A 57060-nucleotide genomic window follows, 5' to 3' on the forward strand; every position below is an offset into this window, starting at 1 on the left:
AAAGTCTTAAAGATATAGAGATTATTGTGGTAGATGATTTAGGAAGTGATAATAGTATTAAAATAGCTAAAGAAGAAGCTTTAAAAGATAAAAGAATTAAAATTGTTCATAATGAGAAGAATTTAGGAACCTTTGCAAGTAGAAATATAGGAGTATTAAATTCAAACTCACCTTATATAATGTTTTTAGATCCTGATGATACCTTAGCTTTAAATGCTTGTGAGTTAGCTTTAAAAGAGATTAAAGAAGCTAATTTGCTTAGATTTGGTTTTGCTAAGATTGATGAGATGGGGGGGGTATAGAAGAAAATCTGCCTAATTATAAGGATTATGAAGAATTAAAAAATAAAATGATGCATTATAAAGGAATTGATTTTAATGTTTGTTTTTGTCTCATACAAAAAGACTTTTATTTAAAAAATCTTCAAAAACTTAATCCTTTTTTAAGACTGACTATAGCAGAAGATCTTTTAGTCTTTGCATTTCTTATCAACCCTAGCATACAAACTGCTAATTTTATAGGATATTTTTATAATTTTAATGAAAATTCTATTTCAAAAAGAAAAACAAAAGAGCAATTACAAAAAAATTTAAAAGATTATAAATCAATTTTAATTATTCTTCAAAATTCAAATTTAGATCAATTTATTATAAAATATTTTTTCTTTCACCTTGAAAAAGAAATTCTTAAATGCTCTTATGACTTAAAAGAGCTTTCTTATTTAAAATATAAATTTTTAAAAAAGAAAGTAAAATTTTATCACTATTACCTAAAAATTAAAAATAAAATTATCTAAATTTATGGCTTTAATGATTATAATTCGTGGTATTAATAGAACAAACTTAGAATCATTTAGACATTTTTAGTTAATAATTGCTGTTAATATTTTCAATTTTATTCACCAAAATAAAAAATATAAAAAAGATCCATTTTTAATTAAAACTTGTTCTTATTATACAGATTTTTATATGCTTGAATTTTACCCTCTTTCTTACTTGCATACAAAAAAACTACTTCAAAAAACGAAACTTAGACTAAGATTTAAAATAGCATTTCGCTTATTTAAAAAAGACTTTAAAACAAAACTACTCCGGCTTAAATCTTGTATTGATTTTAAAAAAATCAATACAAGATAATATGAGCTTGTTGGGGTCCATGCACTCCAAAAACAGTTATAAGCTCTATATCAGCCGTTCTTGATGGCCCTGCAATAAATAAAATATTACTTGGCAAAATTTTATTTTCTTTTTTTACCAAATTTAAAGCCTCGCTAAGACTTTTCACTATATTTTCTTTTTGAAGTAAAACTATGCAAAGTTTTGGAGCTAAAGAAAGCATTCTGGGTTGTTCTTTGCTTGAAAGCACTAAAGCCACGCCATGAGAGCTTACCCCTGCCCTTGCGTGAATCACAGAAAAATCACTTTGAAAAACTTCAGATCTTAATTCTTCTATGTTTTTATCAAAACAAATTTTTTCATTTGCTTTAATTTTTGATAAATCCAAATTTAAACCTTGTCCATAAATCATTTTTTGATAATCATACTTTGCCACAATTTCATTGATCTTTTCTTCAAGCTGATCTTTGGTGCATTCTTCTACTATGTATTTATTATCACTCATTTTTTGCTTTAATTCACCAAGAGTATCGTCTTTGGTATTTATATGATCTATTGGATCAATACTTGGAATATAGGTAAAATCTTTTTCGCTATAAGCATTTTTGATTTTATTTAAAATACTCTCTTTGCTTTTTGAAGAAAGCTCTAAAATTCTACTACTCATAAATCACTCCTTCAAGCTTTTCTATCTCTTTATATAAATCTTTTTTAATTTGTGGCAACTCTTTAAAAGCACTCCAATTTTTAATCACAGGCAAAGAGTCTTTAAAACTATGCAATAAAGAATTAAAATAATGAGCTTTTGATAAAGAAAATTTCCATAAATTCCCATTTGTAGCCAAATCTTTAAATCTTGCAAAAGCAAAAGCTTCTGCTTTATTGTGTTTAACTAAATTTGCTCCTATTGGTGGGTTATCTCCTTGTCCTACCTTATCTCTTCTTAATTTTCTAATCAAATCTGCTAATGGAATTCTAACAGGACAAACCTCCGAACAACGCCCACAAAGCGAACAAAAAGTTAAAATATCTCCCGTATAATCAATACCAAAAATATTAGGACTAATCACTTCTCCTATAGGACCTGGATAAGTTGTTTGATAAGTATGTCCTCCTATTTGATCATAAACAGGACAAAAATTCATACAAGCTCCACATCTTATACATCTTAGTGCTTCATAATAATCTTCATTTGAAAGCATATTAGTGCGATTATTGTTAAAAAGCACAATATGCACTTCTTTAGGGCCATCTAAGTCACCATTTTTTCTAGGACCTGTAATGATATTGTTATAAGTAGGGATAAACTGCCCTGTTGCTGAAGGAGTAAGCAAAGATACCATAGTCGCTGCATCTTCAAAACTTTCCATTACTTTTTCTATACCACAAAGTGCTATATGAATATCAGGAGCCGTGGTGCACATTCTACCATTTCCTTCATTTTCTATAAGCCAAAAAGCTCCTTCTTTAGACATAGCAAAATTGACCCCACTTAAACCTAACTTCAATCCTTCAAATTCATTTCTTAAATGCTTTCTTGCTATGGCATTAAGTTTTTCAGGCTCACTCTCTAAAGCAGAGCCTAACTTTTCTTCAAAAATTTTTCCAATCTCATAACGATTTCTATGAATAGCTGGGACAACTATATGGACAGGATTTTCATCATTTAACTGCAAAATAAGTTCGCCTAAATCCGTCTCAATTGCTTTAAAACCTTTATTTTCTAAATAATGATTTAAACCTATTTCCTCGCTTGCCATAGACTTTCCCTTGAGAATCTTTGTGATATTTTTTTGCACCATAAGTTCATAAATCAATTCACAAGCTTCTTCTTTGGTATCTGCCCAATGCACTATCATACCATTTGCACTAGCATTTTTCTCAAATTCCAAAAGCCTATCTTTTAAACTCATTAAAGCATTATTTTTAGCTTGTTTAGCTTTAGATCTTAAACCTTGCCAATCCTTAAATTTATCATCGATAACTTTAAGGCGATTTCTTTGCAAAGTATGCATAGCATTCATAAGATTTTCTTGCATTTGTTTATCATTGAGTTTAATTTTAACTATTTCTTTATGAGACATTTTATTCATAGACTCTCTCCTTGCAAGCGTTTATTTAAAAAATCATACAAATGTATAGCCTTTACATCAAGCCCCATCTTTTGCATCGTTCCACTGATATTTAAAAGACAGCCCCCATCTGCACTAACTAAATATTTAGCACCTGAATTTTGTATATCTTTAATCTTGCTTTTAGCCATAGCATTTGAAATTTCTGGCTCTTTTACGCAAAACGTTCCTCCAAAACCACAGCACTCCTCTTCATACTCTAAAGGAATAAGTTCTACATTTTTAAGTCTCTTGATCAAATTTTTATTAGCATCAATACTTTTTTGAACTCTTAAGGCGTGACAATTAGAATGCCAAGTAATTTTTATAGGCTCTCCTTTGTCTTCATACTCCACATTTAAAACCTCATCTAAATACTGCGAAAGCTCTATAACTCTTTGAGAAAAATTTTTCACCTTTTCAAAATGCACATCATCTTTAAAAAGTTCTAAATAATCATGACTCATCATACCTGCACAAGATCCGCTTGGAACTACTATAGGATAAGGTTCATCAAATAAATTTACATTATAAAGAGCTATTTCTTTACTTTCTTTAAAATATCCTGAATTAAAAGAAGGTTGAGAACAGCAAGTTTGCTTTTTCTTAAATATCACCTCAACACCTTCCCTACGCAAAAGCTTTAAAGCATTTAAAATTGTATCTTGCATAGCAGCTGTCCCTAAACAAGTTGCATAAAAATATACTTTTTTCATATTAACCTTTCTATTTTAAAACTATAGGAGGAATAATATCTTGCAAAAAGAAAGCTATAATACAAGTCCAAATTCCTACCAAAACAACAAAAGCTATAGAATACTTAAGAGTAAATTTAAAAAGCTCTGATTCTCTCCCCACAAGTCCTACAGCAGCGCAAGCAACGGCTATACTTTGAGGACTAATCATTTTTCCAACTACTCCTCCTACTGAGTTGGCCGCCAAAAATAAGGCCTCACTCACTCCAAGTTTTTGTGCACTAATTTGCTGTAAAGCTCCAAAAAGCAAATTTGCACTAGTATCTGATCCTGTTAAGAAAACTCCTATCCAACCAATAATAGGAGAAAAGAAAGAAAAAGCTCCTCCTGTATGTGCAAAAGCAAGTCCTAAAGTTGAGCTCATGCCACTATTTTTAGAAATAAAAGCAAAGGCCACAACAAGACCTATAGTAAGACAAGGTATAGCCATTTCTTTTAAAGTTGCACTAAAACATTCAACAGCATCATTTGCTTTAATTTTTAGTATAGCTATAGTTAAAAAAGCTGCAAAAAGTATAGCTGTTCCAGCCTGAGCGACACTTTTTCCATTAATTAAATCTATCCCAAGTCCTAGACTTACAGGTTTTAACATTGTGCTATCCACTATTGATGGGCTTAAAATACCTCCGCTTATATTATTAAAAGTTAAACTAATGCTTGTAAAAGCTAAAATTCCATCTTTTGCAAAAAGTTCTTTAAAAAATGGCTGAGTCCAAAAAATTATACACACAATAAGAAGAATAAAAGGAGTCCAAGCCTTAAGTATTAAACTAGTATTTAAATTTAATTCATTTTTAAATTCTGTTTTTCCATCTACACGATAAATATTTTTAACCTTATAAAATTTTAGAAAAACTATAGTAAAAGCAAGAGAAACAACGGCTGAAATAATACTTGGAAGTTCAGCACCCAAATAATTAGAACTTAAAAATTGAGTTAAAGTAAAACTAATTGATGCTACAAAAACTGGTGCGAAAGTTTCCCTAATGCCTTTAAATCCGTCCATTAAAAAGACAACAAAAAATGGCACTATAAAAGAAAGTGGCACAAGCATACGCCCTATCATAGCAGAAACAGCCCCACCTTGAATTCCTAAAAGATCACACATAGCGGTTACTGGTATCCCTACTGCTCCAAAAGCAACCGGAGCGGTATTTGCTATCAAACAAAGTCCAGCTGCTTGCAAAGGTTTAAAACCAAGACCTACCAAAAGTGCAGCCGTAATGGCAATAGGACCACCAAAGCCTATTGCTCCTTCTAAAAAAGAACCGAAACAAAAACCTATTAAAATAACTTGAATTCTATGATCAGGGGTGATACTCATCATACTTTGTTTAATGACTTCAAAAGAACCTGATTTAATGGAAAGCTTATAAAGAAAGATTGCTGCGATAATAATCCAAGCAATAGGCCACATTCCATTTATAAAACCCTGTATAAAACTAGCTCCAACTAAATTCCAAGGCATTTTATAAACTAATAAAGCTACCAAAGAAGCCAATACAACCGTTAAAAAACCCGCTTGATAGCCTTTTAATTTAAAAAAAACCAAACACACCAAAAAACAAAATATAGGCAAAAATGCAAATAAAGCACTAAGCCAAATATTTCCCAAAGGATCATAAATTTGCTCCCACATATTTTTCCTTTTTTTTGATTTATCTTCTTAGATTTTAGCAAAACGATAAATCAAAGTAGGAGTTTTAATAAAGATTTAAATTTAGTTGAGTATTTTTGTAACAAGAAAATTTTTTAATTTTATAGCAAAATAAACTGCATTTGCCAAAAAAACGCACATGCACATTAAAAGTGCCAAAACTATAGGAGTATTTGCATTTATAATTCCAACAAAAAATGAAATAAATCCAGCTAAGGCAAACTGCGTTGTTCCAAGTATAGCAGAGGCTGTTCCAGAGCATTGTTTAAATCTTGCCATAGCCAAAGTTGTGGTATTTGGTGCTATAAAACCAAGACTAGCTATACTTATAAAAATTAATACTTCAAAAAGATAAAAATTAGGGTTTAAAAAAGCACTTAAAAATAAAATTAAAGTTGCAATAAACATTAAAAATAATGCATAAGATAAAATTTTTTCAGAATTATATTTTAAGACTAGTTTCGCATTTATGTTTGCACAAAGAACAAAACCAAAAGCATTTATACCAAAAAGTATTGCAAATTTTTGTTCGCTCAAATCAAAAATTTTTGTAAAAACAAAACTAGATCCTGTAATATATGCAAACATAGCACTAAGAGCTAATGCAGCTGATAATATATAGGTTAAAAAAATCTTATCTTTTAAAACAATACCATAAACATTTAAAGTTTGTTTAAAAGAAAATTTTTGACTTTGAGTTAAATTCGCACTTTCTTTAAGTCCAAAAAGTATCATTAAAAATAAAATAATACCAAGAACAAATAAAGTCACAAAAATACTATGCCAAGAAAAATAATTAAGAAGCATTCCTCCAAAAGTAGGAGAAAGCATAGGTGCTAAAGAAGAAAAAACCATCATCAAAGCAAAAATTCCTGTTGCTTCTTTAATTTCAAATAAATCATTAACAATAGCCCTTGCTATAACAATACCCGCGCATCCACCAAGAGCTTGAAAAAATCTTAATAAAATAAAAAGAAAAATATTATCAACCATAACACAAGCAAAACTAGAAATCATAAAAAGCAAAATTCCAAAAAGTGCTGGTTTTTTACGTCCAAAAATATCACTTAAAGGTCCATAAATAAGTTGCCCCAAAGAAAAAGCTATAAAAAAACTTGCCAAAGAAAGCTGGGTTAGGAAAGTGCTTGTTTTAAAACTTTCTTCTACATGAGTTAAGGCTGGTAAATACATATCTGTAGAAAGAGGGGCTATACTAGACATTAAAGCTAAAATGACAATAAGTTTAAATTTTTTAAACCCTTTAATTGGAACAAGTTTTTGCATAACTTCCTTAAAAATAAAATTCAATGCAAAAATTCTATTAATAAGAATCTTAAAATAAACTTTGCATTTGTGTTAAAATATCAAAATATCATTGAAGGAAAACAATATGCAAATTTATGAAAAACAAATTCAATGTCCAAAATGTAAAGAATTTATAAATATCAACCAAGCTCTCTATACTCAAGTTTTAAATGAAGCTAATTTAGAAATTCAAAAACAAAAACAAGAATTTAATAAAGAAGTAGAAGAAAAAAGACTAGAGTATAAAAAACATTTAGCCAAACTTGAAGAAGAAAAAATAAAACAAGAAGAAATTATTAAACAAAAAATTCAAGAAGGACTAAAAAATCAAATAGAAGAGATAAAACAAACAGCACAAAAAGAGCAAGATGCGTTTAAAGAACAATTTATTCAAACTTTTATTAAAGAACACGAAAAAGAAAAACAATTAATGCAAAATGAATTGGAGAAAAAAAGCAAAGAATTAAGTGAATTGCTTTTTTTAAAAGCTGAAAATGAACAACTAAAAAGAGAACAAAAAGAAAATGAAGAAAAAATTAAATTCTTAGCCAAACAAGAAGCTTTTAAAGAATTTAAAGAACAAGAAAAGAAAAATTTAGAATTTGAAAAAGAACGCTTACGCCTTGAATTTGAGCATAAAAGAAATGAAGAAGAATTAAAGCATCAAGAATTAAAACTGCAACTTGAAAGCATTAAAAAAGAACTTGATGCTGCAAAAAGAAAAGCTGAGCAAGGATCACAACAACTCCAAGGTGAAGCACAAGAACTTCTCATAGAAGAATTTTTAAAAAACGAATTTTTAACTGATGAAATTAAAGAAGTTCCAAAAGGTATTAATGGGGCAGATTGTATACACATTGTCAAAGATCTTTTTGGAAATATTTGTGGAAGTATTTTATATGAAAGCAAAAGAACTAAAGAATTTAATAAAGAATGGCTTGATAAACTTAAACAAGATAGTATTAAAACAAAAGTAGATCTTGCCATTTTGCTTACAAAAACTATGCCAAAAGACCAACAAAAAATTCATTTTAAGGAAGGAATTTTAATTTGCACTTTCAATGAATTTAAGAGTGCAATTTGTGTTATTAGAGAAAGCATTATAAATTTTCATAAACTCAAAAATTCTTTAGAAAACAAAGAAGAAAAAAATCATCTTTTATATGAATATTTAAATTCTAAAGAATTTAGCACACAAATGACTTTAATTTTAAAAACCTACCAAAATATGAAAGAAGATTTAGAAAGCGAAATGAGAGCCATGCAAAATATATGGAAAAAAAGAGCAAGAGCTATAGAAAGTCTTAGCTTTAACTCCCATTCTATCGTAAGTTCTTTAAATGCTATATTTGGAACCCTAAGAGGAAAAAATCTTATAGGAGAAGATGGATTAAAAAGTCTTGAAAATCTAGCTAATAAAGAAGATATAGACTAAGGTTTAATTTACCTTTTTTTAAATACAATCGTGTTAAAGTATTTAAAAAATTTATAAAAAAGAGTAAAACTATGATGCCTTTTAGCGATGAAGAACTTATAAATCCTGTTAAAACTTGTTTAGAGAAAAATATGTATATTTTAGAAAGAGATGGCGGTGGATTAGAATTTTTAGGGATAAAAAAAGGTGTAGTTTATGTGCATTTAATTGGGGCTTGCAAGGGTTGTTCTGCAAGTGGGACAACTTTAAAATACGGACTTGAAAGACAATTAAAAATTGATATACATCCTGATATAACTCTTATAAATTTAGATGGTGGGGCACAAGAATTTGCAAAACTATAAACAGCTTGGTATTGATCATTTTTATAAAAAAGATTTTAATACCGCAAAAACCTATTTTTCTTTAGCTTATGAAAAAAGAAAAAACAAACGTTTACTAAATTTTATAAGTCTTTGTGACTTAGCTTTAAGCCATCCTCAAGAAGCTTTTTTACTTTTTGAATTTTATATAGATAACTATCGCTTAAAATTTATCGATAAAGATTTTGATCAAATTTTAAACTCTGTTGAATTTAAAAACACAGCATCAAAAAGCGAGTTTGAAGATGGTTATGCCCTTAATTATAAAGATTTTTTAATAAGTGAAGAAAAAATCGGTTTTAAAAAGTCTTTTGAAAATATTATTCATTCTGGAAAATTGGTCATCAATGATAGGGAAGATTTTTTAGAATTTCTAGAAAAACTCCTTGATAACGGATATAAAGATTTTACTTTAAACTATATAGAAGATGTTTTTTTACATTTTTGGGCAAATAAAAAATTTATTAAAATTCAAAAAAAACTGCTAAAGATGAAAAATGATTCTAAAATTTAAAAATACCTTTATAACTGATAATTCTTTAGAATGTCAAAAAGATTGCTTTTTCTTGTGCAATGATCAAAATAAGCAATTTGTCGATCAAGCTAAAGAAAAGGGCGCAAAAATCATTGATGTAGCCGAATGTAAAAAACTTTTAAACATTGATGAAAATATTCAAATTATTGGCATAACAGGAACAAATGGCAAAACAACTACTGCAGCTGCCATTTATTCTATTTTGTTAGATTTAGGATATAAATGTGCTCTTTGTGGAACAAGGGGTGCTTTTATCAATGATAAACAAATTAATGAAAAATCTCTAACCACAGAACCTATATTAAAAACTTTAGAATATTTAAGCAAAGCAAGTGAAGAAAAATGTGATTTTTTTGTAATGGAAGTAAGCTCGCATGCTTTAGTTCAAAATCGAATTGAGGGTTTAAAATTTAAAGCAAAAATCTTTACTAATATCACAATAGATCACCTAGATTTTCATCAAAATTTTGATAATTATCGTTTAGCTAAAGAAAGTTTTTTTACAGATGAAAGTATAAAATTTATCAATAAAGATGCAAAAGCCATACGTTTTAACATAAAAAACTCTTTTACTTATGGCATAGAAAATCCTTCTTATTATCATATTAAAGCTTATTCTTTAAATGAGGGAATATCCGCTATTGTAATGGCTAAAAATCAAAGCTTTCATATCAACTCTTCTTTGCTTGGCCTTTTTAATCTTTATAATCTTTTGGCCGCAAGCGCCCTTGTCAACGAACTTTTAAAACCTGATCTAAAAAAATTAGAAGCTGCTATTTCAAATTTTGGAGGAGTTTGTGGAAGAGTTGAAGAAATAGCAAAAAATGTAATCATTGATTTTGCCCACACTCCTGATGGAATAGAAAAAATCCTTGACACCTTTAAAGATAAAAAACTAATTGTTGTTTTTGGCGCAGGAGGAAATAGAGATAAAAGCAAACGTCCTTTAATGGGAAAAATTGTTGAACACTATGCTAAAACAGCTATTATCACAAGCGATAATCCAAGAGATGAAGAACCTGATGCAATCATAGAAGAAATTTTAAAAGGATTTGATAATAAATCAAAAGTTTTAACAATTACAGATCGTAAAGAAGCTATTTATAAGGCTTTAAAATTAAAAGAACAAGATGATTTAGTTTTGATTTTAGGTAAAGGAGATGAGAATTATCAAGAAATTAAAGGTAAAAAATATCCTTTTAGTGATAAAATCATAATTCAAGAATTTTATAAAAATCAAGGAAAATAAATGTTTGATAATTTAGATCTTTCAAAAATGGGAGAACTTTTAAATAAGGTTCAAGAACAAGCAAAGGCTATAGAATCAGAACTTGATAAAAAAGAATTTTGCGCAAAAAGTGGTGCAGGACTTGTCAAAGTAAGCGCAAATGGAAAAGGTGAAATTATTGATATTGCCATAGATGACTCTTTGCTTGAAGATAAAGAATCTTTGCAAATTTTACTTATTTCGGCTACAAATGATGTTTTAGCTATGGTTGCAAAAAATCGTAATTCATTGGCTACTGATGTTTTAGGAGGGTTAAAATTATGATTAAATTCCTATTAAGTTTTTGTATTTTAATTTCTTTATCTTTTGCAGTAGAAAGACCTAAATTTGAAGATTTTGCAGCTTGCTATGAAAGAAATAAAGCAAGTAAATTAAACTATGAGGGTATGGATGCTTTTGTTTTAGGAGAAAATCTACTTGCTGTTATAAAAAAACCTAATACAAAGCTTAACAAATATGTAAAATACGATCCTTTTTTAAATTTATATCTTGTAAGGACTGATTTTAGTCTTATTCCTACAAAAATGGTAGATGAACAAAACTTAACTCGTAGCGATTGGGTAGGAGTTTTAGATCCAAATAAAGCTTATATAGGTCACATCAAGTATTTAGCACAAAATATCAATGAAAAAGATCAACTTGATTTTAATTCAAAAATTGGAATTTTAAGCACACCTTGCTGTAATATGTTAGGCATTGCGCTCAATAATGGTTCTTTTATTGGGAATCGCTATTTAAAACATTTTATGAAATATAATGATGTTTATTGGGGTGATATTGGAGTTGACTTTACTATTAGAGAAAATAAAATATATGTTCATAATGTAAGAAAAAATGCTCAATTTTTAGTTAATGATCAAATTCTTAGTGTTGATGGAGAAAATATAAAAGACTTAAGAAAACTTAATGAGAAAATTCTTTTTGCTGATAGAGGAAGTACACTTTACTTTAATGTTTTAAGAGACAATCAAGAACTCAATATATCAAGCCTTGTTTTTGAAAAGGATGTAAGTCATTTTAATCTCCCAAATAATAAACCAAAACCAGCTCCAACAAGCTTTAAAAGTAATTTAGGTTTAAGCGTCAACAAAGCTCTTATTGTAACAAAAGTTGAGCCAAATTCCAAAGCAGCCACAGCTGGATTTATGGTCGGTGATAAAATTTTACGCGTTAATAATCAAATTATTAAAGATTTTAAAAATTTACAAGATATTCTCATCAAAGGCAATGATTTTAATATTTTAATTCAAAGAAAAAGTGATAAATTGCCTCTAAGTCGTTTTTATGATAATTTAGCAACTGACATTAATTCTAGAGCAGATGGAGAATTTCAATTTTTCATAAGGCTTAGAAAGTGAAAGAACTTTTTACAAAACATTTAAATAATCACCTTCCAAATATAAAAAGTTTTCATCCTTTTTTTAATGAGGCTTTAACTTCAATGCTTAAAGCTGGAGGAAAACACTTTCGTGCTCAACTTCTTTTAGGGGTAGTAGAAGCTAAAAATCCAAAACTTTTACCTGATGCATTAGATGCTGCTTTAGCTTTAGAATTTATTCATACTTATTCTTTAATTCATGATGATTTACCTGCTATGGATAATGCTGATTTTCGTCGCAATCTTAAAACTTTGCACAAAACTTACGATGAGGCTACAGCTATTTTAGTAGGTGATGCTTTAAATACTGAAGCTTTTTTATTGCTCTCGCGCTTAAAGCTAAAGGATAGTATTAAAATTAATTTAATCCAAACTCTTGCTTTCAATGCAGGAATTAATGGCATGATTATAGGACAAGCCATTGATTGTTTTTTTGAAAATAAAAAACTAAATTTAGAAGAGCTTAAATTTTTGCACATACATAAAACTGCTAAATTAATAGCTGCTAGTTTAAAAATGGGCTGTGAAATTTGTGAATTAAATTCACAAGAAACTGAACAAATTTACAATATAGGCCTAAAACTTGGACTTATTTTCCAAATTAATGATGATATTATCGATGTCATAATGAACGAAAAAGAAAGTGGTAAGCCTTCAAAATCTGATATCAATAAAAATTCTTTCGTTAATTTACTAGGACTTGAGCAAGCTATTTTGCATAAAGAAAAATTAATCGAAGAATGTAAAAATAATCTTCAAATTTTAGATAAAAACCTAACAAAAACATTATTTAATCTAATTACACAATATTTACAATAAAAGGTAAAATTATGGATATACAAATTCTTCAAAAACAAGCAGATACTTTAAGATTTTTAAGTGCAGATATGATAGAAAAAGCTAATTCAGGACATCCAGGGGTTGCATTAGGTTTGGCCGATGTCTTAACAACCCTTAGTCTTCATTTAAAACACAACCCTAAAAATCCCAATTGGCTTAACCGCGATAGACTTGTCTTTTCAGGAGGGCATGCAAGTGCTTTAATTTATAGTTTTCTTCATCTTTGTGGCTATGATTTAAGCTTAGAAGATCTTAAAAATTTCAGACAACTTCATTCTAAAACTCCAGGGCATCCAGAAATTTCAACATCAGGTATAGAGATTGCCACAGGACCATTAGGACAAGGTGTAGCTAATGCTGTAGGTTTTGCAATGGCAGCAAAGAAAGCGGCTTGTTTATTAGGAGAAGAGCTTATCAATCATAAAATTTATTGCTTTTTAGGAGATGGGGATCTACAAGAAGGAATTTCTTATGAGGCTTGCTCTTTAGCAGGACTTCATCAACTAGATAATCTTATTTTAATTTATGATAGTAATAATATATCCATAGAAGGTGATACTGCATTAGCTTTTAACGAAAATGTAAAAATGCGTTTTGAGGCACAAAATTTTGAAATTCAAGAGATAGACGGACATGATTTTAATGCTATTAATGAAGCTTTAATTTTAGCTAAAAATTGTAAAAAACCTAGTCTTATTATAGCCAATACAAAAATTGCAAAAAAAGCTTTAGAACTTGAAGGATCACATAAAAGCCATGGGTCTCCTTTGGGAAAAGATATTATTAAAAGAGCCAAAATAAATTCAGGTTTTAATCCTGAACTTGACTTCGAAATTCCACAAGATGTAAAAATTCGCTTTGAAGGGGCTATAGAGCTTGGGGATTTAGAAGAAGCTAAATGGAAAGTAAAGCTAGAAAACAGTGATAAAAAAGAACTCTTAGAAGAGCTTTTAAATCCTGATTTTTCAAAAATTATTTTCCCTGATTTTAAAGATAAAGACTTAGCTACAAGAGATAGCAATGGAGAAATTTTAAATATCTTGGCCAAAAATTTGAAAGGTTTTCTAGGTGGAAGTGCAGATTTAGGACCTTCAAATAAAACAGAACTTCACGATATGGGAGATTTTATAGAAGGTAAAAACATTCACTTTGGCATAAGAGAACACGCAATGGCAGCTATTAACAATGCTTTTGCAAGATATGGATTATTTTTGCCTTTCTCTGCCACATTTTTTATTTTTAGCGAATACTTAAAACCTGCTGCAAGAATAGCAGCTTTAATGAAAATAAAACATTTTTTTATCTTTACTCATGATAGCATAGGGGTTGGGGAAGATGGTCCAACCCATCAACCTATAGAACAACTTAGCACTTTTAGAGCTATGCCAAATTTTTTGACTTTTCGTCCAGCAGATGGAGTTGAAAATGTAAAAGCTTGGAAAATTGCTTTAAATGCAGATATTCCGAGTGCTTTTGTATTATCACGTCAAAAATTAAAAGCATTAAAAGAACCTGTTTTTGGAGATGTTGAAAATGGGGCCTATTTGATTAAAGAAAGTCAAAATGCTAAATTTACTCTTTTAGCAAGTGGTAGCGAAGTTAATCTTTGCCTAGAAGTTGCGAACGAACTTGAAAAAAATAAAATCTCGTGTAATGTCGTTTCTATGCCTTGCTATGAACTTTTTAAAGAACAAAATAAAGATTATCAAAAAAGATTATTAAAAGGTAAAGTTATAGGTGTAGAAGCGGCTAATTCTAATGAACTTTATGAATTTTGCGATGAACTTTATATTATGAAAAGCTTTGGGGAAAGCGGTAAAGAAAAAGAAGTATTTGAGCATTTTGGATTTAGCGCTTCAAAACTTTGCAATTTTTTACTTAAATTATAAAATGTCTTGCTATTTTAAACTTCAAGAAGAAGAAAATTTAAACAAACTTTTAATTTTTGGAATTTGGGATAAAACAAATCTTCCAAAAATTAAATTTCATAAACAACTAAATCAAAAAAATGTTGTCATTGATTTTACCCATTTAGAATTTATAGATACTGCTGGAGTAAGGTTTTTTCTAGCTCTAGAACATGACTTAACCCAAAGAAATATCAAAGTCCAAAAACTAAACCTAAATTCTAATTTTTCTCATTTTTTTACTTTATGCGAAAAAAATTACACAAGAATTTATCCCAAAAAACAAAGTAAATTATCTTATAAAGATTATTTTATTAGCATTGGTGTATCAAGTATAAATTTATTAAAAACATTTAGACAATTTTTTTATTTTTTAGGTGCATTTTTTAGCTCTTTATTTTTTTGCATAATTAATCCTAAAAAATTTAGATTTATTGCTTTTTTATATCATATAGAAGATTCTATACTAAAAGCTCTTCCCATTGTAATTTTAACTGCTTTTTTAGTGGGAGTTGTATTAGCCTATCAAGCTGCTTATCAACTTGCTCAATTTGGGGCCAATATTTTTATCGTCGATTTAATAGGAATTTCAGCCACAAGAGAATTAGCACCCCTTATTGCAGCAATTATTATAGCAGGGCGTAGTGCAAGCTCTTATACAGCACAAATTGGGGTGATGAAAATCACAGATGAAATCGCTGCTATGAATACTATGGGATTTAATTCTTTTGATTTTATTGTTATCCCAAGAGTTATGGCTTTAGTTTGCGCTATGCCTTTAATAGTTATTATAAGCGATATTGTAAGTATTTTAGGGGGAATTATTATTGCAAAATTAAGTCTTGATATAAATGCTGGAGAATTCTTAAGACGCTTTAGAGAGGCTATTGATTTTAAAAATATACTTATAGGGATTATTAAAGCTCCTATATTTGGATTTTTAATAGGAATTATTTCTAATTTTAGAGGATTTAATGTAGCAAAAACAACCCAAAGTATTGGAATTTATACAACAAAAAGTGTTGTTGATACTATTTTTTGGATCATAGCATTTAATGCTATATTTTCTGTATTTTTAACTAAAATTGGATTTTAATGATAATAAAAGCACATAATATCACAACCTATTTTGGATCAAAACTTATTCATGATAAAGTAAATTTCGAAATCAAAGAGAATGAAATTTTTGGAATTTTAGGCGGAAGTGGGAGTGGAAAATCAGTTCTTTTAAAACAAATGCTTCTTTTAGAACATTTTGATAGTGGCGAATATGAAATTTTAGGATTTAAATTAAGAGGTATTAGTGAACAAGATGCTCTAACTTTACGTAAAAAATGGGGAGTGGTTTTTCAATTTGCTGCACTTTTTAGTTTTTTTTCTGTTTTTGAAAATATAGCCACCCCTTTAAGAGAATATACCAAATTAGATTTTAATGCTATCGAAGAAATTGTCCATATGAAAATTAAGATGGTAGGTCTTGATGAAAATGTCTTAAAACTCTATCCTAGTGAGTTAAGTGGAGGTATGCAAAAAAGAGTCGCTATTGCTAGAGCTTTAGCACTTGATTCTAAGCTTTTATTTTTAGATGAGCCAACTTCTGGACTTGATCCTTATAGCAGTCGTGCTTTTGATGAACTCATCTTAAATTTGAAAAAAAGTTTTAATTTAAATATCATCTTAGTAACTCATGATAAAGATAGTATGAAAACCTTACTTGATCGCTTTATTATTTTAGAAAATAAAAAAGTTGCTTTTATAGGAACGTGTGAAGAGTTAAAAATTCAAAATCAAGAACTTTATAAAAGATTTATGGAGTAATTATGGAAAATAAGGCAAGTTATTTTTGGATAGGACTTTTTGTTTTTAGCATTTTCTCTTTTAGCTTTATTTTTATTATATGGTTTCAAGGATATTCAAAAAATGAAGAATTTAGCTATTACGAAATTCATACTCAAGAATCCGTTGCAGGATTAAGTGTAAAAGCACCCGTAAGGCTTTTAGGGGTTGAGATAGGAAATGTTGAAAAAATTAGTATCAATGAAAAAGATAATTTAAGTGTAAATATACTCATTAAAGTAAAAAAAAATACTCCGATTAAAGAAGATACCTTTGCTACTTTACAACTTCAAGGTATAACAGGACTTAAATTTATCCAGCTTCAGGGCGGAAGTAAAAATTCTAAAAGATTAATAAGCACAAAAACATATATTCCTATTATAAAATTCAAAGAAAGTTTTTTTACAGCAATTGATAAGCAAAGCGAACATATTTTTTCCCTTGTAAAAACAGCTGATAATAAATCAAAGATTTTACTAAGTGATAAAAATTTAAAAAATGTAGAACTTATTTTGCAAAATTTAGCCACTTTAAGCTCAAATATCAATCAAAATTTTAATCTTTTAAATGAAAATTTAATATCTACTAGCAAAAAATTAGGAATTATGGCTGATGAAGTTAGCATTCTATCTAAAAACGCTAGATTAAGTCTTGAAAATATCAACAATAGCTCTATTTTATTTAACAATTTTATAAAAAAAGCTGACAATAAACTTGAAAACTATGATGATCTTCGCTTCTCATTGCTCTCTAATCTAGAACTTTTTAAAATTTTACTTTTAGAAAGCAATCAACTCTTAAAAGATTTAAGAAGAAGTCCCTCAGATTTAATATTTAAAGACAATAAGCCAAAATTAGGACCAGGGGAGTAAAATGAAAATTATATTATTATTTTTTATATTCATATTCTTAAGTGCTTGTTCAATTAAGTCTACAGATATATCTCAAGAGTTTATATTAAAAAGCAATGAAAGAGATTTTAATCAAAGTTTTAAAACTACAAATCAAACTCTAAAAATTTTAGATTTTGACGTTCCTTTATATTTAAATTCAAAAAATATAACTTATATTAAAGATGATATAAGCGGTATTTATGCCTATCATTTTTGGGCAGATACTCCAAACAATTTATTGCGTTTTATACTACTTGATAAATTGGAAAAAAGTCATCTTTTTAAAGCCTTGATTGGAAAACATAGCAAAATAAGTGCTGATATTGCACTAGAAGGACGCATAGATTCTTTTGAACAAATTCTAAACAAAAATGATAATTACGTAAAAATTAATATAAGTCTTAATTTAATCAATATAAAAAATAATACTTTAATATCTCATAAATATTTTACCATTAAAGAAAAAGTTGCAAATAATAATCCAAAAGAAATTTCTAAATCTTTCGAAGAAGCTTGCAATAAATTAAGCAATGAAATTATTATATGGATAAATAATTCCCTTTAATAAAAGGAATAATATTTGCTTTCGTTTTGAGAAATATTTAACGAAGGATCAAAATGAATGGATTAAATACACTTAAAAAACATTTGGGTGAAGTTAAAGAAATGAGTCGCTTTGAAGCAAAGCAAATTTGTTCTCAAATTAATGATGCCAATGATTTTATTGGGGCTTTGCAAGTTTTAGATCTAACTTTAAAAAAAGTTTCTCAAAATATCGATCAAAGACTAAATTCTAATGAACTCGATGATATCCAAAAAAGAACTTTAGATGCTAACACTTCAACTCTTATACAAAATTGCTCTTTTATGGGAACGGCTTTATTTGGAAATATTTTTAATGTTTATGCAGGAGAGCAATTTTTTGAATTTGAAATTACAAATCCCTTATTAATGCTTGAAAATAATGGATATGAAGGAATTTTATCTTATATAGAAGATAAAAGAGATGAGATTAAGACTATTTTAAGTCAATTGGCAAATATTATAGCTACTGGCTCTATAAATAATAACAAACCTTACGATACACAGACTGCAAATTTTAAAAATTTATTTAGATAAATTCTTAATAGAAATTCTATTAAGAATTTTAATCTTGAAAATTTAGATCCCAATCAATCGGAGTTTTATTAAGACTTTTTAGAATTTCATTGACCTTAGAAAAATGTTTACATCCTAAAAATCTATTTCCAGCTAAAGGACTAGGATGCGCAGCTTCTAAGACAAAATGTTTTTGCGTATTAATTAATCTTTTTTTATTTTTAGCAAAATTTCCCCAAAGTAAAAATATAAGATTTTCTTTTTTATTATTTAAATTTAAAATTACAGCATCGCTAAATTCTTGCCATCCCCAATGACTATGACTTGCCGCTTTTCCCGCCTCTACACTAAGAACAGAATTTAACAATAAAACTCCTTGTTTAGCCCAAAAACTCAAATCTCCGCTTTTTGGAATGCTTATACCTAAATCATTATTTAACTCTTTATAAATATTTATTAAACTTGGAGGTATTTTAACTCCATTTGGCACAGAGAAACTAAGCCCCATAGCTTGATTAGGCTGATGATAGGGATCTTGTCCGATTAAAATAACTTTTAGAGTATGCAAAGGGGTAAGATTAAAAGCATTAAAAGTTAAATTAGATGGTGGATATATAATCTTATTTTCTTTTTTAGCTTCTAAATATTTTCTTTTAAGCTCCAAAAAATATGGTTTAAAAAATTCATCTTTTAAGAATTCTTTCCAATCATTATTCATTTTGATTTGATGAAAATTAATATTTAAATCTTTCATTATTTTCCTTAAAATACTTTAATTAATTGTAACAAAATAAAAATGATTTTTATATTTTAAAATATATTTAATTTTTTATTTTTAACACAATAAAAAATTAATAATTAATTTTTTATTAATTAATTATTAACTATTATTCTATTATAATATTTATTATAAATTTATTTTTTATAATAAATTATTTTCAAACAAGAAAGGTTGATGATGAGTATAAGAAAAGAACATGATTTTATTGGAGAATTAGAAATTCCTAATGATGTTTATTATGGAATTCAAACTTATAGAGCTTTGGAAAATTTTCATATGAGCGGAAGAAAACTCAAAGAGTATCCTTATTTTGTTAAAGCTTTTGCACAAGTTAAAAAAGCAGCTGCTTTAGCTAATAAAGATTTAGGAATGGTTGAAGCCAATAGGGCTGATTTTATAGCAAAAGCTTGTGATAGAATTATCAATGGAGAATTTCTAGATCAATTCGTCGTTGATATGATACAAGGCGGGGCTGGAACAAGCACCAATATGAATGTAAACGAAGTTATAACGAATGTTGCACTTGAAATGATGGGGCATAAAAAAGGAGAATACCAATATCTTCATCCAAACGATAATACAAATTTTGGTCAATCTACCAATGATACTTATCCAAGCTCGATTAAAGTAGCAGTTCATGCCAAAATGGGTGATTTGTTAAAAGCTATGGAAATTTTAAAAAATGAATTAGAGATTAAAGCTAAAGAATATAAAGATATTTTAAAAATAGGTAGAACAGAACTTGAAGATGCGGTTCCAACCACTTTAGGAAATACCTTTAATGCTTTTGCAAGTTATATAAAAAGTGATATAGAAAAAATAACAAAAGCAAGAGAATCAATGACTTATCTCAATCTAGGTGCAACTGCCATAGGAACAGGAATTTGCTGTCATCCAGATTATAAAAATCTAGTTGAAAAGTATTTAAGCGAGATTACAGGAACTACTTTTAAACCTGCTGAAGATTTTATAGCAGCCACTCAAGATACAGGTGATTTTGTACATGTTAGCGGAGCTTTAAAAACTGCTGCAGTTAGACTCTCTAAAATTGCAAATGACTTAAGACTTATGAATTCTGGCCCAAGATGTGGTTTAAGTGAAATTAATTTACCTCAATTGCAACCAGGAAGCTCCATAATGCCAGGCAAAGTAAATCCAGTTATTCCTGAAGTTGTTGGAGAAGCTTGTTATGAAGTAATAGGAAACGATGTTACAATTTCACTTTGCTCAGAAAGAGGAGAATTTGAACTTAATGCATTTGAACCAGGCATTGCTTATGCTTTATTCAATTCTTTAATCCTATTAGAAAATGCAATGTTAACTTTAGCAAATAAAGCTATAAAACATTTAACCGCTAATCCGCAAAATTGTAAAGAAACTATGTTAAATTCTGTAAGTTTAGTAACTGCTCTAAATCCTTATATAGGCTATGAAAACTCAGCTTCAGTTGCCAAAGAAGCTTTACAGACTGGAAAAAAAGTAGCTGATATTGTTTTAGAAAGAAAACTTTTAACTAAAGAAAAACTAGATGAGTATTTAACTCCTGAAAATATGTTAAATCCGAGCATAGAAAAATAAAGGATTTCTTATGGGTTTAGATATAATCTTGCAAATAATTGTTCTTCTTGGTGCAATATTTATAGGTATTCGCTTAGGTGGAATTGCTATAGGTTATGCTGGTGGATTAGGAGTTGTAATTTTAGGTCTTTTTTTAGGACTTAAACCAGGAAGTATTCCTTGGGATGTTATTTTAATTATTGCTGCTGCTATTGCAGCAATTTCTGCTATGCAACAAGCTGGTGGTCTTGATTACATGGTAAAAATGACAGAAAAACTCTTAAGGGCTAATCCTAAATTTATAAACTACCTCTCTCCAGCTTGTGGATGGTTGCTAACCATTCTTGCTGGAACTGGAAATGCTGTATTTTCTTTAATGCCTGTAGTTATAGATGTAGCCAAGTCTCAAAATATAAAACCAAGTGTTCCTTTATCATTAATGGTTGTTTCATCTCAAATCGGAATTACTGCAAGTCCTGTAAGCGCTGCTGTTGTTTATATGAGTGGAATTTTAGAGCCATTAGGGTGGAACTACCCTACTTTATTGGGAATTTGGATTGCTACAACTTTTATTGCTTGTATGGTTACAGCTTTTATAATAAGTCTTATAACTCCTCTAGATTTAAGCAAATGCTCAATTTATCAAGAAAGATTAAAAGCAGGACTTGTTAAAGATCCAAATGAAATTTTACACGCTGAAGATAAACCTGGTGCTAAACTTTCCGTAGGAATCTTTTTAATTACTGTTTTAGCTGTAGTTCTTTATGCCACAGCAATATCAAGTAATATAAAATGGATCGATCCAGTAATCATACCAAGAGATGCGGCTATTATGAGTTTTTTACTTACTGCAGCAACTCTAATCACTTGGCTTTGTAAAGTTGAACCATCTAAGATCATTGAAACAAGTGTTTTTAAATCAGGTATGACAGCTTGTGTTTGCGTATTTGGTGTAGCATGGCTTGGAAATACTTTTGTAAGTGCTCATGAGGCAGGTATTAAAGAAGTAGCGGGCGACTGGGTTAAACAAGCTCCTGCTATGTTAGCTGTTGCATTTTTCTTTGCTAGTATGCTTTTATATTCTCAAGCAGCTACAGCAAAAGCAATAGTACCTGTTATAATAACTGCTTTAGGAATAAGTGCAACAAATCCTCATGACTCTTATATGCTTGTAGCTTGTTTTGCGGCCGTTTCTGCTCTTTTTGTTCTTCCAACCTATCCAACACTTTTAGGTGCAGTACAAATGGATGATACAGGGTCAACAAAAATTGGAAAATTTATTTTTAACCACTCTTTCTTTATTCCAGGTGTTTTGGCTATTGTGATTTCTGTATCATTGGGATTTTTAATAGTTTCTTTACTATAGCTTATATTAAATAACCCTTTTTAAGGGTTATTTATTTAAATTTTGATATATTTTAAAATCCAATTTCAAGGATTTTTATGTATCAAAAATTGATAATTTTATCTTTTCTTTTTCTAACTGCTTGTTCAACCTATCAAGAAAAAAATATTACATATCAAAAAGTTTTATTTTCTAACAACTGTAATGATACTTTTTTAAAAGAACAGATGCAAGAACTCAATCAAAACAAAGACGTTATTTTTGTTGGATTAAATTCGGGCTATATTGCAAGAGATTGCATGAAATTTAAACTAAGCAATGAATTTTTTGATAAAGTTGAGCATTCCTATAAATATGACGTAGATTTACAGAGCTTTAGCACAAAAAGCACTCAATTTATCGGAAAAACTTTAATCAATGATACAATTTCAGACTATGAAGGCTCTTGGTATGAACGCACTATGGTTAATGTATACAAAGGGTTAAATTTTATGAGTCTTAAAGACTTTGAAAATGCCAGAGTTGAATTTAATCGTGCTTTAATGCGTCAAGAAAAAGCCAAAGAATATTTTGAAAATGAAATAAAACAACAAATAGAACAAGCAAAAAAAAATGAAAATTATAAACAAAACATAAAGGAAAATCTTCAAGTTATAGAAAAACAATATAATCATTTATTTGACGATTTTAATGCGCAAAAAAACTATACAAATCCTTATGTTACTTATATTTCTTCTGTTTTTTTCTTTATGGATAAGGATTACAAAAAAGCCTATGATTTATTAAAAGAAGTTTATATTATTTTCAATAAAAACGAAGAAATAGATAAAGAATTTAAAATTTTTGAAAAATACTCAAACTCTTTAACCCCATCAAAATTAAAAAAGTACATTTTTATTGTTTATGAAAATGGCTTAAGCCCATCTTTGGATTCATTTGACTTAACCTTGCCTTTTATTTTTGAAAATAAAGTGGTAAATACAAGCATTTCTTTTCCTACATTAAAAAAAAGAAATGCCTCATTTGAATATCTAAAAGCAAAAAATCTTAATGATGATTTCAAAAAAACACAAAATTTATTTAATTTTGATCAAGTGGTTGCTAGCGAATTTCAGGCTACTTTAACCCCAAAAATTATTAAAGCTTTATTATCAGGTGCTATTAAAACTGGTATAAATTTAACAATTGCAAAAAATGATAGCAGTGGAGTTTTAAATCTTGCAAGTAATATTTTCACCATTTTGACAACAAAAAGCGATTTAAGATTTTGGAATTTCTTACCTAAAAATGCCCAAATTATAATGCTTGAAAATGATGGTTTTATAGAAATTTATAATGATAACAATATGGAAATTTTTCATCAAGATTTAGATAAAAATAAAAATATTTTAATACTAATAAGGTCTTTTTCCAAAGAATTTCCAGCAAGAATTTACAAAATGGAACATTAAAAATGATATAATACTTTAAGGAGGCAATCATGAAATTAATTTATATTTTTACCATATTTATAGCATTATTTTTTACAGCATGTAAAGCACCAATTTATACAGATGGAAAAGCGAGTCAAAAAAAACAAGGAGATGCATTAACCCTAGGACTTGATAGAGAAGATTTTGAAAAAACCGCAGATATAATGGTTCAAAGTATGCTTAATGATCCAGCATTTGCCAATATCAAACAAGGACAAAGAAAGGTTATATCAATAGGAAAAATAATCAATGACACGCCACAAAGAATAGATACAGATAAATTAATAAGCAAAATTACTATAGCACTCAGAAAATCTGGTAAATTTATACTAACAACAGCAGTAGCAGCAGGAGGAGCTAAAGATGAGATGAGTGAAGCAGTAAGAGAGCTTAGAGATAATGATGAATTTAATCAAAATACTATTTCAAAAAAAGGTACTTTAATAGCTCCTGACTATTCTTTAAGTGGAAAAATTCGCCAAGATAATGTAAAATTAACAAATGGAAAAATCCAAGCAGAATATTTTTTTCATCTAACAATCACAGATTTAAATTCAGGACTTGCCTACTGGGAAGATGAAAGAACTATTGATAAAACTGGATCAAATAAATCAGTAACTTGGTAAATGAAAAAACTTCTTTTTATTTTTATTCTTTTTTCTTCACTTTTTAGTGGAGAAAACAATATTTCCAATACCTTACCACATGAAAGAAGCATCATACAAAAAGTAGCTATAGGCATAGGGAATGGAAAAAACGAAAATGAAGCTCTCAATAATGCCTTAATTGATGCTATTTCTAAACTTAGAGGCATAACAACGGCGAATCTAAAACAAGAATTTAAAAATATAGATATTAATATTTCATCTTTAGTTCAAATTTCACAAAGCTCAAATACAACTTTACAAAATATTAGCAATGGATATATAAACGATTATAAAATTAATAAAATTGAAAAAACAAAAAACGGATGGAGTATCGAAATTTTAGCTTACAAGTATACTTTTGAAAAAAGCAAAAAAGCAAAAATCATTGTTTTAAATCCAAACAAAGAACTAGGAGAAAATTTAGAACGAGCCTTAAATGAAACTTTAAGTAAAAATAAAAATTTTCAAGTTTTAGAAAGAAAAATGGATTTTAAAGATGAGGACAAACTTCTAAAAAATGAACAAAGCTTAGATGAGGAAAAGTATAAATTTGGCAATGTTTTAATTACAGATTATATTCTAGAATTTAAATTTGCTAATACTTCAAAAATATCTCAAAATAAAATTTCATACTATAAAAATGAAAAAAAATCATTGGATATTTCTTATAAATTAATTTTTTATCCGACAAGAGAAATAGTTCTTTTTAAAACCATAAACACAAATTTAACTTTTAATGATAATAAAAAAGAACAAAAAGCTTGGAAAAAAATTGCCGATAAAATAAATGAGGATTTAAATAATTTATTTTCCAAAAACGTTATCTTAAATCTTCAAGAAGAGAACTATTTAAGTGGAAAAGATGCTAATTATCAAATTGATAAAGACGGAGGGTTGAATTTAGGATTTTAACAAAAATTAAAGTTTTTTTTATATAATTAAAGTTTTTTAAAGCCATTAAAGCTTTTAAATCCAAGAATTTGGTGCTTTATGGTAACTTACCTTAAAGGAAAAGTAATATGTATGCTATTATCAAACATAGTGGAAAACAATATAAAGTTGGCATTGGTGATGAATTAAAACTTGATCATTTTGAAGCAGAAATCAAATCGAGCATAGAAATTAATGAAGTTTTAGCCATCAACGATAAAGATTTGAAGGTAGGTGCACCTTTTGTAGCAGGTGCAAAAGTTGTCTTAGAAGTTATATGTCACGGAAAAGATAAAAAAGTTATTATTTATAAAAAAAGACGCAGAAAAGACTCTAAACTAAAGCGCGGTTTTAGAAGACAATTTACTCGCGTTAAAGTCATAGATATTAAAGCTTAAGGAGTAAAAATGGCACACAAGAAAGGTCAAGGTTCAACTCAAAACAATCGTGATTCTATAGGACGTCGTTTAGGTGTTAAAAAATTTGGTGGAGAATTTGTTAGAGCTGGAAATATCATCATTCGTCAAAGAGGGACCGCAACTCATGCTGGAAATAATGTAGGCATGGGAAAAGATCATACGCTCTTTGCACTTATTGATGGTTTTGTAAAATTTGAAAGAAAAGATAAAGACAGAAAAAAAGTTTCTGTTTATCCTGCATAATTCTAGGCTTTTTGCCTAGAAATCTCTATAATCTCATTCATCTTGTAATCTTAAAAAATTATACTAAAATTTCAAATAATACAAATAATACTTAGTTATTGTAAAAATCTATTTCTTTTAAGTTTAAATTTATGGGGGGGGGTATAATGCTTATTTTAAAAATATTCTAAAATAAGGAGACTTAATGAATAAAAAAATTAATCCCAAAGATAATGCTTCAAATATGCAAAATTCAAACTCAGGAAACAAAGGCACAAACAAACAATACGATCAAAACCAAGGAAATCGTGGCAAGCAATTAAATCCCAATCAAAAAAAGTAAATTAAAAATTTAAAAATAAATTTAAATTTTTAAAACCGATAAACCTTATGTTTTAAAATTCGAAAGAATAATTTCTTTCGAATTTTATTTTTATTTTTCTTTTGATATACTTCTTTTAAAAATTTCTTAAGGTTATAAATGTTTATTGATAGTGTTAAAATTACCTTAACTTCAGGTAATGGAGGCAAAGGAGCCGTAAGTTTTCGCCGAGAAAAACACGTTCCATTAGGAGGACCAGATGGAGGTGATGGTGGAAGTGGCGGAAATATTTATTTCATATGTGATAATAACACGCATACTTTGGTTAATTTTAAAGGTAAAAAAGAATTACGTGCTCAAAACGGATCTCCTGGAATGGGACGCAATAAAAATGGTAAAAAAGGTGAAGACTTAAATCTTATTGTGCCTGAAGGAACTCAAATCATTGATGCAAATACAAATGAAGTCTTACTTGACTTAACTAAAGAAGGGCAAAAAGAACTCTTTTTAAAGGGCGGAAAAGGTGGACTTGGAAATACACATTTTAAGCACGCAACCAACCAAAGACCTGATTATGCACAACCTGGAATAAAAGGAGAAAGTCGCTTAGTAAGACTTGAATTAAAACTTATTGCCGATGTGGGACTTGTAGGTTTTCCAAATGTAGGAAAATCAACCCTTATAAGTGTAGTATCTAATGCCAAACCTGAAATTGCAAATTATGAATTTACAACACTTACTCCAAAATTAGGATTAGTGGATGTAGATGAATATAACTCTTTTGTCATGGCTGATATTCCAGGTATTATAGAAGGAGCAAGTCATGGAAAAGGCTTGGGGCTTGAATTTTTAAAACATATTGAAAGAACAAGTTTTTTACTCTTTGTGCTTGATCCCATGAGAGAAATGAGTTTAAAAGAACAATTTATTATTTTAAGAAATGAACTTAAACAATTTTCGTCTAAACTCTATAAAAGAAAATTTGGCATTATGATTTCAAAAAGCGATAGTGTAAATTTAGGTAAAGAATTTGCTAAACAAATAGCTTTAAATTCACAAGAACTGCAAAATTATTTAGAAGAAATAAATAATATCCAAAGCTTTTTAATTCAAGTATCAAGCCTTGAAAAAACAGGACTTAAAGAACTTAAGTTTATCCTTTTGGAAGAAATTAAAAATTTAAGAAGCAATGAAAATGAAAAATAAAAATTTTATTTATAAGTTTAGTTTGCTCATTAATAATCCATAAATCAAATAAAATAATAATATATTTAAATTTTAAAAGGTTGCATATGCAAAGAATAGTTATAAAAGTAGGATCACATGTAATTAGCGAAGAAAAAAAATTAAGTTTAGAACGTATTAAAAATTTAGTAGAATTTTTAGCCAAGCTTATGGAAAAATATGAAGTGATCTTAGTTACCTCAGCAGCCATTTCAGCAGGACACACCAAACTTGATATAGACAGAAAAAATCTCGTCAACAAACAAGTTTTAGCAGCCATAGGACAGCCTTATTTAATTAGCGTTTATAATGAATTTTTAGCTCATTATAATAAAATTGGGGGGCAAATTTTACTTACAGGAAAAGATTTTGATTCAATAAAGGCTACAAAACATGCTAAAAATGCTATTGATACAATGATAAATTTAGGAATTTTACCCATTATTAATGAAAATGATGCCACAGCTATAGAGGAAATAGTTTTTGGAGATAATGATAGTCTAAGTGCCTATGCAACTCATTTTTTTGATGCAAATTTACTTGTGATTTTAAGCGACATAGATGGCTTTTATGATAAAAATCCTAGTGAATTTAAAGATGCTAAAAGATTAAATAAAGTTGATAAAATTCTTGACTCTTGGCTTGATATGCCAATAAAAACAGGAAGCGAGCACGGAACTGGAGGCATTATCACCAAGCTAAAAGCTGCTAAATTTTTACTTGAAAATAATAAAAAAATGCTTTTAGCAAGTGGTTTTAATCTAAATGTAGCCAAAACATTTTTACTTGAAAACAAACAAATAGGCGGAACTTTATTTGAAAATTTTTAACACATAGTTTTACATTGAAATAAAGCTAATTTGCAATGATTAAAATATTTTTAAATATCTTTAAAAAATTCCTCTATTTTTGCATTTAAAACCTTTGAAATTTTATAAAGATGTTCAAGATTAAAATGTATATTTTTATATCCTGCTTCAGCTCCACCTACTAAAGAACAAGATTTATAACCTATTTCAAGACTTAAATCAAGTTATGATAGACCTTTTTCTTTTCTTATTCTAGAAACATTTTTTACAATTTTTTTATAAAAAATCATCTGTTTCATTTTTATTAAACTGATAAGTCAAATTCTAAACCTAAATCTATTATAATAGATTAAATATATTTATTTTATAATTCTTTATCACTCTATTATAAAGATTAAAAGGCTTATATGATGCTTAGAAAAATTAAATATGATAATGGCATAAGAGAAATTTATTTAGGAAATTTTAGAATTTTAAAATATAAAAGATATAAAACTTTTTTAAAATTTAAATTCAAACAAATGCAAGAATTTTTACTTGATCATACTCACATAAATGAAACAAATAAAAAAGGTATTTATTTTTTACTGCTTTACTCAATAGATCCTGCATTGCCCAAAAATACCGTAAGTTTTTTTATGATTTTTATTTAAGAAGTCAAAATAAAGAAAAACTTATATTTATAGATGGTGGTGCTCACGCAGGAGTATTTAGTGATGTAGCTTTAGCTTGTGGGAGAATTTGCTACGCTTTTGAACCAAATATCCATTTATACGCTTTTTTAAAAAATTTATATAAAGATAATAAAAATTTAATTTTATTCAATAAAGCTCTTTCTAATAAAAACGGCAAAACTTTTTTTCAAACAGATGATAATATAGTAAGCGATGGTGGAAATATTCTTAAAACAGATTTTAATGGAGAAAATTTCTATGAGGTAGAACTAATCAATTTTTGTGAATTTTTAAGCGAAATTTTAAAAAAAGAAGAAAAAATCACATTGATAAAATTAGATATAGAAGGAGCTGAATTTGATATTTTAAATGATTTAATTGATCAAAAACTTTATAAAAAAATAGAATACATTATGGTAGAAACACATGAGCGTTTTTTTAATGACGGGATACAAAAAATTAATTTATTAAAAGAAAAGATAAGAAAAAATAATATCACAAATATATTTTTGGATTGGATTTGATAATAAAAGTTTAATTTCTTCTTTATTATAATTACTTTTTAAATTATACAAAAGTAAAAAAATGAAAAACATTATCTTTATGGGCACACCCCATTATGCAACTTGTATTTTAAAAGAATTAATAGATCAAAAATTTAATATTTTAGCTCTTTTTACTCAACCTGATAAAGCAGTAGGAAGAAAACAAATTCTCACCCCAAGTCATACAAAAGCTTTTTTGCTTGAAAATAATATCAATATCCCTATTTTCACTCCTACAACTTTAAAAGATGAATCAGTTTTTAATGAAATTTTCAAATTAAATCCTGATTTCATTGTGGTTGCTGCTTATGGAAAAATCTTGCCTAAAAATATCCTAGACATTGCACCTTGTATTAATTTACATGCTTCACTTTTACCAAAATATCGTGGGGCTTCTCCTATACAAAGTGCTATTTTAAATGGAGATAAAAAAAGCGGAGTTTGCACTATGCTAATGGATGTTGGACTTGATACTGGGAATATCCTTGAGAGTATAGAATGTGATATAAAAGATAAAAATGCTGTAGAAGTTTTTGAACTTTTAGCTCATTTAGCAGCAAAACTTTGTGTTAGCACCTTAAAAAATTATAACTCTATCGTTCCTGTAATACAAGATGAAAATTTAGCAACATATTGTAAAAAAATTAAAAAAGAAGATGGTTTAATTACCCTAGATAATGCAAAAAAAATTTATCAAAAATATTTAGCTTTCATTCCTTGGCCTGGAATTTTTTTAAACAATGGTTTAAAATTTTTAGAACTTGAACTTGTAGATGAATTAAAACAATATAGCAAAGAAGCGCAAATTTTAGAATTAGAAAAAGAAAGTTTTCTACTCACCTGTAAGCAAGGAATTTTACGTATCAAAAAAATTCAAGAAAATGGAAAAAAAATTTTAGACGGACGCACTTATCTTAATGGAAAAAGGCTTAAATGTGGAGATTATTTGTATTGATAAAATAGCTTCAACTCATCTTTTTTTATGTGATGAAATTCGAAAAAATAAAATAAAAAAGAATCTTGCTATTTATGCACTTGAACAAACAAATGGTATTGGAAGCAGAGAAAACTCTTGGCAAAGCTCTAAAGGGAATTTACATCTTTCTTTTTGCATTGACGAACAAGATCTTCCCAAAGACTTACCTTTAGCTTCTATAAGTATTTATTTTGCTTATTTGTTAAAAGAAATTTTAGCTCAAAAAGGATCAAAAACTTGGCTTAAATGGCCTAATGATTTATATATAGAAAATAAAAAAATTGGAGGAATCATAAGTACAAAAATCAAAAATTTTATTATAGGCGGAATAGGTCTTAATCTAAAATATTGTCCAGAAAATAGCTCTTTATTAGATATTGATATAAAATTAGATGAGTTAATTTCAGAATTTATAGAAACTTTAATGCAAAAAAAATTATGGAAGAATATTTTTAGCAAGTATATGATAGAATTTGAAAAATCAAAGCAATTTAATGTCCATTATGAAGGAAAAATCTTTTCTTTAAAAGATGCTCTTTTATATGAAGACGGATCGATATTATTAAATAATAAAAGGGTATATAGTTTAAGATGAGCGAAGTTATAACAATTGCAAACCAAAAAGGTGGGGTAGGCAAAACGACAACTGCTGTTAATCTAGCTGCTTCGTTAGCTGTTGCTGAAAAAAAAGTTTTATTAATAGACGTAGATCCCCAAGCAAATGCAACTACTGGACTTGGATTTAATAGAAATAATTATGAATATAATATTTATCACGTTTTCATAGGAAAAAAAAAGCTTTCTGATATTATTTTAAAAACTGAACTCAATCAACTTCATCTTGCTCCTTCTAATATAGGATTAGTTGGTATAGAACAAGAACTTGCTAAAGGCGAAAACAATGAAAAAAAAGTTGTTCTTAAAAACCAGCTTAAAGAAGTAGAAAATGAGTATGATTTTATTATTATAGATTCCCCTCCAGCATTAGGAAGTATTACTATTAATGCATTTGTTGCAAGTGATAGTGTGATTATACCTATACAATGCGAATTTTATGCCTTAGAAGGTGTTGCAATGGTTTTAAATACCATTAAAGTAATTAAAAAAACTATTAATCCAAAATTGAAAGTAAGAGGTTTTTTACCAACAATGTATAGTTCTCAAAATAACCTTTCTAAAGATGTAGTTGAAGATTTAAAGCAAAATTTTAAAAAACAACTTTTTACAATCAATGGGAATGAAAATGATTTTATAGTTATACCAAGAAATGTAAAACTCGCTGAAAGTCCTAGTTTTGGTAAGCCTATTATTCTTTATGATATCAAATCGCCTGGTTCTTTAGCATATCAAAACTTAGCTTATTCGATTTTAGGATAAAACTAATGGGCTTAAATAAAAATAAAGGTTTGGCTACACTTATTGGCGATATGGATGAAGTTTATAGCAAAGAATTGGGTCTTGATAAAAATAAAACAATTCAGATTCCAGTTGAAAAAATTAAAATTAATCCCTTTCAACCAAGAAAATATTTTAATAAAGAAGCTTTAGACGAATTAGCAAATTCAATCAAGCAATATGGACTTATTCAGCCTATTATAGTTTTAAAACAAAAAGATCATTATACTCTTGTTGCAGGAGAAAGAAGGCTTAGGGCATATAAAATGTTAGGATATGAAAATATACTAGCTCTAGTTTCAGATGCCAAAGAGGAAAAATTAAGAGAATTAGCACTTATAGAAAATATCCAAAGAGAAAATTTAAATCCTATTGAACTTGCAAATTCATACAAAGATCTAATAGAAGTTTATGAAATTACTCAAGAAAATTTAGCATCGCTTGTTAACAAAAGTCGTGCTCAAATTACTAATACTTTAAGACTTCTCAATTTAGATTCAAGCACACAAAAGCTTATTATTGAAGGAAAAATTTCACAAGGACATGCAAAAATTCTTGTAGGATTAAATAAAAAAGATGAAAAAATGATAACAAATAGTATTATTGGACAACAATTAAGTGTCCATGATACTGAAAAAATCGTTAAAAAAATTAAAAATCAAGAGACCATTAATTTAGAAAATGATCTTGAATTTGAAACTGAATTTAAAGAACTTATAAAATTATTAAATAATAAAAACTTTAAATGCAAAAAAAGCAAAAAAAACCTTATTATACATTTAAAAAATATTGATATAATAAAAAAATTAAAACAAATAATTGAAAAAATTAATTGAAAAATTATTTTTTATGAGATATAATATCCAGATTTTAGAAATTTAAAACTATCAAGGAGTTTTATGTTTGATGATGTTCATCCTTCTGTAATACTAGCAACTATTTTTATATTTCTAGCCATGATAGTTATTTTAAATTCTATGCTTTATAAACCTCTTTTAAAATTTATAGATGAAAGAAATGATTCCATAAAAAATGATGAAAATAAAGTGAAAGAAAATTCTCAAGAGATTTTGGATGTCAATCAAGAAGTGGAAGAAATCCGTAAAAATACAAGAGAAGAAATTTACAAAATCAAGCAAGAAGCTATTAATAAAGCTAAAGAAGAAGCCAACGAGCTTATAAAGCTTAAAAAAGAAGAAATTGAAAATAAAATGCAAGAATTTTACAAAGATTTAGAAAATGAAAAACAACAATTAAAAGAAAGTCTACTTGAATACTTGCCAGAATTAAAACAAAGTCTTCAAAATAGCATCAAAAAAATCTAAGGATAGTAATGCAAAAATTAAAGTTTTTACTTTTTTTACTTCCTGTTTATGTATTGGGAAGTCCTAGTGGTAATGGAGATTATGATATAATACCAAGAGTTGTTAATTTCTTAATATTTATAGCTATATTATATTATTTTATAGCTACTCCACTTAAGAATTTCTATAAAAATCGTATTTTTCAAATTTCTTCAAAACTAGATGAAATTCAAAGAAAGTTATTGGAAAGTAAAACTAAAAAATTTGAAATGGCTAAAAAACTTGAAGAAGCAAAAATCGAAGCATCTAATGCATTAAATCATGCAAAAAAAGAAGTAGAAATTTTGGTTCAAAAAGTTAAAGATGAAGCTCAACATGAAATTAATTTACTTAATAAATATTTTGAAGAACAAAAAAATTACGAAATTAAAAAAATAGAGAAAGAAGTTATATCTCAAATACTATCAGAACTATTTAAAGAGTCAAATACAATTTTAAAACAAGATGATATGATTGATATTATTATGAAAAAGGTATCTTAATGGCTGATAAACTTGTTGCTAGAAAATATGCAAAAGCTATTTTATCAAGAAAAGATTTTGAAACATTTTATAAAAATTTATGCATAATTCGCCAAGCTTTTTATGCTCCTCATTTTATAAATATATTACAAAATACACAAATACACAAAGAAAAAAAAGTTGAATTGATACTTTCTTTTATCGAACAAAAAAATCCTTACTTTGAAAATTTTATTAAACTTTTAGCACATAATTCTAGACTTTCATTTATTCCTGAAATCATTGAAGAACTTCAACAACAAATATGTTTTCAAAATAATACCTATAAAGGGGTCGTTTATTCTAAAAAAATTCTTGATACAGAAATTCTAAAAAAAATTGAAGAACAGTTAAAATCTAAACTGCAAGTTCAAATTAAACTAGAAAATAAAATTATAGATAGTAACGAAGTTAAAATTGATATAGAAGATTTAAATTATGAAATATCTTTTTCTATGAAAACTTTTCAGAATAAAATTAGTGAATTAATATTGAAAACTATTTAAGGAGAATAAATGAAATTTAAAGCCGATGAAATCAGCTCAATAATTAAAGAAAAAATTGAAAACTTTGATTTAAATCTCGAAATTGAAGAAACTGGAAAAATCATTTCTATTGCAGACGGGGTTGCCAAAGTTTATGGGCTTAAAAATATCATGGCCGGTGAAATGGTTGAGTTTGAAAATGGCGAAAAAGGAATGGCTTTAAACCTTGAAGAAAGTAGTGTTGGTATCGTTATTCTTGGTAAAGGTGAAACTCTAAAAGAAGGAAGTAGTGTTAAAAGGTTAAAAAAACTCTTAAAAGTTCCAGTAGGAGAAGCTTTAATAGGTCGTGTAGTTAATGCCCTAGGAGAACCAATTGATGGAAAAGGTTCTATTTCTAGCAGCGAATCACGTTTTGTAGAGGAAAAAGCAAAAGGGATTATGGCTAGAAAAAGTGTTCATGAACCTTTACAAACAGGTATAAAAGCTATTGATGCTCTTGTTCCAATTGGTCGTGGTCAAAGAGAACTTATTATAGGAGATAGACAAACTGGAAAAACAACAGTTGCAATAGATACCATTATCAATCAAAAAGGGCAAAATGTTATTTGTATCTATGTGGCTATAGGTCAAAAACAAAGCAATGTAGCTCAAGTTGTTAAAAAATTAGAAGAACACGGAGCTATGGAATACACTATCGTTGTAAATGCTGGAGCTTCTGATCCGGCGGCATTGCAATATCTTGCACCTTATTCAGGGGTAACAATGGGAGAGTATTTTAGAGATAATTCTAAACATGCTCTAATTGTTTATGATGATCTTAGTAAGCACGCTGTAGCTTATCGTGAAATGTCTTTAATTTTACGCAGACCTCCAGGACGCGAAGCATATCCTGGTGATGTTTTCTATCTTCATTCAAGATTACTTGAAAGAGCAAGTAAATTAAATGACGAACTAGGTGCAGGATCTTTAACGGCTTTACCAATAATAGAAACCCAAGCAGGAGATGTTTCAGCTTATATTCCTACCAATGTTATTTCTATTACTGATGGACAAATTTTTCTTGAAACAGATCTTTTTAACTCAGGAATTCGTCCAGCTATTAATGTTGGATTATCAGTTTCTAGAGTTGGGGGCGCTGCGCAAATTAAAGCGACTAAACAAGTTTCAGGAACCTTAAGACTTGATCTTGCTCAATATAGAGAATTACAAGCTTTTGCACAATTTGCAAGTGATCTTGATGAATCAAGTAGAAAACAGCTCGAACGTGGTCAAAGAATGGTTGAAATTTTAAAACAACCTCCTTATTCTCCTTTAGCTATTGAAAAACAAATTATTACTATTTTTGCCGGAGCCAAAGGATTTTTAGATGATATTGCTGTTTCTGAGATTAGAAATTTTGAAGAAGGAATTTATGTATTTATTGAATCAAAATATCCAGAAATTTTTGAAGAAATTCGTTCAAAAAAAGCTTTGGATAAAGAATTAGAAGAAAAAATAAGCAAAGCTATTAATGAATTTAAATCAAACAACTTATAGGGTTTTTAATGTCTAATTTAAAAGAAATAAAAAGAAAAATTAAAAGTGTTCATAATACTCAAAAAACCACAAATGCAATGAAACTTGTTTCTACTGCAAAGCTAAAAAAAGCCGAAGAAGTTGCAAGTAGAGCAAAAATTTATGCTCAAAAAATTGAACAAATGTTAAGTGAAATATCATTTGAAATTAATAAAATTGCATATGATGAAAATGATTCAAGATTCAAATTTTTTTGTCAAAAAAACCCTATAAAAACCTCTGATATTATTTTCATAACAGCAGATAAAGGTCTTTGTGGTGGTTTTAATATTAAAACTATTAAAGCTGTTAATCATATTTTAAATGATTATAAAAATAAAAATATTAATGTTAGACTAAGAGCTATCGGTAAAACTGGAATTGAATACTTCAACTTCCAAGGAAAAAAACTTTCCAAAAAATATCTTGGCTTAAGCTCAAGTCCAGATTATGAAAAAGCGTCACTTGTAATTAAAGATGTTGTAGAAGATTATTTAAATGGCTTAACTGATGAAGTTATATTGATTCATAATGGATATAAAAATATGATTACTCAAGAATTATTCATTAACCATCTTATTCCAGTTGAACCCTCCAAAGATCTTGATATAGGCTCTAACTCTCTTATAGATTTAGAACCTGAAAATACAGATCTTTTAGAAAATTTATTAAAAACTTATTTTGAATATAATATGTATTATGCATTAATTGATTCCTTAGCAGCAGAACATAGTGCTAGAATGCAAGCAATGGATAATGCGACAAATAATGCAAAAACAAAAGTAAAACAACTTAATTTAGCTTACAATAAAGCAAGACAAGAGTCAATTACTACCGAGCTGATTGAAATTATCAGTGGTGTTGAGTCAATGAAATAGAATTGAAGGAGAATTAATATAATGCAAGGATTTATTTCACAAGTTTTAGGACCTGTTGTTGATATTGATTTCAATGAATACTTACCTAAAATTAATGAAGCGATACTAGTTAATTTTGAAAATGAAGGAAAAAAACAAAAACTTATCTTAGAAGTTGCTGCACATTTAGGAGATAATAGAGTAAGAACTATTGCTATGGATATGACAGATGGTCTTGTAAGAGGACTTGAAGTTAAAGCTTTAGGAAGTCCTATTAGCGTTCCTGTCGGAGAAAAAGTTTTAGGAAGAATTTTTAATGTAACCGGTGATTTAATCGATGAAGGAGAAGAAGTTCATTTTGACAAAAAATGGTCTATACATAGAGATCCTCCTGCTTTTGAAGAACAAAGCACAAAAAGTGAAATTTTTGAAACTGGAATTAAAGTTGTTGATTTATTAGCACCATATGCAAAAGGTGGAAAAGTAGGACTCTTTGGAGGAGCTGGGGTAGGAAAAACTGTTATTATAATGGAACTTATTCATAATGTTGCCTTTAAACATAGTGGTTATTCTGTATTTGCAGGAGTTGGAGAAAGAACTCGTGAAGGAAATGACCTATATAATGAAATGAAAGAAAGCAATGTATTAGATAAAGTTGCTTTATGTTATGGACAAATGAATGAACCACCAGGAGCAAGAAATCGTATAGCTTTAACAGGTCTTACTATGGCGGAATATTTTAGAGATGAAATGGGTCTTGATGTTTTAATGTTTATTGATAATATTTTTAGATTCTCGCAATCAGGATCTGAAATGTCAGCACTTTTAGGAAGAATTCCTTCTGCTGTAGGTTATCAACCGACTTTAGCAAGCGAAATGGGAAAATTCCAAGAAAGAATTACTTCAACAAAAAAAGGATCTATTACTTCAGTTCAAGCTGTTTATGTTCCAGCTGATGACTTAACAGATCCTGCTCCTGCAACTGTTTTTGCTCATTTAGATGCTACAACTGTTTTAAATAGATCTATAGCTGAAAAAGGAATCTATCCTGCTGTTGATCCGCTTGACTCTACTTCTAGAATGCTAGATCCTCAAATCATAGGTAAAGAACATTATGAAGTTGCACGTGGTGTTCAATCTGTTCTTCAAAAATATAAAGATTTGCAAGATATCATTGCCATTTTAGGCATGGATGAACTCAGCGAAGAAGATAAACTTATCGTTGAAAGAGCAAGAAAAATCGAAAAATTCTTATCTCAACCATTCTTTGTTGCTGAAGTTTTCACAGGAAGTCCTGGAAAATATGTCACACTTGAAGAAACGATAGCAGGATTTAAAGGAATTTTGGAAGGCAAATATGATCATTTACCAGAAAATGCTTTTTATATGGTCGGAAATATAGAAGAAGCAATTGCAAAAGCAGATAAACTCAAAGGTTAAATTTATGGATGATTTAATCAATTTTGAAATTATAACTCCGTTAGGTTTAATTTATAAAGATCAGATCAAATCTGTTACTCTTCCTGGAAGTGAAGGTGAATTTGGTGTTTTAAAAGGACATGCTTGTTTAATTTCATCATTAAAATCTGGGATAATTGATATTGAAAAAAAAGATTTAAACCATGAATTGATAGCTATAAATGAAGGCTATAGCGAAGTAAATGAAACCAAAGTTTGTGTTTTAGCCAAAGATGCTATTTGGATAAGCGGGGATAATCAAAGTGAAATTGAAAAAAATCTTACAAAAGCTAAAGAACTTATAAAATCTGTAAGCTCTGATAATGCTGCCTTGGCTGCAACATTATCAAAACTAGATAACAAAGGCTAACACTTATGAATTTTGAATCTATTTTTCATTTTTTTAATAATTCTAGCATAATCACTTATATTGTTTTAATATGGCTTTCTCTGTATTTTATTCTGTCTTTTTCTATACTTTTTTCAAGAATTACCAATTTAAATATTTGGAAAATTAAAGAACAAAAAAGTTTAGAAATCCTTTTAACAGGTGAAAAAGATCTTAGCAAAACAGATTCTATATTAAGAAAATGCACAGAATATAGCCAAAATCACTTAGAAATTTATAAAAATTTAGCCCAAAAAAAATCTTCAATTGGATTAACTTGGCTTAGTATTATAGCCTCTACTTCTCCTTTTATAGGACTTTTTGGAACTGTGATTTCTATACTTGAAACATTTGGTGGACTTGGTACACAAAATTCTCTCAGCATTATTGCTCCTAAAATTAGTGAAGCTTTAATCGCTACAGGATGTGGAATTTTAGTAGCTATTCCCGCTTATACTTTTCACTTAATCATCAAAAGAAGAGCTTATGAAGTTATAAATATTATTGATAGTGAAATCAAAATTTTAAACTCAAATAGAGAATGAAATGACTTTTGATAACGATAAACCAGAACTTAATATTACTCCTTTAGTTGACATTATGCTTGTTTTACTTGCTATTTTAATGGTAACTTCCCCTTCTATAAGTTATGAAGAAAAAATAAATTTACCACAAGGCTCTCAAAAAACAACAAGTTCTCCAACTATTAAAAGCTTGGTTGTAAGCATTAATGCAAAAAAAGAAATTTTTATCAATCAAAAAAAATTCGATTTTATAAGTTTTGCAGATAATCTAACTCAAATGCGAAATGAATTCAACACTCAAGATCCAGTTTTTATAAGGGCTGATAAAAGTTTAAAATATGATGATGTGATCTTTGTGTTAAGAAATATTAAAAATATTGGTTTTACTAAAGTTGCCCTACAAACTGAATAGATATGAAAAACTACAGTCTTGGTAATCTTAATTCTTTTCTTTTAGCTTTAATAGTTTATTTTTTGGTTATTCTAATTGTTTTTTTTAGAATAACAGCTTTTAAAGATCCAAGTATTAAATACACTGATTTAGAAGATAGTTTTATTGATATAGAATTAACTCAAAGCTCAAATAAAATTGCGAATTCAGATATAAATAAAGAAGTAGATATTGCCAAACTTTTTGAAAAAACTACAAATAAATTTGTTCAAACTGAAAATATTGACCAAAAAGAAACAAATTTTAATGATTTGTTTGGAAATGTTAAAGATATTCAGGATGAAAAAACAACAAAAGTCCAATCATCTGCTAAACCAAATATTCAAAATAGCTCAAGTGATAAAAATGCCTCGCAATTAGTAAAAAATTTAGAAAATACTCTTCTTACTCAAAATAGCAATACTGACAGCATACAAATTCAACGCACAGGAATTTATGATGAATTTTTAGGCAAAATTACACGCATTATAGAAGAACGCTGGAAATTAAATAAATCGCAAGGAAATCTTAGCGTTAGAGTAAAAATTTTTATAGATAGTAATGGAAAATTTGGCTATACTTCTGTGGAAAAAAGTAATGATATAGCATTTGATAAAAAAGTAATGGATTTTTTAGAAAATTTACAAGGCAAATTCATAGCTTATCCTCCAAAAAATCAAAGTATCAATATTACAATGAATTTAAGCGATGAATTAATTGAAATTAAACAATAAATGGAGAAATACAATGAATAAACTTTTTTTTATTTTTTTAGTTTTATTTACCTCACTTTGGGCCGAAGATCCTATTATTGATGTAATTAACAAAGATATTGCTTTACCAAAAATTATCGTAAAAGATAAATCAAATTTAAGTGATGAAAACTTAAAAAGAAATTTCTATAATATCCTTGTTAATGATTTAAAAGTAAGTTCAAATTTTGAAATTGTTAATAACGGCAATGAATCAACAAACTATATTTTTGAATATTCTTTATCAAAAAACACTAATAACCTAGATCTTAATGTTAAAATTAAAATCGGCAATATAGAAAAATCAAATAAAAATTATTCATCTTCTATAGAACAATATCCTTTTTTGGCACATAAAAGCGTTAAAGATTCTGTTAATGCTTTAGGTCTTGCACCAGTTGATTGGATGGATCATAAAATTTTAATCTCAAGAACAAATAGTTCCAAAAAAAGTCAAATCATTATGGCAGATTATACTTTAACCTATCAAAAAATAATAATAGAAGGGGGATTAAATTTATTTCCAAAATGGGGAAACAAAGAACAAACCTTATTTTATTATACAGCTTATGATTCAGATATGCCAACTCTTTATTCTTATAATCTAAAAAATAATCGTGCAACAAAAATATTATCAAGTGAAGGTATGGTTGTTGCAAGTGATGTAAGTACAGATGGAAGCAAACTTCTTGTTACTATGGCTCCTAAAGATCAACCTGATATATATTTATATGACCTAAACAACAAAAAACTAGAAAAATTGACAAATTATTCAGGTATTGATGTAAATGGCAATTTTATTGGGAATGATGACTCTAAAATTGTTTATGTTTCGGATCGTTTAGGATATCCAAATATTTTCATACAAACATTAGGAAGCAATATCGCAGAACAAGTAGTTTTTCATGGAAAAAACAATTCTTCAGTTTCAACCTATAAAGACTTTTTAGTTTATTCAAGCAGAGAGCCGAATCAATTTGGCGTTTTTAATATTTATCTTATGTCAATCAAGAGTGATTATATTAGACAATTAACCGCTAATGGTAAAAATTTATTTCCAAGATTTTCAAGTGATGGAGGAAGTGTTGTTTTTATCAAATATTTAGGATCTCAAAGTGCATTAGGAGTGATAAGAGTAAATGCAAATAAAGCTTTTTATTTTCCATTAAAACTAGGAAAAATTCAGTCAATTGACTGGTAAATATAATGTTGAAATAATTTAAATTTTTAGATATAATCTAATGAATTTATTAATTTTTGAAAGGTTATAAAATGAAAAAAATTCTTTTAACTTCGATTGCCGCTTTTGCAGTAATCATTAGTGGCTGTAGCACAAAAAGCACCACTGTAGAGAGTGATAGTTCTGTTGATTCTAAACCAGGTAGCGGAAGTAGTGATACTTTTGAAAGTATTGATAGTAAAATCAATAGATTAAATGACACTTTAAATAAAGTTTATTTTGACTTTGATAAATTCAATATTAGATCTGATATGCAGTCAGTAATTCAAGATAATGCAAATATTTTCAATACTGAGGTAAGTGGTGTTAGCATAACAGTTGAAGGAAACTGTGACGAGTGGGGAACAGATGAATATAATCAAGCTTTAGGTTTAAAAAGAGCTAAAGCTGTAAAAGAAGCTTTAGTTTCTCAAGGTGTAAATGCAGATAGAATTTCTATTAAAAGCTACGGAGAAACTAACCCTGTATGTACAGAAAAAACAAAAGCTTGCGATGCACAAAACAGACGTGCAGAATTTAAATTAGCAAAATAAATATAATGAAAAAAATATTATCAGTAGCTCTTTTAATAGGAGCTACTTTTGTTTATGCAGAGAATTCTGCTTTTGGCGCAGGTAATTTTGCAAATGATTCTTCCTATGGCTTAACACAAAATGAAAAAACAATCAAACAAAAGCTTGATACTTTAAATAATAATTATTCCGAAGTTAATGCAAGAATAAATGAAGCAAATGAAAGAATAGAGGGATTGCAAAGCACCATTGAAGGCATCAATTCACAATATACAAAAATAAATTCTCGCCTCAATCAATCAGAACAATACTACGAAAATTTAGAAAATAATTTCACACAAGAAATCAATAATTTAAAATCATATGTAGAAGAAAGTAGAAAAATTCAAGAAAGCAATAATAAGCAATTTAAAAAAGTTTTAGCAGAATTAAGCACTTTAGTTGATTCCATTAATGCAGATTATGTTTCAAAAAAAGAAATGGAAAAAAATTATAACAATATTAATTCGCAAAAAGACATCAATACAAGTGTTATAGAAAATAACCAGAGTTCTAAGTCAGCCTTAGAAGAACAAAAACAAAAAATAATACATGATGAAAGTTGGAAAAAAGAAAATCATAGCAAAATTTTAGATCTTGCTATTTTAGACTTAAATCAAAATAAATTTGAAGAAATGAAGCTTAAATTAAACTATCTACTTCAAAAACATTACAAACCAGCTAGAGTTAATTTTTACTTTGGTGAAATAGAATACAAACAAAAAAATTATAATAATGCAATTGTTTTCTATAAAAAAAGCTCAGCCATAAGCACCAAAGGAGACTATTTTCCTAAGCTACTTTATCATACAGCTATTTCTTTGGATAAAATTGGAGATCCTAAAACAGCAAATAGTTTTTACAAAGCTTTAAAAACTAATTATCCTAATTCGCCTGAAGCAAAAGCTTCGCCAAATCGTAAATAAGGAGGAAAAAATGGCCATTGAAAAAAATAATGTTGTTTCTATGTTTTATGAACTAAAAGATGCTAATACAAACGAGGTTTTAGAATCAAATCTTTACGCTCAACCTATTTCTTTTATACTTGGAAAAGGACAAATTTTAGATTCTTTAGAAGAAGAAATTGCGAAATTAGACTGTCCTTCTAATACAGAAATTCTTATTAAAAAAGACAAAGCTTTAGGAGAATACGATGCAAACGCTATCCAAATCTTACCAAAAGAACAATTTGCTGGTATTGATCTTAAAATAGGAATGGAACTTTTTGGAGAAGGCGAAAATGGGGAAAATGTTCGCGTTAGTGTTAAGGATATAAAAGAAGACAGTGTTACTATTGATTATAATCATCCATATGCTGGACGTGATTTACTTTTTTCTCTTAATCTTGTTGATGTAAGACCAGCAAGCGAAGATGAAATTCTTACAGGAATTATTGCAGGAAGTCATAGTTGCGGTTGTGGAAATAATCATGAACATAAACATCATCATGAACATAAAGGCGGTGGATGCTGCGGTGGTCATGGTGGGTGTGGTTGCCATTAATATGAATTATACATTTATTTTTCCAGGTCAAGGCTCTCAAAGTCTTGGCATGGGTAAAGACTTCTACGAAAATTCTAAAAGCGCCAAAGAACTTTTAGATCATGCAAGCGATTTTTTAAAAATTAATTTTAAACACCTTTTATTTGAAGAAAACGATGATTTAAACAAGAGTCAGTTCACTCAACCTGCAATACTTTTAACTTCTTTAATGGCTTATAATACCTTAAATGAATTAGAACCGAATTTAAAAGCAAAAATTTCTTTAGGACATTCTTTAGGTGAATTTTCTGCTTTAGCTATAAGTGGTGGGCTTGATTTTCTTGAAGCACTCAAACTTGTACACCAAAGAGGGCTTTTCATGCAAGAAGATTGTGCCAAGATTGAAGCAGGTATGATGGTTGTTCTAGGTCTTGATGATGAAAGTATAGAAAAACTATGCGAAAAAGCAAGAGTTGAAAATAAGCAAATTTTTGCTGCAAACTATAATTGCGAAGGACAAATCGTTATAGCTGGATTAAAAGCTGATTTATTAAGTTATGAAAATGAATTTAAAAATGCTGGGGCTAAAAGAGCTATGCTTTTAAATATGAGTGTAGCAAGTCATTGTCCTCTTTTAGAAAATGCTTCTTTAAAACTTTATAAAGAACTCGAAAAAGTTTTAAAACCAAATTTTCAAACAATTATCTCAAATGTAAACGCCAAACCTTACTCAAGTAAAGAAGAAGCCTTAAATTTGCTAAAAGCTCAACTTGTATTTCCTGTGCTTTATAAACAAAGTATAAAAACGATAGAAAATGAAACTTCTTATTTTATAGAATTTGGCTCTAAAATTTTACAAGGACTTAATAAAAAAATCACCACTAAACCGACTTATTCTCTAACCAACCTTAATGAAATAGAAACTTTTTTAAAGGAAATAAAATCATGAAAATAGCGATTTTAGGCGCAATGGAAGAAGAAATAACACCTTTACTTGAAATTTTAAAAGATTACAATAGTATAAAATATGCTAATAATATTTATTACACAGCAAATTACAAAAATCATGAATTAATTTTAGCTTATTCTAAAATAGGCAAAGTAAATTCAACTCTAAGTGCAAGCATAATGATAGAAAAATTTAAAGCCCAAGCTTTACTTTTTACAGGAGTTGCTGGTGCTTTTAATCCCGAGCTTGAAATAGGCGATTTGCTTTATGCAACAAAACTTGTTCAATATGATTTAGATATTACTGCTTTTGGCCATCCTTTAGGTTTTGTTCCAGGAAATGAAATTTTTATTAAAACTAATGAAAAATTAAATAATATTGCCCTAGAAGTAGCTAAAGAATTAAATATAAAATTAAAAGCAGGCATTATCGCAACTGGCGATGAATTTATTTGCGATGAAGCAAAAAAAGCAAAAATTAAAAAAATTTTTAATGCTGATGCTTGCGAAATGGAAGGAGCGAGCGTAGCTTTGGTTTGTGATGCTTTAAATACACCTTGTTTTATTTTAAGAGCAATGAGTGATAAAGCCGGAGAAAAAGCTGAATTTGATTTTGATGAATTTGTTGTTAATTCTGCCAAAATTTCAGCTAATTTTGTGCTTAAAATGTGCGAAAAACTATGATAAATCTTAGCAAAAAACTCATCCGTCAAGTAGCTAAAGCCAATGCTAAATTTAGTCTTATCAATGAAGGCGATAGAGTTCTTTTAGGCTTAAGTGGAGGAAAAGATTCTTTAGCCTTGGCTCATCTTTTAAAGCGCATGCAAGCTCACGCTCCTTTTAAATTTGAACTTAAAGCTGTCACTCTAAGTTATGGAATGGGCGAGGATTACTCTCGTTTAAATCATCATTGCAAAGAGCATGGTATTGATCATAGCATTCTTGATTCTAATATTTATGAAGTTTCTGAAGATACTATAAGAAAAAATTCTAGTTTTTGTAGTTATTTTTCAAGAATGCGTCGAGGAGCTTTATACACTTATGCTTTAGAAAATAATTTTAACAAACTTGCCATAGCTCATCATTTAGATGATGCAGCTGAAAGCTTTTTTATGAATTTTATCCACAATGGGGCTTTAAGAACTTTGGCGCCAATTTATAAAAGTAAACGCGGCATTATAGTAATACGCCCTTTAATCTTTGTAAGAGAAAGACAGCTTAGAGAAAATGCTTTACAAAATGAACTTGAAGTTATTGGCAATGAATTTTGTCCTGGTATGAAATTAAGCGAAAGAAATGTTAAATTCCCTCATGCAAGAGAAGAAGCAAAACAAATCTTAGCTAATTTAGAAAAAGATTATCCTAAGCTTTTTACAAGTCTAAAAACTGCATTTGAAAATTTACATACAGAGAGTTTCTGGCTTCAAAACATATGAAAAAAGCTTTTGCGCTTATAGACTATCAAAATGATTTCGTTACAGGAAGCTTAGGGTTTGAAAAAGCTTTAAAAATAGAAAATAAAATTTTAAATTTATTAGATAATATTGACTTTAATAATACAGATTTACTAATCACTTTTGATACACATGATAGCAATTATTTAAATTCTAATGAGGGAAAATTAATACCTATAAAACATTGCATTCAAAATACACCAGGGTGGCAAATGCCTACAAATTTACAAAAATATATACCAAAAGCCAAAAAAATATTTTATAAAAATACTTTTGGAAGTTTAGAGCTTGCAAATTTCATTAGCAAAAGCGAATATAAAGAACTTTATTTTTGTGGACTTGTATCGCATATTTGTGTTTTTTGTAATATCATTTTAGCTTTTAGTGCAAAGCCTGATGCAAAAATATTTTTATATAAAGAAGCCAGTGCTAGTTTCGATACAAATTTAGAAAACTCCTCTTTTAACCTTTTAAAAACATATGGAATTAAAATAATATAGGTTTAAGTCAATGATCATACTTATAATAATTTTAATCGTGATTATTTTTATCTTAGTTTTTAAAATAAATAATCAAAACAAAACCAATAAAAATTTAAAGCGAATTATTTTAAAACAAATCCAAAAAGAAAAAAATAAAAAAATTAAAAATCAATTTTTCTTAGAAAAAAAGAAACAAGAAGAAAAAATATCAGAATACAAAAAAAGCAAAGAATATAAGCTTGATTTAGTTAAAAAATGCAGTATTTTCAGTAAAGATAAGCTTATGGGTATTGGAGAATTTTTAATTTATAAGGAATTGATTTTTTGCGAAGATATTAAAAATAACTTTATAGTTTTTCCGCAAATCTCTTTAAAAAGCTTTTTAAAAGATGACAAAGAGGATGAAGTTTGGAAAGCATATTCTGATTTAGTAGTTGATTTTTTATTTGTTATCAAAGATTTTAAAAATAAATCCACAAAGCCATTTGCTGTTTTAGAATTCCAAGGTGGCGGACACTATGGAGATAAATCAGATATCATTCAAGTAGAAAAAATTAAAAAAAACGATGAAATCAAAAAAGAAGTAATTTTAAAAGCAAAACTTCATTTTTATATTTTAGAAGGGGCTCAAGTTTATCAAGATAATTCTTGTTTTATTGATGATTTAAAACTAAAAAAAGAAATCAAAAAAATTTCGGATTCGCTTTATTTAAAATACAAAGATTTAATTTAGCTTATGCAGGGTTTTATTTTACATACTCAAAAAATTAAAGATGAGGATTTGATCGTTTATATTTTAAGCGCTAAAGCCTTACTTAAAACCTATCGCTTTTATGGGCTTAGACATTCAAGTATTTTAAATGGATATAAAATCGATTTTTCTCTAGATGAAAATCCCAACTTTTTACCACGTCTTAAAGATGTTATGCATCTTAGTTTTACTTGGATTTTACAAAGAGAAAAAATGTTTTTATGGCAAGAATTTATACGTCTTTTTTACCAGCATTTAAGGGGTATAGAAGAGCTTGATTCTTTTTATTTTGAACTTTTAAATGAAAGTGCCATAAAATTTTTAAAACAAAATCCAAAACGTATAATTATAGATGCTTATATAAAAATATTGGAATTTGAAGGCAGACTTCATAAAAATTTTATCTGTTTTTCTTGCGAGGAACCGATAAAAAATGAAATTACACTTTTAAGAGCTTTTTTGCCCTCTCATCATTATTGTGCTTTAGGCTATTCATTTAATCAAAAAAAACTTGAAGAATTTTATAAATATAAAAATTCTAGTATTTTTAATGACGAAGAGATAGAAAAAATTTATTCTATTATCAAAGAAGGATTTTAAAATGATAATTTGTGATGAAAATGTTGATTTTTTAGAAAAAATTGCCCAAAAAATAAGTTCTAAAGATGTTGAACTTATTTTTTTAAACAATGAACAAATGCGTAATTTAAATTTAGAACAAAGAGGGATCGATAAAAGCACTGATGTGCTTTCTTTTCCACTTGTAGATATAGCTAAAAATTTACCCCTAGGATCCATAGTAATAAATACTGAATTAGCCAAAGAAAAAGCAAAAGAATTCAATCACACTTATGAAGAAGAAATAAGCTTACTTTTTATCCACGCCATGCTTCACTTAATAGGTTTTGATCACGAAATAGACAAGGGAGAGATGAGAGAGAAAGAAAAAGAATTAATCAATTTTTTCAAACTCCCAAAGTCTTTGATAGTGAGGAATGATGGGTAAAAATTTATTTTATTGGCTCAAATATTTAAAAGATTTATACTAAAAAATCATCGCTTTTACAAGTATTACAATTTTAAAAAACTAAAGACACTGCTAATGATTGCTTGTCCAATTGTTAATCTATTAAATTATCATCTAAATTTGAGATTAAACATTTTTATTTATTTTATTCTCTGGCTTTTTCTTATTAATTCCTTTATGCTGACAACTAATTTATATTAAAGAAATTCCACAACTTAAATAAATTTTGGTTACATTTTATTCAAATTATGGATACAAGCAATATAATAAACATTTAATTTAGAGCATTTATATAAAATTCCAATTAAAGATTTATTAAGATAACTATTTAAATTTAAAATTTTACACAATTCTATTAAGCTAAAATATTTTATAAATTTTATTTTAAACCTTATTAAGATAAATAAAACCAAAAACAATGAAAATTGTTATAAATTTTCAAATTCTAAATATTTTTTAACAAAGTTTTAATAAGAAAATAATTTTAATCATAAAATTTGGAAATCAATTGTTTTAAGAATTACAAATGGTGCGGATGAAAGGACTTGAACCTTCACGCATTGCTGCACCAGATCCTAAGTCTGGCGTGTCTGCCAATTTCACCACATCCGCAAAAGTGGTACGCTCAAGAGGATTCGAACCTCTGACCTACGGCTTAGAAGGCCGTTGCTCTATCCAGCTGAGCTATGAACGCATATATAAGAAGTGGTGGTGCGCCCGATAGGAATCGAACCCATAACCTACAGATCCGAAGTCTGTCGCTCTATCCAGTTGAGCTACGAGCGCTTAGTGGGGTGAGTGATGGGAATTGAACCCACGACCCTCAGGACCACAATCTGATGCTCTAACCGACTGAGCTACACTCACCATTTTTTATAAATATTTATAAAAATGGTCGGGGTGAAAGGATTCGAACCTTCGGCCCCTTGGTCCCAAACCAAGTGCGCTAACCAGACTGCGCTACACCCCGAGTTAAAAAGCTAACATTCTAGCATAAAAAATAATACAAGTCAAGAATTTATTATTCCCTAACACGCAAAAATATAGGAAAACGTGGTAAAGAATTTTTTGTCAATCCATTAAATTTATAAGTGATGATAGAACCTATTTTTGGAGGATTTTCTCTATCGTTATCTTTAAGTCCTGAACCAATTTTAATGATTTTTGTATTAGGCAACTCACACAATAAAGCTCCAATTTTATTCTCATATTTACCTTTTCCTTTTGTATAACCTACAACTTTACATTCATCATCAAAAAAAGGTTTTAATTTTAAAGAAAAATTTGATCTTTTATTCTCATAAGACATAGAATTTTTTCTTACTATAACTCCTTCGCCACCATTTTTTATAATATTTTCATAAAAATTATTCAAATGTTTTTTATCTTTAATAAAAATTTGAGGAATAATTTTTATATAAGGATTAGGATATTTTTTTAAATACTCTTGCAAAACTTCTAAACGATTTAATAAAGTACATTCTTTAAGCTTAAATTCTTCACAAGCGTTTGGAACATCAAAAACATTGTAAGTTACTTTTTCCCAAAGCGTATTATTGATTTCATTTTTTCTTATAAGGGCTGAAATTTGATCAAAACTTGCTCTTTGTATCCATAATTCCCCATCAAGAGCAAAATTTGGAAAATTTTGAGCAAAAAACAAAGGGACAAATATAGGATAGTTTTTACGCGTTTTAAACACTCTGCCATCCCAAATTCCTCTTACTCCATCAAGTTTTTCACTCATTACATAAGTTTTTATATCTTCTTTATCAAAAAATTTTTCATCATAGGTATCAAATAATAAAACCGCCTTCGAAAAAGAAATAAAAAAGATTAATAATGCAATATTTCTCATCTATAGCAAATTTATGATATAACCCGTAGAATCTTTTTGAATTTTATAACTATATTTTCCATCTAAATAAATCACCAAACGATAGTATCCTTTATGAGATCCAAAATCTATTCTTTTAAATAAAGAGTCTTTAAGTCTAATATTTTTAGTTGGCTGAATATTATCTGATTTAAAATCTAAAACAATCTTGCTAGGATTTCCTATTGAAAAATCAGATAATATTTCATCGCTTGTGCTAAATTTGATCTTATTTTTATAAGTTGTATAAGCTATGAAATCATATATTTTATCTGTTTGTATAGGAAGTTCTATGCTAACAGAAGTATTTAAATCTGATTTAGAATTATTTTTCTCTGGTATAGTCACAGAAACATCTAAAATTTTAGAAGGATCAGGGGCTTTTACTCTTGTTAAGACATAACGATCATGCCAATCTATGCTTTTATTGATATCAAGATTTAAGTCGCTCTCGCTTCCATCAAGATTAATATAATGAAAAGTAACGCCTTTAAGAATTCTTGCACTTGAATTAAATTTAACTTCTTCTTTTTGAAAAGATTCTGGGATTATGATATTATCACTTAAATTTTGTTCTATATCAAAAGGATTTTTAGCGTTTGCAAAAGCATATAAAAACAATAAAATATATAATAATTTAATTTTCATTTGGATACAAACCTTTCAACTCAAAGTATTCTTTTTGTGCTTTGGCATTTTGCTCTTTTAGTAAAAGAATTTTTTTATTTAAATTCTCTTTTGTTGCTTCTAAAGAAAGCATAGTATCTAAAGAATATTGACCAAAAAGCATATTACCAAAATAAATAGCCCCAATAATCACAAAAATTGCCCATAAAAGCATTTTAAAAATATTAAAATAAAGACTTTTTTTCTTGGTACTTTCGTCATATTCTTTTAATAAATCACTCAGAGTCTTTCTCCCAAATATTCATCATTTTGAAGTTCAATTTCTAATAAACGATTGTATTTAGCAGTTCTTTCTCCTCTTGCTAAAGCTCCTGTCTTAATCTGACCCGTATTTAAAGCTACAGCAAAATCAGCTATAAAAGTATCTTCGCTTTCTCCTGATCTATGAGACATAATGCATTTATAATTGTTTCTATGCGCTAAACGCACTGTTCTCATAGTTTCTGTAATAGTTCCTATTTGATTTGGCTTTATAAGAACAGCATTTGCCATTTTTTTAAGAATACCCTCTCTTAAAATATTTTCATTGGTTACAAATAAATCATCGCCCACAAGCTGAATTTTATCTCCTAATTTCTGAGTAAGTTTTACCCAACCTTCAAAATCATTTTCAGCTAAACCATCTTCTATACTACAAATTGGATATTTTGAACAAAGCTCTATATATTTTTCAATTAAATCATCGCTTGAGAAAGTTTTTCCTTCTAAATGATAGCTTCCATCCTTATAAAACTCGCTACTTGCAACATCAAGAGCTAATTTTATATTTTTTTCATAACCTGTTTTTTTAATACAAGTCATTAAAAGATTTAAAGCTTCTTCATTATTAGCCAAATTAGGAGCAAATCCCCCTTCATCTCCTAATGCTGTAGAATGTCCTAAAGAGGCCAATTCTTTCTTAAGAGATGCATAAATTTCGCAAACAGAACGCAAAGCTTCTTTAAAACTTGTAAAACCAAAAGGCATAATCATAAATTCTTGAAAATCAATATTATTATTCGCATGAGCTCCGCCATTGATAATATTGCACATTGGGACAGGTAAAATGCTTGCATTTACACCGCCTAAATATCTATATAAAGGTATATTTAAAGAATTAGCCGCTGCACGTGCTAAAGCCATAGAAACGCCTAAAGTTGCATTAGCTCCTAAATTTGCATAATTATTTGTGCCATCAAGCTCTTTTAAAGTTTCATCTAATTGAACTTGATCATAAGCATCAAGTCCTATAATATTTTCGGCTATAAGTTCATTAACATTGGAAATAGCCTTTAATACTCCTTTTCCATTAAATCTTTCATCATTATCTCTAAGCTCTAAAGCTTCTTTTGAACCAGTACTTGCACCACTTGGAACTATAGCTGAACCTACACTACCATCATTTAATACTATCTCTGTTTTTATTGTAGGATTTGCCCTACTATCTAAAACCTCAAACGCCCTTACATCTTCTATTATCAACATTTTATTCCTCCTCCTCATCTTGTGAAGAACTTATCATCCCCTCAATACCGATAGAATTTTGTATTTCTTTAGTAATCTCTTCTGCAACTTGTGGATTTTCTTTTAAGAAAGCTTTTGAATTCTCTCTACCCTGCCCTAATTTTTTATCTTTATAAGAAAACCACGCTCCACTTTTATCTACTATATCTAGCTTAACACCATAATCTATAAGTTCACCTTCGCGACTTAAACCTTCTCCAAACATTACATCAAATTCGGCCTGTCTAAAAGGTGGAGCAACTTTGTTTTTAACCACTTTAACCTTAACACGATTTCCAATTACTTCTTCACTTTGTTTTAAACTAGCGACTTTTCTTACATCTAAACGCACAGAGGCATAAAATTTTAAAGCATTTCCACCAGTAGTTGTTTCAGGCGTTCCATAACCCATAGCACCTATTTTCATACGAATTTGGTTAATAAAAATAACCGTAGTATTCATTTTATGTACTATCCCTGTAAGTTTTCTTAAAGCCTGAGACATCAACCTTGCTTGAAGCCCTACATGCTGATCGCCCATGTCTCCTTCTATTTCAGCCTTTGGAGTAAGAGCTGCCACACTATCAACTACAATTAAATCAATAGCTCCACTTCTAGCTATAGTTTCTACAATCTCTAAAGCCTGCTCCCCAAAATCAGGTTGAGAAATATAAAGATCGTCTGTATTTACCCCTAAATTTTTAGCATATTTCACATCTAAAGCATGCTCTGCATCAATAAATGCACAAACACCCCCTGCTTTTTGACACTCTGCAATGATATGTAAAGTAAGCGTTGTCTTACCTGAGCTTTCAGGTCCATAAATTTCAATGATTCTCCCCTTTGGAATTCCTCCTATTCCCAAGGCTAAATCAAGTCCTACCGAACCAGTGCTAATACTATCAATTTGCTCAACTTCTTTATCGCCAAGTCTTAAAATAGTTCCTTTTCCAAAAGCTTTATCAAGACTTTTTAAAGCAGCATCTAAGGATTTTCTTTTATTATCATCCATTATTTTCCCTTAAAAAAATTTAATTTGAATTTTAACAAAATAAAGCTAAATAATGCATTACTTAAAAATTATTTTATTAAAAACTATAAGTTTTTATTTTTATTGAAAGATTACAAAAATTAAAGTTTTTATGAATTTTTAAATGAAATTTTATAAAATATTTTATTTAAGAAAAATCAAGGATTAACTCACCAATGAAAAAAACAATCACAATAGCTCATTCTCCTGATGCTGATGATATTTTTATGTATATGGCGATTAAATTTGGCTGGATTGGCAATGAATTTGATTATAAAAATAAAGCTTTAGATATACAAAGTCTAAATGAATTTGCTCTTCAAAACTACTATGATGTTAGTGCTATTTCTTTTGCTCTTTATCCCTTAATCGCTAAAGAATACGCACTTTTACGCACAGCTATGAGCTTTGGAGAGGGTTATGGGCCAAAACTCATTAAGAAAAAAGAAACGAAACTAAAAAGAAATTTTAAAGTAGCACTAAGTGGAGTAAATACTACAAATGCTTTAATTTTTCGTATAAAGTATCCAGAAGCTAGAATTATTTATAAAAATTTCTTAGAAATTGAAAAAGCAGTATTAGAAGGTGAGGTCGATGCTGGAGTTTTAATCCATGAAAGCATTTTAGAATTTGATACAAAACTTTGTGTAGAAGTAGAACTTTGGGATATTTGGCTAGAATTCGCAAAAGAAAATCTGCCCTTACCTTTAGGCGGAATGGCCTTACGTCGCTCTTTGCCTATCACAGACGCAATCAAAATAGAAAAAGATCTCATAAATGCTGTTAAAATAGCTCATCTAAATTCTAAAATTTTAATCCCTATGCTAATGGAAAGAAAATTTATACGTGTAGATGAATTAAAACTTAAAACTTATTTATCTTTATATGCCAATCAAAATTCTATTTATTTAAACGAAATTCAAACCAAAGCCCTTGATACACTTTTTAAACTAGGATATGAACATAAGTTTTATGATAAAATAATCCACACAAATGATTATCTTATTCCTAGCGAATATGAAAATGCTAGATATTCTTAAAGGAAAATTATGGATGAAAGCACTCTTGTAGCCCTTGGGGTTGCTACTTTTAAAGTTACACTGTTAATCTCTTTACCTATGCTTCTTGCAGGACTTATAGCAGGACTTATTATAAGTATTTTTCAAGCTACAACACAGATAAATGAAATGACACTTTCTTTTGTTCCAAAAATTATTTTAGTTGTAATTGTAATCATCTTTTTGATGCCTTGGATGACAACAACAATGATAGAATTTACCGAAAATATTTTAAATCAAATTCCAACTTTTATTAAATGATCATAGATTTTAAAAAATACTCTTCAGTGCGTATAGGTGATAAATTTGAAGTTCAAGTTTTAAATAAAATAGAAGAATTTGATGGCTTTTTAATAGGTGGAGCAAATAATTTACTAATTAGCCCAAAACCTAAAAAAATGGGGATTTTAGGAGATATTTTTGATTTTATAGAAATACTTGATAAAAATAAAGACTTTCTCATCTTACGCATAGGTTGCAAAACAAAAGCGAGTAAAATTTATCGCTTTGCTAAAGAAAATAATCTTTTAGGCTTTGAGTTTTTACAAAAAATCCCAGGCACACTTGGGGGACTTTTAAAAATGAATGCAGGGCTTAAAGAAGAATGCATCAGTCAAAATTTGATCAAAATCGCCACTGCCGAAGGCGAAATTATGCGTGAAAATATAAATTTTGCTTACCGCTTTTGTCCTTTGCAAACGCCTTTTTTTTGGGCTGAATTTAAACTTTTCTTTGGCTTTGATAAAACAAAAGACGAGTTTTTAAAAAATGCCAGAAACAACCAACCAAGCGGTGCAAGCTTTGGATCTATCTTTAAAAATCCAAAAGATAATTTCGCAGGAGCCTTAATCGAAGCTGTAGGACTTAAAGGTTTTAGTAAAAATGACGCTATGCTAAGTGATAAACACGCCAATTTTTTAATCAATAAAAAAAACGCCAGCTTTGATGATGCATTTTTTCTTATAGAACTTGCTAAGAAAAGAGTTTTTGAAAAATTTGGAATTTTATTAGAAGAAGAAGTCATTATACTTTAATTTGCTTATTTTAAAGGATTTTTATGAAATTTATCAATTTAAATCAAAAAGATTTTTTTAATCCTTATTATTTTAAAAAACAAATCACACAAAATGAATTTGATAGTTTCAAAAAGCTTTTAAACATTTACTTAGATGATCTTAAAAACTCTAAAAATCAAAATGAAGATTATCTAGTGGCTAATGCTCTTGCACCCTTTTTAAAAGCTTTAAATTTTAATACCGCTATAAAACATAAACAAAAAGGAAAAAGTGAGATTGATCTAAGTCTTATCAATAAAGAAGAGCTAGAAGTTATTATAGAAGCTAAAAAACAAGGCTCTAAAGAATTTATCACGCCAAATTCTTTAAATTCAAAGGCACTTTGCGAAAGCATACTTTACTATCTTAGAGAAAGAGAACATAATTTTAATCTAAAATTTATCATCATCACTAATTTTTATGAATTTTATATTTTTAAGGCAAGAGTTTTTGAAGAATTATTTTTCAATGATACAAATTTCAAAAAACTTCTTAATGCTTTTAATGATAACAACTCTCTTATCAACAACACAGAAAAATTTTACAAAGAATGCTCTAAGCTTATAGAAAATAAAAAGCAAAATTTAGAAGGCTTTTTTATAGATTTAAAGATCTTTAATGACAAAGAAAAGCAAAATTTTAAAAATTTAAAAACTATTTTTAAAATTTTTAATAAAGATTTTTTACACAATGAATTTAATCCCAACGATGCAAATTCCTTAAATAACGCCTTTTACAAAGAGCTTTTATACATCTTAGGGCTTTATGAGAGCAAACAAAACTCAAAACTCATCATCACAAAAAGCCAAGAGAGTGAAGAAGAGCAAGGCACTTTTTATACTGCTATAAATTCTAAGCTTGAAAAAGAAGATTTTGAAACCATTTTAAAACTTTTAATCTTATGGCTAAATCGCATTTTATTTTTAAAACTTATAGAGTCAAATTTGGTGCGTTTTAATGATGATAAAAATTTGAAATTTTTAAATTTTAAAAAAATCCCTGATTTTGACAAACTTAGCGAACTTTTCTTTGAGATTTTGGCTAAAGAAAAAAGCAAAAGAAAGAAAAGTGTATTTGCTTATCTGCCTTATCTAAATTCTTCTTTATTTGAAAAACAAAGCATAGAAAATACGCTTGAAATTTCAAGCCTAAGCAATGATTTAAAACTTTATTACTATAAAAACACTATATTAAAAGATGACAAATGCAAGGCTAAAAAAGGACAAGTGGGGCTTTTAGAATATTTGTTTGAATTTTTAGATAGCTTTGATTTTGGTAGCGATGATGAACAAAGCGAAATTCTAAGGCAAAAAGAACTCATAAGCTCAAGTGTTTTAGGAAATGTTTTTGAAAAACTAAACGGCTATAAAGAAGGAAGTTTTTATACGCCAAGCTTTATCACTTCTTATATGTGCAAAGAAAGTATCACAAAAATCGTGCTTGATAAATTTAATGCTAAATTTGATCTTGATGCTAAGGATATAAGCGAACTAAAAAAGTCTTTAAAAAAAGAAGATAAAAAGATACAAAAAGAGCTTTTAAACTCCATAAAAATTTGCGATCCTGCCGTAGGAAGTGGGCATTTTCTAGTTTCTGCTTTAAATTGTTTGCTTAGCATTTATGATGAGTTAAATCTTTTTGATGAAGAATTTTACCTAGAAGTGCAAAACGATGAAATTCTCATCACAGATAGAAAAGGCGAGTTTATAGAGTATAAACGTCCAAGCACACCTAAAGATAAAGTCCATCTTATCCAACAAGAACTTTTTCATACTAAAAAAGACATCATAGA

67 protein-coding genes and 5 tRNA genes (1 of these 72 only partly in view) are annotated in these 57060 nt (G+C 28.3%); 56 read left to right on the forward strand and 16 right to left on the reverse strand.

Annotated features, from left to right (window positions below):
* Both DU473_RS01250 and DU473_RS01255 read left to right on the forward strand, forming a co-directional pair.
* On the forward strand, positions 1–302 hold a 302-nt coding region (locus DU473_RS01250), incomplete at its 5' end, for a glycosyltransferase family 2 protein (protein WP_131186406.1).
* A gap of 47 nt (positions 303–349) precedes the next feature.
* The gene (locus tag DU473_RS01255; protein WP_131186407.1) at positions 350–796 is read left to right on the forward strand and encodes a hypothetical protein; all 447 of its coding nucleotides are present in this window, start codon (positions 350–352) and stop codon (positions 794–796) included.
* 326 nt (positions 797–1122) lie between these two features.
* On the opposite strand, the gene DU473_RS01260 is transcribed toward DU473_RS01255, so the two are convergent.
* The 5 genes from DU473_RS01260 to DU473_RS01280 all read right to left on the reverse strand — a co-directional run bounded on the left by DU473_RS01260 (position 1123) and on the right by DU473_RS01280 (position 6922).
* Positions 1123–1782, reverse strand: a complete 660-nt coding sequence (locus tag DU473_RS01260) for a LutC/YkgG family protein (protein ID WP_131186408.1) — start codon at positions 1780–1782, stop codon at positions 1123–1125.
* Positions 1775–3208 carry a LutB/LldF family L-lactate oxidation iron-sulfur protein gene (locus DU473_RS01265; RefSeq protein WP_131164063.1) on the reverse strand — a complete coding sequence of 478 codons (1434 nt, stop codon included), beginning with the start codon at positions 3206–3208 and terminating at the stop codon, positions 1775–1777. The genes DU473_RS01260 and DU473_RS01265 overlap by 8 nt, the downstream gene beginning before the upstream one ends.
* Positions 3205–3942: a (Fe-S)-binding protein gene (locus DU473_RS01270; RefSeq protein WP_131186409.1), complete on the reverse strand. Its 738-nt coding sequence runs from the start codon at positions 3940–3942 to the stop codon at positions 3205–3207. Before DU473_RS01270 ends, DU473_RS01265 begins: the two co-directional genes overlap by 4 nt.
* A 10-nt stretch (positions 3943–3952) precedes the next feature.
* Entirely contained in the window at positions 3953–5620 is a 1668-nt protein-coding gene (locus DU473_RS01275) for an L-lactate permease (protein WP_131165757.1), read from the reverse strand.
* A gap of 81 nt (positions 5621–5701) precedes the next feature.
* Entirely contained in the window at positions 5702–6922 is a 1221-nt protein-coding gene (locus DU473_RS01280; protein ID WP_131164060.1) for a multidrug effflux MFS transporter, read from the reverse strand.
* Between the two features lie 106 nt (positions 6923–7028).
* Between DU473_RS01280 and DU473_RS01285 the strand changes: the two genes are divergently transcribed.
* The 13 genes from DU473_RS01285 to DU473_RS01345 all read left to right on the forward strand — a co-directional run bounded on the left by DU473_RS01285 (position 7029) and on the right by DU473_RS01345 (position 18536).
* A complete protein-coding gene (locus DU473_RS01285) occupies positions 7029–8378 on the forward strand; it encodes a DUF2130 domain-containing protein (protein WP_131164059.1) in 1350 nt (449 codons plus the stop codon).
* 71 nt (positions 8379–8449) lie between these two features.
* The gene (locus DU473_RS01290; RefSeq protein WP_131164058.1) at positions 8450–8722 is read left to right on the forward strand and encodes a NifU family protein; all 273 of its coding nucleotides are present in this window, start codon (positions 8450–8452) and stop codon (positions 8720–8722) included.
* Entirely contained in the window at positions 8709–9254 is a 546-nt protein-coding gene (locus DU473_RS01295) for a histidine kinase (protein ID WP_131186410.1), read from the forward strand. The genes DU473_RS01290 and DU473_RS01295 overlap by 14 nt, the downstream gene beginning before the upstream one ends.
* A complete protein-coding gene (locus DU473_RS01300) occupies positions 9238–10524 on the forward strand; it encodes a UDP-N-acetylmuramoyl-L-alanyl-D-glutamate--2,6-diaminopimelate ligase (RefSeq protein ID WP_131186411.1) in 1287 nt (428 codons plus the stop codon). Before DU473_RS01295 ends, DU473_RS01300 begins: the two co-directional genes overlap by 17 nt.
* On the forward strand, positions 10525–10827 hold the full coding sequence (locus DU473_RS01305) for a YbaB/EbfC family nucleoid-associated protein (protein ID WP_131164055.1): 303 nt from the start codon (positions 10525–10527) through the stop codon (positions 10825–10827). It abuts the gene before it with no gap.
* Complete coding sequence (locus DU473_RS01310; protein ID WP_438830688.1) at positions 10824–11921, forward strand: DUF7488 domain-containing protein; 1098 nt, start codon at positions 10824–10826, stop codon at positions 11919–11921. The genes DU473_RS01305 and DU473_RS01310 overlap by 4 nt, the downstream gene beginning before the upstream one ends.
* A complete protein-coding gene (locus DU473_RS01315; protein WP_131186412.1) occupies positions 11918–12760 on the forward strand; it encodes a polyprenyl synthetase family protein in 843 nt (280 codons plus the stop codon). The genes DU473_RS01310 and DU473_RS01315 overlap by 4 nt, the downstream gene beginning before the upstream one ends.
* An 11-nt stretch (positions 12761–12771) precedes the next feature.
* Positions 12772–14670: a transketolase gene (tkt, locus tag DU473_RS01320; RefSeq protein WP_131186413.1), complete on the forward strand. Its 1899-nt coding sequence runs from the start codon at positions 12772–12774 to the stop codon at positions 14668–14670.
* A gap of 1 nt (position 14671) precedes the next feature.
* Complete coding sequence (locus tag DU473_RS01325) at positions 14672–15784, forward strand: ABC transporter permease (RefSeq protein ID WP_131186414.1); 1113 nt, start codon at positions 14672–14674, stop codon at positions 15782–15784.
* Positions 15784–16506, forward strand: a complete 723-nt coding sequence (locus tag DU473_RS01330; protein WP_131164051.1) for an ABC transporter ATP-binding protein — start codon at positions 15784–15786, stop codon at positions 16504–16506. Before DU473_RS01325 ends, DU473_RS01330 begins: the two co-directional genes overlap by 1 nt.
* Before the next feature lie 2 nt (positions 16507–16508).
* Complete coding sequence (locus tag DU473_RS01335) at positions 16509–17396, forward strand: MlaD family protein (RefSeq protein ID WP_131164050.1); 888 nt, start codon at positions 16509–16511, stop codon at positions 17394–17396.
* 1 nt (position 17397) lies between these two features.
* Entirely contained in the window at positions 17398–17982 is a 585-nt protein-coding gene (locus DU473_RS01340) for an ABC-type transport auxiliary lipoprotein family protein (RefSeq protein WP_131164049.1), read from the forward strand.
* 53 nt (positions 17983–18035) lie between these two features.
* Positions 18036–18536 (forward strand): flagellar FLiS export co-chaperone, encoded by a 501-nt coding sequence (locus DU473_RS01345; protein WP_131164048.1) that lies wholly within the window; start codon positions 18036–18038, stop codon positions 18534–18536.
* A gap of 28 nt (positions 18537–18564) precedes the next feature.
* Here the strand turns inward: DU473_RS01345 and ung are convergent, their stop codons facing one another.
* Positions 18565–19269 (reverse strand): uracil-DNA glycosylase, encoded by a 705-nt coding sequence (ung, locus tag DU473_RS01350; protein ID WP_131165760.1) that lies wholly within the window; start codon positions 19267–19269, stop codon positions 18565–18567.
* Positions 19270–19473: 204 nt separating this feature from the next.
* Here ung and DU473_RS01355 point away from each other — a divergent pair, with 204 nt between their 5' ends.
* The 37 genes from DU473_RS01355 (at position 19474) to ybeY (ending at position 48059) form a co-directional block, all read left to right on the forward strand.
* Positions 19474–20874 carry an aspartate ammonia-lyase gene (locus DU473_RS01355; protein ID WP_131165761.1) on the forward strand — a complete coding sequence of 467 codons (1401 nt, stop codon included), beginning with the start codon at positions 19474–19476 and terminating at the stop codon, positions 20872–20874.
* 10 nt (positions 20875–20884) lie between these two features.
* Positions 20885–22219 carry an anaerobic C4-dicarboxylate transporter gene (locus DU473_RS01360; RefSeq protein WP_131186415.1) on the forward strand — a complete coding sequence of 445 codons (1335 nt, stop codon included), beginning with the start codon at positions 20885–20887 and terminating at the stop codon, positions 22217–22219.
* A 77-nt stretch (positions 22220–22296) separates the two neighbouring features.
* On the forward strand, positions 22297–23649 hold the full coding sequence (locus DU473_RS01365; protein ID WP_131186416.1) for a COG3014 family protein: 1353 nt from the start codon (positions 22297–22299) through the stop codon (positions 23647–23649).
* Positions 23650–23678: 29 nt separating this feature from the next.
* Complete coding sequence (lpoB, locus tag DU473_RS01370) at positions 23679–24296, forward strand: penicillin-binding protein activator LpoB (protein ID WP_131164043.1); 618 nt, start codon at positions 23679–23681, stop codon at positions 24294–24296.
* Entirely contained in the window at positions 24297–25229 is a 933-nt protein-coding gene (locus DU473_RS01375; protein WP_131164042.1) for an LPP20 family lipoprotein, read from the forward strand.
* Positions 25230–25336: 107 nt separating this feature from the next.
* The gene (rplU, locus tag DU473_RS01380; protein ID WP_131164041.1) at positions 25337–25645 is read left to right on the forward strand and encodes a 50S ribosomal protein L21; all 309 of its coding nucleotides are present in this window, start codon (positions 25337–25339) and stop codon (positions 25643–25645) included.
* Between the two features lie 9 nt (positions 25646–25654).
* Positions 25655–25909 carry a 50S ribosomal protein L27 gene (rpmA, locus tag DU473_RS01385; protein ID WP_066778460.1) on the forward strand — a complete coding sequence of 85 codons (255 nt, stop codon included), beginning with the start codon at positions 25655–25657 and terminating at the stop codon, positions 25907–25909.
* Between the two features lie 184 nt (positions 25910–26093).
* Positions 26094–26231 (forward strand): hypothetical protein, encoded by a 138-nt coding sequence (locus tag DU473_RS08220; protein WP_166683057.1) that lies wholly within the window; start codon positions 26094–26096, stop codon positions 26229–26231.
* A 138-nt stretch (positions 26232–26369) separates the two neighbouring features.
* Positions 26370–27416 carry a GTPase ObgE gene (gene obgE, locus DU473_RS01390; protein WP_131164040.1) on the forward strand — a complete coding sequence of 349 codons (1047 nt, stop codon included), beginning with the start codon at positions 26370–26372 and terminating at the stop codon, positions 27414–27416.
* An 86-nt stretch (positions 27417–27502) separates the two neighbouring features.
* On the forward strand, positions 27503–28264 hold the full coding sequence (gene proB, locus DU473_RS01395; RefSeq protein ID WP_131164039.1) for a glutamate 5-kinase: 762 nt from the start codon (positions 27503–27505) through the stop codon (positions 28262–28264).
* A gap of 389 nt (positions 28265–28653) precedes the next feature.
* Positions 28654–28896 (forward strand): hypothetical protein, encoded by a 243-nt coding sequence (locus DU473_RS08320; protein WP_187347517.1) that lies wholly within the window; start codon positions 28654–28656, stop codon positions 28894–28896.
* A 29-nt stretch (positions 28897–28925) separates the two neighbouring features.
* Positions 28926–29441: an FkbM family methyltransferase gene (locus tag DU473_RS01410; RefSeq protein WP_131186417.1), complete on the forward strand. Its 516-nt coding sequence runs from the start codon at positions 28926–28928 to the stop codon at positions 29439–29441.
* A gap of 61 nt (positions 29442–29502) precedes the next feature.
* Entirely contained in the window at positions 29503–30417 is a 915-nt protein-coding gene (gene fmt / locus DU473_RS01415) for a methionyl-tRNA formyltransferase (protein WP_131165763.1), read from the forward strand.
* Positions 30380–31033 (forward strand): biotin--[acetyl-CoA-carboxylase] ligase, encoded by a 654-nt coding sequence (locus DU473_RS01420; protein WP_131164036.1) that lies wholly within the window; start codon positions 30380–30382, stop codon positions 31031–31033. The genes fmt and DU473_RS01420 overlap by 38 nt, the downstream gene beginning before the upstream one ends.
* Positions 31030–31815, forward strand: coding sequence for a ParA family protein (locus DU473_RS01425; protein ID WP_131164035.1), 786 nt, complete (start codon positions 31030–31032; stop codon positions 31813–31815). Before DU473_RS01420 ends, DU473_RS01425 begins: the two co-directional genes overlap by 4 nt.
* A 5-nt stretch (positions 31816–31820) precedes the next feature.
* A complete protein-coding gene (locus DU473_RS01430; protein WP_131164034.1) occupies positions 31821–32669 on the forward strand; it encodes a ParB/RepB/Spo0J family partition protein in 849 nt (282 codons plus the stop codon).
* Positions 32670–32732: 63 nt separating this feature from the next.
* Positions 32733–33158 (forward strand): FoF1 ATP synthase subunit B', encoded by a 426-nt coding sequence (locus DU473_RS01435; RefSeq protein WP_131164033.1) that lies wholly within the window; start codon positions 32733–32735, stop codon positions 33156–33158.
* 8 nt (positions 33159–33166) lie between these two features.
* Positions 33167–33679, forward strand: a complete 513-nt coding sequence (locus DU473_RS01440; protein WP_131164032.1) for a F0F1 ATP synthase subunit B — start codon at positions 33167–33169, stop codon at positions 33677–33679.
* A complete protein-coding gene (locus DU473_RS01445; RefSeq protein ID WP_131164031.1) occupies positions 33679–34203 on the forward strand; it encodes a F0F1 ATP synthase subunit delta in 525 nt (174 codons plus the stop codon). Before DU473_RS01440 ends, DU473_RS01445 begins: the two co-directional genes overlap by 1 nt.
* Positions 34204–34212: 9 nt before the next feature.
* A complete protein-coding gene (atpA, locus tag DU473_RS01450; protein WP_131164030.1) occupies positions 34213–35718 on the forward strand; it encodes a F0F1 ATP synthase subunit alpha in 1506 nt (501 codons plus the stop codon).
* Between the two features lie 8 nt (positions 35719–35726).
* Positions 35727–36614, forward strand: coding sequence for an ATP synthase F1 subunit gamma (gene atpG / locus DU473_RS01455; protein WP_131164029.1), 888 nt, complete (start codon positions 35727–35729; stop codon positions 36612–36614).
* Positions 36615–36635: 21 nt separating this feature from the next.
* The gene (atpD, locus tag DU473_RS01460; RefSeq protein WP_131164028.1) at positions 36636–38033 is read left to right on the forward strand and encodes a F0F1 ATP synthase subunit beta; all 1398 of its coding nucleotides are present in this window, start codon (positions 36636–36638) and stop codon (positions 38031–38033) included.
* Between the two features lie 4 nt (positions 38034–38037).
* Entirely contained in the window at positions 38038–38421 is a 384-nt protein-coding gene (atpC, locus tag DU473_RS01465) for an ATP synthase F1 subunit epsilon (protein ID WP_131164027.1), read from the forward strand.
* Between the two features lie 5 nt (positions 38422–38426).
* Entirely contained in the window at positions 38427–38984 is a 558-nt protein-coding gene (locus DU473_RS01470; RefSeq protein ID WP_131164026.1) for a MotA/TolQ/ExbB proton channel family protein, read from the forward strand.
* A 1-nt stretch (position 38985) separates the two neighbouring features.
* On the forward strand, positions 38986–39375 hold the full coding sequence (locus DU473_RS01475) for an ExbD/TolR family protein (RefSeq protein WP_131164025.1): 390 nt from the start codon (positions 38986–38988) through the stop codon (positions 39373–39375).
* A 2-nt stretch (positions 39376–39377) separates the two neighbouring features.
* Positions 39378–40127, forward strand: coding sequence for a TonB C-terminal domain-containing protein (locus tag DU473_RS01480; RefSeq protein WP_131164024.1), 750 nt, complete (start codon positions 39378–39380; stop codon positions 40125–40127).
* A 13-nt stretch (positions 40128–40140) separates the two neighbouring features.
* The gene (gene tolB / locus DU473_RS01485; RefSeq protein ID WP_131164023.1) at positions 40141–41346 is read left to right on the forward strand and encodes a Tol-Pal system protein TolB; all 1206 of its coding nucleotides are present in this window, start codon (positions 40141–40143) and stop codon (positions 41344–41346) included.
* A gap of 71 nt (positions 41347–41417) precedes the next feature.
* Positions 41418–41918, forward strand: a complete 501-nt coding sequence (gene pal / locus DU473_RS01490; protein ID WP_131164022.1) for a peptidoglycan-associated lipoprotein Pal — start codon at positions 41418–41420, stop codon at positions 41916–41918.
* Between the two features lie 5 nt (positions 41919–41923).
* Positions 41924–42862, forward strand: a complete 939-nt coding sequence (locus DU473_RS01495; RefSeq protein ID WP_131164021.1) for a tetratricopeptide repeat protein — start codon at positions 41924–41926, stop codon at positions 42860–42862.
* A gap of 10 nt (positions 42863–42872) precedes the next feature.
* The gene (locus DU473_RS01500) at positions 42873–43439 is read left to right on the forward strand and encodes an FKBP-type peptidyl-prolyl cis-trans isomerase (protein ID WP_131186418.1); all 567 of its coding nucleotides are present in this window, start codon (positions 42873–42875) and stop codon (positions 43437–43439) included.
* Position 43440: 1 nt separating this feature from the next.
* On the forward strand, positions 43441–44367 hold the full coding sequence (gene fabD, locus DU473_RS01505) for an ACP S-malonyltransferase (protein WP_131164019.1): 927 nt from the start codon (positions 43441–43443) through the stop codon (positions 44365–44367).
* Positions 44361–45050, forward strand: a complete 690-nt coding sequence (locus DU473_RS01510; protein ID WP_187347520.1) for a 5'-methylthioadenosine/adenosylhomocysteine nucleosidase — start codon at positions 44361–44363, stop codon at positions 45048–45050. Before fabD ends, DU473_RS01510 begins: the two co-directional genes overlap by 7 nt.
* Entirely contained in the window at positions 45047–45802 is a 756-nt protein-coding gene (locus tag DU473_RS01515; RefSeq protein ID WP_131164017.1) for a tRNA 2-thiocytidine biosynthesis TtcA family protein, read from the forward strand. The genes DU473_RS01510 and DU473_RS01515 overlap by 4 nt, the downstream gene beginning before the upstream one ends.
* Positions 45799–46320 carry a cysteine hydrolase family protein gene (locus DU473_RS01520; protein ID WP_131164016.1) on the forward strand — a complete coding sequence of 174 codons (522 nt, stop codon included), beginning with the start codon at positions 45799–45801 and terminating at the stop codon, positions 46318–46320. The genes DU473_RS01515 and DU473_RS01520 overlap by 4 nt, the downstream gene beginning before the upstream one ends.
* A 10-nt stretch (positions 46321–46330) precedes the next feature.
* A complete protein-coding gene (locus DU473_RS01525) occupies positions 46331–47035 on the forward strand; it encodes a DUF2726 domain-containing protein (RefSeq protein ID WP_131186420.1) in 705 nt (234 codons plus the stop codon).
* 3 nt (positions 47036–47038) lie between these two features.
* Positions 47039–47653: a recombination protein RecO gene (recO, locus tag DU473_RS01530; RefSeq protein ID WP_131164014.1), complete on the forward strand. Its 615-nt coding sequence runs from the start codon at positions 47039–47041 to the stop codon at positions 47651–47653.
* Between the two features lies 1 nt (position 47654).
* Positions 47655–48059, forward strand: a complete 405-nt coding sequence (gene ybeY, locus DU473_RS01535; protein WP_131164013.1) for an rRNA maturation RNase YbeY — start codon at positions 47655–47657, stop codon at positions 48057–48059.
* A 548-nt stretch (positions 48060–48607) separates the two neighbouring features.
* On the opposite strand, the gene DU473_RS01540 is transcribed toward ybeY, so the two are convergent.
* The 10 genes from DU473_RS01540 to recA all read right to left on the reverse strand — a co-directional run bounded on the left by DU473_RS01540 (position 48608) and on the right by recA (position 53137).
* Positions 48608–48692, reverse strand: a tRNA-Leu gene (locus DU473_RS01540).
* Positions 48693–48697: 5 nt separating this feature from the next.
* Positions 48698–48774, reverse strand: a tRNA-Arg gene (locus DU473_RS01545).
* Between the two features lie 15 nt (positions 48775–48789).
* Positions 48790–48866, reverse strand: a tRNA-Arg gene (locus tag DU473_RS01550).
* Between the two features lie 4 nt (positions 48867–48870).
* A tRNA-His gene (locus tag DU473_RS01555) sits at positions 48871–48947 on the reverse strand.
* A 25-nt stretch (positions 48948–48972) separates the two neighbouring features.
* A tRNA-Pro gene (locus DU473_RS01560) sits at positions 48973–49050 on the reverse strand.
* Between the two features lie 51 nt (positions 49051–49101).
* Positions 49102–49938, reverse strand: a complete 837-nt coding sequence (locus DU473_RS01565) for a DNA ligase (RefSeq protein ID WP_131164012.1) — start codon at positions 49936–49938, stop codon at positions 49102–49104.
* Positions 49939–50604, reverse strand: a complete 666-nt coding sequence (locus DU473_RS01570; RefSeq protein ID WP_131164011.1) for an AMIN domain-containing protein — start codon at positions 50602–50604, stop codon at positions 49939–49941. It abuts the gene before it with no gap.
* On the reverse strand, positions 50594–50797 hold the full coding sequence (locus DU473_RS01575) for a hypothetical protein (RefSeq protein WP_131164010.1): 204 nt from the start codon (positions 50795–50797) through the stop codon (positions 50594–50596). The genes DU473_RS01570 and DU473_RS01575 overlap by 11 nt, the downstream gene beginning before the upstream one ends.
* 65 nt (positions 50798–50862) lie before the next feature.
* Complete coding sequence (gene eno, locus DU473_RS01580; protein WP_131164009.1) at positions 50863–52107, reverse strand: phosphopyruvate hydratase; 1245 nt, start codon at positions 52105–52107, stop codon at positions 50863–50865.
* Position 52108: 1 nt separating this feature from the next.
* The gene (recA, locus tag DU473_RS01585; protein ID WP_131164008.1) at positions 52109–53137 is read right to left on the reverse strand and encodes a recombinase RecA; all 1029 of its coding nucleotides are present in this window, start codon (positions 53135–53137) and stop codon (positions 52109–52111) included.
* Positions 53138–53331: 194 nt separating this feature from the next.
* Here recA and DU473_RS01590 point away from each other — a divergent pair, with 194 nt between their 5' ends.
* The 4 genes in view from DU473_RS01590 to DU473_RS01605 are tightly spaced (at most 23 nt apart) and all read left to right on the forward strand, a layout consistent with a single transcriptional unit that may run on beyond the window.
* Complete coding sequence (locus tag DU473_RS01590) at positions 53332–54195, forward strand: menaquinone biosynthesis family protein (protein ID WP_131186421.1); 864 nt, start codon at positions 53332–53334, stop codon at positions 54193–54195.
* Between the two features lie 9 nt (positions 54196–54204).
* Positions 54205–54474: a flagellar biosynthesis protein FliQ gene (gene fliQ, locus DU473_RS01595; protein WP_131164006.1), complete on the forward strand. Its 270-nt coding sequence runs from the start codon at positions 54205–54207 to the stop codon at positions 54472–54474.
* A complete protein-coding gene (locus tag DU473_RS01600; RefSeq protein WP_131186422.1) occupies positions 54471–55247 on the forward strand; it encodes a UDP-N-acetylmuramate dehydrogenase in 777 nt (258 codons plus the stop codon). Before fliQ ends, DU473_RS01600 begins: the two co-directional genes overlap by 4 nt.
* Before the next feature lie 23 nt (positions 55248–55270).
* Positions 55271–57060: the start of a type IIG restriction enzyme/methyltransferase gene (locus tag DU473_RS01605; RefSeq protein WP_131186423.1), read on the forward strand. It continues 1969 nt past the right edge of the window; the window shows 1790 of its 3759 coding nt (coding positions 1–1790); the start codon lies at positions 55271–55273; its stop codon lies beyond the right edge, outside the window.

Origin of the sequence: Campylobacter novaezeelandiae, assembly GCF_004323845.1 — a bacterium.
GTDB classification, from domain to species: Bacteria; Campylobacterota; Campylobacteria; order Campylobacterales; family Campylobacteraceae; genus Campylobacter_D; species Campylobacter_D novaezeelandiae.

What these genes read in the sequence shown, in the direction of transcription:
- DU473_RS01330 (WP_131164051.1), top strand. Translation starts at nt 15,784, where the DNA reads ATGATAATAAAAGCACATAATATCACAACCTATTTTGGATCAAAACTT.
- DU473_RS01260 (WP_131186408.1), bottom strand. Translation starts at nt 1,782, where the DNA reads ATGAGTAGTAGAATTTTAGAGCTTTCTTCAAAAAGCAAAGAGAGTATT.
- atpG (WP_131164029.1), top strand. Translation starts at nt 35,727, where the DNA reads ATGTCTAATTTAAAAGAAATAAAAAGAAAAATTAAAAGTGTTCATAAT.
- tolB (WP_131164023.1), top strand. Translation starts at nt 40,141, where the DNA reads ATGAATAAACTTTTTTTTATTTTTTTAGTTTTATTTACCTCACTTTGG.
- DU473_RS08220 (WP_166683057.1), top strand. Translation starts at nt 26,094, where the DNA reads ATGAATAAAAAAATTAATCCCAAAGATAATGCTTCAAATATGCAAAAT.
- proB (WP_131164039.1), top strand. Translation starts at nt 27,503, where the DNA reads ATGCAAAGAATAGTTATAAAAGTAGGATCACATGTAATTAGCGAAGAA.
- DU473_RS01600 (WP_131186422.1), top strand. Translation starts at nt 54,471, where the DNA reads ATGATCATAGATTTTAAAAAATACTCTTCAGTGCGTATAGGTGATAAA.
- rplU (WP_131164041.1), top strand. Translation starts at nt 25,337, where the DNA reads ATGTATGCTATTATCAAACATAGTGGAAAACAATATAAAGTTGGCATT.
- tkt (WP_131186413.1), top strand. Translation starts at nt 12,772, where the DNA reads ATGGATATACAAATTCTTCAAAAACAAGCAGATACTTTAAGATTTTTA.
- DU473_RS01360 (WP_131186415.1), top strand. Translation starts at nt 20,885, where the DNA reads ATGGGTTTAGATATAATCTTGCAAATAATTGTTCTTCTTGGTGCAATA.
- lpoB (WP_131164043.1), top strand. Translation starts at nt 23,679, where the DNA reads ATGAAATTAATTTATATTTTTACCATATTTATAGCATTATTTTTTACA.
- DU473_RS01375 (WP_131164042.1), top strand. Translation starts at nt 24,297, where the DNA reads ATGAAAAAACTTCTTTTTATTTTTATTCTTTTTTCTTCACTTTTTAGT.
- DU473_RS01590 (WP_131186421.1), top strand. Translation starts at nt 53,332, where the DNA reads ATGAAAAAAACAATCACAATAGCTCATTCTCCTGATGCTGATGATATT.
- DU473_RS01420 (WP_131164036.1), top strand. Translation starts at nt 30,380, where the DNA reads ATGGAAAAAGGCTTAAATGTGGAGATTATTTGTATTGATAAAATAGCT.
- DU473_RS01365 (WP_131186416.1), top strand. Translation starts at nt 22,297, where the DNA reads ATGTATCAAAAATTGATAATTTTATCTTTTCTTTTTCTAACTGCTTGT.
- recO (WP_131164014.1), top strand. Translation starts at nt 47,039, where the DNA reads ATGCAGGGTTTTATTTTACATACTCAAAAAATTAAAGATGAGGATTTG.
- DU473_RS01445 (WP_131164031.1), top strand. Translation starts at nt 33,679, where the DNA reads ATGGCTGATAAACTTGTTGCTAGAAAATATGCAAAAGCTATTTTATCA.
- ung (WP_131165760.1), bottom strand. Translation starts at nt 19,269, where the DNA reads ATGAAAGATTTAAATATTAATTTTCATCAAATCAAAATGAATAATGAT.
- DU473_RS01470 (WP_131164026.1), top strand. Translation starts at nt 38,427, where the DNA reads ATGAATTTTGAATCTATTTTTCATTTTTTTAATAATTCTAGCATAATC.
- DU473_RS08320 (WP_187347517.1), top strand. Translation starts at nt 28,654, where the DNA reads ATGCTTAGAAAAATTAAATATGATAATGGCATAAGAGAAATTTATTTA.
- recA (WP_131164008.1), bottom strand. Translation starts at nt 53,137, where the DNA reads ATGGATGATAATAAAAGAAAATCCTTAGATGCTGCTTTAAAAAGTCTT.
- DU473_RS01290 (WP_131164058.1), top strand. Translation starts at nt 8,450, where the DNA reads ATGATGCCTTTTAGCGATGAAGAACTTATAAATCCTGTTAAAACTTGT.
- fliQ (WP_131164006.1), top strand. Translation starts at nt 54,205, where the DNA reads ATGGATGAAAGCACTCTTGTAGCCCTTGGGGTTGCTACTTTTAAAGTT.
- DU473_RS01435 (WP_131164033.1), top strand. Translation starts at nt 32,733, where the DNA reads ATGTTTGATGATGTTCATCCTTCTGTAATACTAGCAACTATTTTTATA.
- DU473_RS01495 (WP_131164021.1), top strand. Translation starts at nt 41,924, where the DNA reads ATGAAAAAAATATTATCAGTAGCTCTTTTAATAGGAGCTACTTTTGTT.
- DU473_RS01430 (WP_131164034.1), top strand. Translation starts at nt 31,821, where the DNA reads ATGGGCTTAAATAAAAATAAAGGTTTGGCTACACTTATTGGCGATATG.
- DU473_RS01285 (WP_131164059.1), top strand. Translation starts at nt 7,029, where the DNA reads ATGCAAATTTATGAAAAACAAATTCAATGTCCAAAATGTAAAGAATTT.
- DU473_RS01480 (WP_131164024.1), top strand. Translation starts at nt 39,378, where the DNA reads ATGAAAAACTACAGTCTTGGTAATCTTAATTCTTTTCTTTTAGCTTTA.
- DU473_RS01325 (WP_131186414.1), top strand. Translation starts at nt 14,672, where the DNA reads ATGTCTTGCTATTTTAAACTTCAAGAAGAAGAAAATTTAAACAAACTT.
- DU473_RS01520 (WP_131164016.1), top strand. Translation starts at nt 45,799, where the DNA reads ATGAAAAAAGCTTTTGCGCTTATAGACTATCAAAATGATTTCGTTACA.
- atpA (WP_131164030.1), top strand. Translation starts at nt 34,213, where the DNA reads ATGAAATTTAAAGCCGATGAAATCAGCTCAATAATTAAAGAAAAAATT.
- obgE (WP_131164040.1), top strand. Translation starts at nt 26,370, where the DNA reads ATGTTTATTGATAGTGTTAAAATTACCTTAACTTCAGGTAATGGAGGC.
- pal (WP_131164022.1), top strand. Translation starts at nt 41,418, where the DNA reads ATGAAAAAAATTCTTTTAACTTCGATTGCCGCTTTTGCAGTAATCATT.
- DU473_RS01570 (WP_131164011.1), bottom strand. Translation starts at nt 50,604, where the DNA reads ATGAAAATTAAATTATTATATATTTTATTGTTTTTATATGCTTTTGCA.
- rpmA (WP_066778460.1), top strand. Translation starts at nt 25,655, where the DNA reads ATGGCACACAAGAAAGGTCAAGGTTCAACTCAAAACAATCGTGATTCT.
- DU473_RS01425 (WP_131164035.1), top strand. Translation starts at nt 31,030, where the DNA reads ATGAGCGAAGTTATAACAATTGCAAACCAAAAAGGTGGGGTAGGCAAA.
- DU473_RS01575 (WP_131164010.1), bottom strand. Translation starts at nt 50,797, where the DNA reads ATGCTTTTATGGGCAATTTTTGTGATTATTGGGGCTATTTATTTTGGT.
- DU473_RS01270 (WP_131186409.1), bottom strand. Translation starts at nt 3,942, where the DNA reads ATGAAAAAAGTATATTTTTATGCAACTTGTTTAGGGACAGCTGCTATG.
- DU473_RS01355 (WP_131165761.1), top strand. Translation starts at nt 19,474, where the DNA reads ATGAGTATAAGAAAAGAACATGATTTTATTGGAGAATTAGAAATTCCT.
- fabD (WP_131164019.1), top strand. Translation starts at nt 43,441, where the DNA reads ATGAATTATACATTTATTTTTCCAGGTCAAGGCTCTCAAAGTCTTGGC.
- DU473_RS01515 (WP_131164017.1), top strand. Translation starts at nt 45,047, where the DNA reads ATGATAAATCTTAGCAAAAAACTCATCCGTCAAGTAGCTAAAGCCAAT.
- DU473_RS01300 (WP_131186411.1), top strand. Translation starts at nt 9,238, where the DNA reads ATGATTCTAAAATTTAAAAATACCTTTATAACTGATAATTCTTTAGAA.
- DU473_RS01340 (WP_131164049.1), top strand. Translation starts at nt 17,398, where the DNA reads ATGAAAATTATATTATTATTTTTTATATTCATATTCTTAAGTGCTTGT.
- DU473_RS01565 (WP_131164012.1), bottom strand. Translation starts at nt 49,938, where the DNA reads ATGAGAAATATTGCATTATTAATCTTTTTTATTTCTTTTTCGAAGGCG.
- DU473_RS01255 (WP_131186407.1), top strand. Translation starts at nt 350, where the DNA reads ATGATGCATTATAAAGGAATTGATTTTAATGTTTGTTTTTGTCTCATA.
- atpD (WP_131164028.1), top strand. Translation starts at nt 36,636, where the DNA reads ATGCAAGGATTTATTTCACAAGTTTTAGGACCTGTTGTTGATATTGAT.
- DU473_RS01440 (WP_131164032.1), top strand. Translation starts at nt 33,167, where the DNA reads ATGCAAAAATTAAAGTTTTTACTTTTTTTACTTCCTGTTTATGTATTG.
- DU473_RS01265 (WP_131164063.1), bottom strand. Translation starts at nt 3,208, where the DNA reads ATGAATAAAATGTCTCATAAAGAAATAGTTAAAATTAAACTCAATGAT.
- atpC (WP_131164027.1), top strand. Translation starts at nt 38,038, where the DNA reads ATGGATGATTTAATCAATTTTGAAATTATAACTCCGTTAGGTTTAATT.
- DU473_RS01310 (WP_438830688.1), top strand. Translation starts at nt 10,824, where the DNA reads ATGATTAAATTCCTATTAAGTTTTTGTATTTTAATTTCTTTATCTTTT.
- DU473_RS01305 (WP_131164055.1), top strand. Translation starts at nt 10,525, where the DNA reads ATGTTTGATAATTTAGATCTTTCAAAAATGGGAGAACTTTTAAATAAG.
- ybeY (WP_131164013.1), top strand. Translation starts at nt 47,655, where the DNA reads ATGATAATTTGTGATGAAAATGTTGATTTTTTAGAAAAAATTGCCCAA.
- DU473_RS01475 (WP_131164025.1), top strand. Translation starts at nt 38,986, where the DNA reads ATGACTTTTGATAACGATAAACCAGAACTTAATATTACTCCTTTAGTT.
- DU473_RS01335 (WP_131164050.1), top strand. Translation starts at nt 16,509, where the DNA reads ATGGAAAATAAGGCAAGTTATTTTTGGATAGGACTTTTTGTTTTTAGC.
- DU473_RS01345 (WP_131164048.1), top strand. Translation starts at nt 18,036, where the DNA reads ATGAATGGATTAAATACACTTAAAAAACATTTGGGTGAAGTTAAAGAA.
- DU473_RS01280 (WP_131164060.1), bottom strand. Translation starts at nt 6,922, where the DNA reads ATGCAAAAACTTGTTCCAATTAAAGGGTTTAAAAAATTTAAACTTATT.
- DU473_RS01275 (WP_131165757.1), bottom strand. Translation starts at nt 5,620, where the DNA reads ATGTGGGAGCAAATTTATGATCCTTTGGGAAATATTTGGCTTAGTGCT.
- DU473_RS01500 (WP_131186418.1), top strand. Translation starts at nt 42,873, where the DNA reads ATGGCCATTGAAAAAAATAATGTTGTTTCTATGTTTTATGAACTAAAA.
- eno (WP_131164009.1), bottom strand. Translation starts at nt 52,107, where the DNA reads ATGTTGATAATAGAAGATGTAAGGGCGTTTGAGGTTTTAGATAGTAGG.
- DU473_RS01525 (WP_131186420.1), top strand. Translation starts at nt 46,331, where the DNA reads ATGATCATACTTATAATAATTTTAATCGTGATTATTTTTATCTTAGTT.
- fmt (WP_131165763.1), top strand. Translation starts at nt 29,503, where the DNA reads ATGAAAAACATTATCTTTATGGGCACACCCCATTATGCAACTTGTATT.